Raw genomic sequence first — 52,233 nt, 5'->3', positions numbered from 1 at the left:
GTGCCGTTCCAGGAGGCGAAGTGGGCCCGGTTCGGGAATCTGGTGATGTCGCCGACCTCGACCAGGAGGCGGGCGGCGCCGGAGGGTCCGATGCCAGGAAGTGGCAGAACTTCGACGAGAACACCGGAGACCCAGACTTCGTCGGCTTGAGCCGTGCGACCACCTCGGGAAACGCCCGCACTTGCTCCCAGGTAACGCCGGTGATGTCCATGTCCTTCGCCGGCGCGCACGCTTGCTGCCAGGCGCTGGCCAGGTCGTCTCGGTTGGCGACCAGTAGGCCGGTCACGTCGACCCGGGAGAGCGGTCGCAACGCCCCCCACCTGGTCAGCCGTCGAAGGAAATCCGGCCACCAGTCGTCCAGAAACTCCCCATCCGGGTTCCGGGCGGCCAATTCCGCATAGGCGCTGTTGTGAAAGTCGTCTCGCCAGCGCGTCTTCGTCTGCCACCACCGGACACCGGCAGCGAATTCTTCCCTCTCGATCGGTTGCACGCGCGCATCCTATGACCGGGCCGGAATCATCGATACCCGGCGAACGACGCCGAGCCCGGCCGCCGACGTCCGCGTACGCGCCATCGAATCCCACCGGACACGAACCAGTCCAACGGCTCCCGAGCACCCACCGAGCGACCACCCACCGCTCGCGTACGCGAAAAAGGCCCCGGCCCGGTGTGAACCACCAGGTCAGGGCCTTGATCGTTGGTGCGCCGCCAGGGACTCGAACCCCGAACCCGCGGATTAAGAGTCCGCTGCTCTGCCAGTTGAGCTAGCGGCGCTCGTCGGCAACGGAGAGAACATTAGCACCCCTCCCGAGCCGGCTCCAATTCGGTTACCCGGGTCCCCCCTTCGGTCGAGCTTTGCCGGCAAAAACCCCAAACCAACCACCGCCGCCAAGATCGGCGGGTGGGTTGCGGCGGTGATGCGGCACGATGTCCGCCAGGTACGCGAGAACAGAGGTGGGCATGGCACGGTTCACGCGAGCCGGGGCGGTGGTGGGCGCCCTGACTCTGGTGGCGTCGCTGGCACTGACCGGGTGCGGCGGCGACGAGAAGAATCCGGAATTCGTGGGCGGGGCGTCGTCGGACGTCAGCGCCTCCCCTGACTCAGCCGCGCCGTCGACGCCAAGCACTCCGAGCGGGCCGGCGCTCACGCTGAGCCCGGCCAACGGCGCGAAGAACAGGCCGGTGAGCACGGAGATCAGCGCGAAGCTCCCGGACGGCGGGAAGGTGTCCGCGGTCACCCTGACGGCGGACGGCGGGGGTTCGGTGGAGGGCAAGTTGCGCACCGACGGCTCCTCCTGGGTGCCGTCCGCCCCACTGAAGTACGGCACCCGCTACACGGCCACGGTGACGGCGAGCGGGTCCGACGGCACGAGCAGCCAGGGCACCAGCAGCTTCACCACGATGGCCAAGCCGAAGTCGACCATCGGGTCGGGCCTGTACCTCTTCGACGACAAGAGCTACGGGGTGGCCATGCCGGTGGTCACCGAGTTCCACCCGGGCATTCCGAAGAAGGACCGGGCGGCGGTGCAGAAGCGGATGTTCGTCCGGACCGACCCGCCGCAGCCGGGCGCGTGGCACTGGGTCGACAACGGCACCCAGGCTTACTACCGGGCCCCGGAGTACTGGAAGCCGGGCACCACCATCAGCGTGCGGATCGCTCTGGCCGGGGTGCCGCTGAGCAACGGCAGGTACGGCGACATCGACCGTAAGGCCACCGCGAAGATCGGCCGGGCGTTCGAGATGAAGGTCGACAACGCCAACAAGAGGATGACGGTGCACGAGAATGGCGCGCTGATCCGCACCATTCCGGTGAGCCTGGGCAAGAAGAGCACACCGTCGTCGAGCGGCACGATGGTCGTGATGGAGAAGAAGGAAGCCACGGTCTTCGACACCCGCGACGACCCGGACCCGGCCAACCGCTACGTCACCGACATCCAGTTCGCCCAGCGGCTGACCTGGGGTGGCGAGTACATCCACGCCGCGCCCTGGTCGGAGCACGTGCAGGGGCGGCAGAACGTCTCGCACGGCTGCGTGAACGTGTCGATGGCGAACGCCAGGTGGTTGTTCGACAAGACCCGGATCGGTGACCCGATCACGATCAAGGGCACCGAGCGCAGGATCGCCGCCGGCAACGGCTGGACGGCGTGGAGCCTGAGCTGGTCGGAGTTCATCAAGGGCAGCGCGTTGCCGGTGCCCCCGGGCGGGTCGGGGCCGGCGGTCTGAGCCGTCCCGCCTCATCGCGCCGGCCCTGCCGTTGGCCGGGCCGGCGCGTACCCTTGCACTCCCATCGCGCATCGACGGCGCCGCGGCCCCCGCAGTCCCGGTACCGAGATGAGCCAGGCTCACGAAACGCCGGATAGTAGCAGAATTCGGGCACAATTGGCGGCGTGTTTCGGTTCACCCTCGGCAACCGGGGCCGGCTCTGGCGCGTCAGTAGGAGACGATGGGGCAGCGACCACGACTGTGAGGGAATCATGCGAGCTAGCCAGCACCAGCTGATCAGGCCCGGTGGGCGACGCCGTGTGTTCGCGGCGGGGCTTCTCGCCGTGGCGCTGGCCTTCACCTCGGCCTGCACCGACGGCGACGGCGGCAAGCCGTCCTCGTGGCACGGCGGCGGGGAGAATCCGGCACCGAAGGCGGCGGCGACGATCAGCGAGCCGGCGGCCGACGCCAAGGACGTCCCGGCGTCCACCGGCATCACCTTCACCACGAAGGACGCCGTGGAGACCGCCGTCGAGCTGAAGGACGCGGCCGGCAAGCCGGTCGAGGGCGCCCTCGCCAAGGACGGCAAGTCGTGGCTGCCGGCCGGCGCGCTCGACTACGGCACCAGCTACACGGCGACCGTCACCGCCACCGGCGACGACGGGCGTCCGGCCACCGCGACCAGCACCTTCACCACCATGGCCAAGCCGGGCAATCAGGTACGGGTGAGCAGCTTCCTCGGTGACAACCAGGTGGTCGGCGTCGGCATGCCGCTGATCGTGAAGTTCAGCCGGGGCATCCCGGAGGACTACCGCGACGACGTGCAGCGCCGGATGACGGTCACCTCGACGCCGGCGCAGGAGGGGATCTGGCACTGGGTCAGCCCCACCGAGATCCGCTACCGACCGAAGGAGTTCTGGAAGCCGGACAGCAAGGTCTCCTACCGCGTCCAGGCCGGCGGCCTGCCGATGGGCGAGGGTTGGTACGGCCGGGCCGACCTCTCGGTGGACATCAAGATCGGCGCGTCGGTGGTCATGACGGTGGACAACAAGACCAAGCGGATGACGGTGACCCGCAACGGCTCTGTGATCAAGACCATTCCGGTCAGCCTGGGCAAGAAGAGCACCCCGTCCTCCAGCGGCACCATGGTCGTGATCGAGAAGCTGCGCAAGACGGTCTTCGACACGTTCGAGGAGCTGGGCCCGGAGGACGGCTACCGCACCAAGATTGACTTCGCGCAGCGTCTGACCTGGGGCGGAGAGTTCATCCACGCGGCACCCTGGTCCGAGGGTCAGCAGGGCAGCGTGAACGTCTCGCACGGCTGCGTGAACGTGTCGATGGCCAATGGCGACTGGCTGTTCAAGAACACCCAGATCGGCGACCCGATCACGGTCAAGGGCACCGAGCGCAAGCTGCAGAACGGCAACGGCTGGACCGACTGGAACATGAGCTGGGACGAGTACGTCAAGGGCAGCGCCCTCCCGTACGAGCCTCCCGCCGACCCGGACACCACCCCGACCCCGGACGGGGCGGTCACCCCGTCTCCCACGCCGACCGCCTGAGCCAGCCGACGGAAGCCCCCTCCTCGGAGGGGGCTTCCGCGTGGGGCCCCGATCTCGCCCCCGCCGAGCGTGATCGAGCGGCCGGCCGGGCACACAACGACTCAGGCCCCCTCCGAGGAGGGGGCCTGAGCAGTAAAACCAGCTGGGTGACTGATGGGAATTGAACCCACGACAACCGGGACCACAACCCGGTGCTCTGCCAACTGAGCTACAGCCACCATGCCGCCGTCGCCCGGTTGATCGCTCCGGGCGGGGTGCGGACCAATAATAGCCACATCGCAGCGCGCCTCGTCCAGCGGGTTCCCTGCTCCCCCGGGCACGAGGCTGCCGCGGGTCAGAGTTCGGCGGCGATGGCCTTGGCGGTCTCGACATCCGGGCCGGGCAGCGGGACGAAGAGCGTGCGCCGGTAGTACTCCAACTCCCGGATGCTCTCCCGGACGTCGGCCAGCGCCCGGTGCGCGAGACCCTTCTGCGGCTGCCCGAAGTACACCCGCGGGTACCAGCGCCGGCAGAGTTCCTTGATCGACGACACGTCGATCATCCGGTAGTGCAGGTGCGCGTCGAGGCGGGGCATGTCCCGGGCGATGAAGCCCCGGTCGGTGGCGATCGAGTTGCCACACAGCGGCGCCGTACGCGGTTCCTTGACGAAGGTGCGGACGTAATCCAGGACCTGGTCCTCGGCCTCGGCGAGGGTGACCGCCGAACGGCGGACCTCCTCGGTGAGGCCGGACTTGGCGTGCATCGTCTGGACGATCTCCGGCATCCCCTCCAGCGCCGCCTCGTCGGCGTGGATGACCACATCGACGCCGTCACCCAGCACGTTGAGGTCGGGATCGGTGACCAGTGCCGCTACCTCGATCAGTTTGTCCCTGCCGAGGTCCAACCCAGTCATCTCACAGTCGATCCAGACAAGAAGATCAGCCACCGGGACAGCCTACGCGCAGCCCACGCCCTGCGGCTGCGCGCTCTCGGCGCACCGGCCCGCTAGGGTTTCGGGGTGCCAGCAGAACCCGTAGCACCGCCCGCCGTCACGGACGACGATCCCGGCGGCCGTACGGTCCGTCGCCTGGTCACGGTGGTGGCCCTCATCGCCGTGCTGCCAGCGCTCTACCTGCCGGGTCTGAACCACAAATTCCTCGACCTCAAGATCTACATGTCGGCGGTCGACTGGTGGCGCGTCGGCCACCCGCTCTACGACTACGTGCAACCCGATCGCGTGCAGGGCGAGCTGTACTTCACCTACCCGCCCTTCAGCGCGCTGCTGCTGTGGCCCTTCGGGCTACTGAAGCTCGGCGCCACCGTGACGATCTTCACGGTGCTCACCGTGCTGGCCGTGGTGCTGACCACCCGATGGCTGGTGACGCCGGTCATCGACCGGCACGACCTGCCACGGGTGTTCACCCTGACGGCCGCCGTGCTGCTGGTGCTGGCGGTGGAGAGCACCCGCGAGACGATCACCTTCGGACAGATCAACATGCTGCTGGTCGTGCTGATCCTGGCCGACCTGCTGTTCGCCGTACCGCAGGCGCGGCGCTGGGCCGGGGTCGGCGTCGGGCTGGCGACGGCACTCAAGCTCTTCCCCGGCATCTTCATCGTGTACCTGCTGGCCACCCGACGGTGGCGGGCCGCTGCGGTGGCCAGCGCGACCGCTGCGGCGGCGACCCTGCTCGCGGCGGCGATCGCTCCTGACGATTCCTGGCGGTTCTGGACCCAGGAGCTGTGGGACAACGACCGGGTGGGACGCACCGACTACGTCGGCAACCAGTCCCTGTTCGGCCTGCTCAGCAGATTCACCGCACCGGAGAAGCCGGACCGGCTGCTCTGGCTGCTGCTGGTCGCCGTGGTCGCCGCCTACGGCCTGTGGCGGGCCGCCCGCGCAGCGCGGGCCGGCGACCTGTTGACGGGCCTGACGTTGACCGGGCTGGTGGGTTCGCTGGTCAGCCCGATCACCTGGACCCACCACATCTACTGGTTCGTGCCGGCGGTGGTGCTGCTCGCGGACGCGGCGTTGAGTGCCGACCGCCCGGACGAGGCACGCCGGCGCCGGTGGCTGGGCGGGCTCGCACTGGGCACCGCCGCCCTGATCATCTATGGCGTGGTGACGTTCCAGGACTGGGGCACGGAACCCGTGCGTACCCATGGCCCGGTGGACTTCGTCCTGCAGAACACCTACGTGCTGCTCAGTCTGCTGCTGATGGCGACCCTGCCGGTGCGCTCGGTTCGCCGCCGCCCCGTCGACCAACCGCACCCTGAGGAAAAATCGCACCAAATGGACAGACATCCCCAGTAGCCGCTATCGGCGCTAACCTGTCCTCATCTACCTCAAGCGTCGCTCGGGTAGCACCGATCCCCCGGTGAGAGTGGCCCTCCGCGTCGGCAGCGCGGAGGGCCACTCGCCGTTTCGCCCGCTGCCGGCCGCGCCGCGACCGGTGAGACCGCTGCCGGCCGCGCCGCGACCGGTGAGACCGCTGCCGGCCGCGCCGCGACCGGTGAGACCGCTGCCGGCCGCGCCGCGACCGATGGGACCGCCGCCGGCCGGTCCGTCACCCTGTGGGACGGCCACCGGGCGAGCCGCCACCGGCCGGGCAGTCACCCGGTCGCGCCGGCACCGGTCGGGCCGTGGCCTCGTCCGCACTGGCCGGCGGCCACGCCAGACTCAGGGTCACCTCCGGTGGGCGGGGCAGTCGGGCCGGCTCGTCCAGGTCGGCGAGGGTGGTGGGGCGCGCCGGTTCCGCGCCGATCGCCGACCGGGGCCGCTCCCGCGCTCCCGCACCGACCGGGGTGAGTTGTCGTGCCGGTATCGGCGGGGCCGGGTCGGGTTCCCGGGAGCCCAGACCGCTCAGCGAGGTGACCCCGAGCCGGCCGGCGAGCACCGGCACCTGATCCGGTTCGACCACGAAGATCACCTCGCGCGGGCGCAGCGGTCGCAGCAGGAGCAGTACCGCACCCACCACCAGCAGGACGCCGACGGTCAGCAGAGCCCAGGCGGCCGGAGTGGTCCATCCCGCCCGCAACTCGGCGCGCAGGTCCAGGGCCAGGTCGGCAGCGCCGTCGGGGCGCATCACCACCAGGCTCATCGGTTCGCTGGCCAGGTCGTCCGCACTCCACTCCAGCGAGCCGATCCCCTCGCGTACCCAGAAGGGCCGGCCCAGCGGCGTGACCGGCCCGGCGGCGGCCGGAGGCTCGACGGCCGGTCCGGCCGGATCCAGTCGGACCGGCAGCGGACCCCGGGCCAGCGCCACCCGGCGGACGGCGGCGTGCGGCACCGCGTCCAGCCAGCCGCGCACCTCGGCGGTCGGCGCCAAGCCGACGAAGGCCGGGCCGTCCGCGGTGCGGGCGTCCAGTCGCAGCCGGGTCTGGGCGGTACGCGCGAAGGGTGCCTCCTGCCGCAGCAACCGGTCGAGATCGGTGACCACGACCGCGTGACCGGGCGTGCGGACCGTCTCGAAGCGGGCGGCGAAGACGCCACCAGGGTCGGCGTGTCGGGACACCAACCACAGCCCGCCCCCGGCGAACAGCGCCGGAATCCCCACGACCAACAGCAGCACTCCGGCAATCACCCGCACGAACCGCATCCGCACCGTCCCCTTCCGTAGCCAAATACCCGGCCGACCTTACCGACGTACACCGTCTGATCAGGGGATATCCACGGCACCGTCGGTACCGACTGCGGAAAGCGCGCTGGCCCGCCGGATGATCCGGCGGGCCAGCGGGCGTGTCGAGGTCAGGCCTTCGCGGTCGGCTCCCGGCGGGTCCGCGCGAACGCCAGCCCGCCCAGCACCAGGCCGGCCAGACCGGCGACGAGACCGGCCACACCGAGGCCGACCGCGAGCCCGTTGCCGTCGTCGTCGTCATTGTCGTCGGGTGATGCGACGGCAGCGGTCGGCGGGGCCGAACCCGCCGGCGCCGCTGCGGCGGCCAGGGTGAGCACCGGGGCCGGGTGCTCCGGCTCCTCGCCGCTGGCCACCGGTGGGTCGATCCAGCGCACCACCGTGCCGTCGGAGTAGGTCTGCAGGCTCTTGAAGACCATCGAGTCGACCTGCGGCAGCGGCCCCAGCGAGACCGGGAACTCCTGGAACTGCCCCGGCTTCACCCCCGCGTCACCGGAAGCCGTCCAGGTGATCTTGGAGACCGCTTCGGTGAGCTGACTACCGTGCACCTCGATCGGCGGGTCCACCTTGCGCTTCTCCGTGGTGACCGTCCAGCCGGGCACCGGCATCGTCGACACCGAGCCGACCGGGGCGTTCTCCGGGAGCACCACCTCGAGCTTGGTGGTCGACGCGCTGTCGCTCTCGTTCGGCACCCGGAACGCCACCCGGGCGTAGCCGCCCTGGGTCGCCTCCTTCGGGTTCACCGTGACGTGGGCGGACGCCGGTCCGGCGAAGCCGAGCACAGCGGTGGCGGCGGCGGTAAACGCCAGGGCGGCAGCGGCGGTTGCGGTACGCCGGAGTCGGGTCATGGGTTTCGCGAACCTCTCTAACGGAGGGGCACGGTGGCGGTCACCGTGGCCTGGTCGATGTCGGTCGTTCGGGCGGTGATCTTCAGTTGCCAGTCACCGGCGGCCGGCAGGCTGATGTCGCCGTAGGCGTGACTGTCCGTCAACCGCAGCAACGGCACCTCGATCGGCTCGATCCCGGCCGAGGGCAACGCGACAGTCGCCTTCCACTCCGCGATCAGCAGAGGCTGGTTGTCCTTGCCGTACGCGTAGAGGTGGATCGAGTTGTTGCCCCGCTCGGCCGGGCTCACCTCGACCTCCATGGAGAAGAGCGAGCTGGTCAGCCTCGTGCTGAAGAGGCCGGCCTCGGCCCCGGCGGACGGGCTGGCCGCGGCGGTGCGGGCGGGCGTGGTCTGCACGAGCGTGGCGGACACGGCCAGCACCACCACGGTGACCGCCAACTCCACCAGGACCGCCCGGCGCACCGGTGCCGGGCGCTCTGCGGCGACGCGGCGACGAACCAACTGCCGGGAGTACGCGGCCACGGCGATGACCAGCGCGAACAGCCCGATCTTGGCGAGCAGCAGGCGCCCGTACGTGGTGTCGAAGAGCGCCTGCGGGGTGGCCACCTCGATCAGCGCCTGGACGGTGCCGGCCAGCAGCAGCGCCGAGACGGCGAGCGCCGCCCAGCGCGACCAGATCGGCAGGATCGCGCCCAGCTCCCGCTCGTCGGCCTGCCGCAGCAGGAAGACGGCGAGCATGAGCAGACCGCCGAGCCAGACCGCCATGCTGCCCAGGTGAACCGCGTCGACCACCACGGAGACCGCCGGCGCCGGGGAGGCCGCCGGGTGCCCGGCCAGCGGCCAGGTCAGCAGGGCGGCGCCGCCGAGCACCGCCAGAATGATCGCGTCCGCCCGGCCGACCGGCCGGGCCAGCAGCGGCCGGAGCAGGAAGACGGATGCCGCCAACAGGCCGAGTCGGACCAGGTGGGCGGCACCGAAGGCGCTGCCGAACACACTGCCGAACCCCTCGCCGGTGACCTCGAAGAGACCGCCGCCGGCCGTGTACGGCACCTGCAACCACAGGTCGGCGAGGGTGGCGACGGCCACCAGACCGAGGCCGGTCCAGGCCAGCCGGGCCGGCCCGCGCCGGGAGAGCCGTCGGGGCCAGAGCGCGGCGAGCACCAGCACCGGCCCGACCAGCAGCACCAGGCCCGCGTAGCCGAGGAACCGGGCCACCTTGACCACCGTGCCCACGACCGGGTTGGCTCGGCTGTCCCCGCCGGAGTCGACCGGTGGCGTCGAGGGCGCGCCGACCGAGTAGGTGAACGCCCCGGAGACCGGGTGGCTGTCGGCGGAGATCACCCGGAAGCTGACCAGGTAGGTGCCCCGTGCGCCGGCTGGGTCCACCTGGATGGTCACGACCCCGCCGCTGAACGACGGTTCGCCGCGGTCGGCCCGGGACCCGTCCGGCGCGATGACCCGGATCTTGCCGGGGACCTTACGGACCGACTCACTGAACGTGAGCACCACCTCGGACGGCCCGCTCGGCACGATGGAGGCCGCGGCCGGGCTGCTGCTCTCCAGCACCGCGTGAGCGCTGGCCGGGGTGGCTGGCGCGATCAGCAGGGCGACGACGGTGACCAGGAGGCCGGCGGCTGCGGCCAGCCGGGCGATCCAGCGGCGGGGGGCGACAGTCATGCGGGCCATGGTCGCCGATGGGTGTCCCTTTCGGCGACCCGAGGAGGGTGGTCGCGTCTGTGGTCGCACGTCATGACCGGGTAGTCGGCCGGTGGCCGGGAAAAGTTCCCGACGTGGCGCAGACCATCCAAGGGCCGAACGGCCCTGACGCCCCGCCGGCTGCCGCGTAACCTGGTTTGTCGTGATCCCTGTCCCGCGTGACACCGGTGCCGCCGGTCCGGCAGAGCCGGTCGACGAGGTCGCCCGGGACCCGGCAACCGAGTGGGCGCTGACCGCTCGCGACGGTGACCCCACCGCCCAGGCGGCGTTCGTCCGGCTGACCCAGGCCGAGGTCTGGCGCTTCGCCGCCGCCCTGGTCGACCCGGACAGCGCCGACGACCTGACCCAGGAGACCTATCTTCGGGCGTTTCGGGCCCTGCCCGCATTCGAGGGTCGCTCCAGCGTCCGCACCTGGCTGCTCGGCATCGCCCGGCGAGCCTGCGCCGACCACCTCCGCACGGTCGTCCGGCGTCGACGACTCGACGAGCGTCTGACCGCGAACGCCTACACGGACCATCCGCACCCGGACCCGGCCGGCCAGCTCGGGGCCGCCGACCTGGTCCGCCGGCTCGGCGCCGAGCGGCGCTCCGCGTTCGTGCTCACCCAGCTGCTCGGCCTGTCGTACGCCGAGGCCGCGGCCGTCGAAGGGGTGCCGGTAGGCACCATCCGTTCCCGGGTCGCCCGGGCCCGCGACGAGCTGGTCGAGGCGGTCGGCGACGCCCTGACCGGGTGAGCGCGGAACTTCCGACGCGGACGGGACGACAAATGAGCGTGACAGCACCTTCCACCCCGGGCGGCCGTTGGCCGAGGCTTCGGCCCTGGCTCGGCACCGCGGCCCGGCTCGGTCTGGCCGCCGTGTGGCTGGTCGCCGGCGCGTCCAAGGTCAGCGACCTCGCCGCCTCCGGGCGGGCCGTCAACGCGTACCAGGTGCTGCCGTACGACGTGGCGACCGTGATCGGCGCGGCCCTGCCCTTCGTCGAGCTGGCGTTGGGCGTGCTGCTGCTGCTCGGGCTGGCCACCCGGCTCGTCGCCGGGGTCTCCGCCGCGCTGCTGGTGGTGTTCATCGCGGGAATCGCCTCGGCGTGGGCGCGCGGGCTGGCCATCGACTGCGGCTGCTTCGGCAGCGGCGGGCAGCTGGCGGCGGGGCAGGCCCCCAGTTACCTCCCGGAGATCCTCCGGGACCTGGGATTCTTGGTGCTGGCCGGATTTCTGCTGATCTGGCCGCGTACGCCGGTATCGGTGGACGGGTGGTTGTCGGGCGAACCCGTTGTGGAGGACGAAGATGAGTAGTCGCAAGGGGCAGCGGGACGCCGCCCGGGTGGTCCGCGAGCAGCTGGCCCGCGAGCGGCGTCGCCGCCGCACGATCTGGGTCTCCGCCGCCGCGGTCGTCGTCCTGGTCGTCGCCGGCGTCGTCGGTTGGGCCGTCTGGTCCAACCAGCGCTCCGACGACTTCACCACCCCGCCCGGTGCCAACGCGGCCGGCACCGGCATCGTCACCGGCGGCGGACCGGTCACCGTCGACGTCTACGAGGACTTCCTCTGCCCGGCCTGCAAGCAGTTCGAGCAGACCAGCGGGTCGACACTCGAACAGTTGGTGGCCGAGAACAAGGCGACTGTGGTCTACCACCCGGTCGCGTACCTGAACCGCTTCTCCACCACCGAGTACTCCACCCGGTCCTCGGCCGCCTCCGGCTGCGCTGCGGCGGGCGGCAAGTACCACGAGTACGCCAAGGCGTTGTTCGCTCAGCAGCCGCCGGAGGGCAGCGCCGGGCTCACCGACGACCAGCTGATCGACATCGGCGTCGGGGTGGGCCTCGACCGGGGCTCGTTCGGCAGCTGTGTGAAGGACGACACGTACCGGACGTGGACCGAACACGTCACCGACGACGCCAGCCGCAGCAACGTCACCGGCACGCCGACCGTCAAGGTCAACGGTCAGCCCCTCGACAACCCCACCCCGGACGCTCTCACCGCAGCCGTGGCGGCGGCCGGCAAGTGATTCGTACCCTGCTGGGCCGCGCCGGGCTGGTCGCCGCCGCAGCCGGCGTGGTGACCGTGCTCAGCGCGGCGCCCGCCGCCGCGCACGGCGCGGACGCGCCGGACGGCACCGACTACCGCACCCGGACCACCGGGGTCGCGCCGGCGCGGCCAGGGCTGGAGGTACGCGTCATCGAGGCGGGCGCCCGCCTGGAGCTGACCAACGGCACCGGCCGCCCCGTCGAGGTCATCGGTTACTCCGGTGAGCCGTACCTGCGCGTCGGCCCGGACGGGGTCTTCGAGAACAGCCGCTCCCCCGCCACCTACCTGAACCGCACCATCACCGGGGACACCGCGCTCCCCGCCGAGGCCGACCCGGCCGCCCCACCGGCCTGGCGGCGGATCGCCGACGGCACCACGGCGCGGTGGCACGACCAGCGCGCGCTGTGGCAGGAGTCGGCACCACCGGCCGCGGTACGCGCCGCCCCGGACCGCGAGCACCGGGTCCGGGACTGGACCATCCCGCTGCGCGACGGCGCCGACCCGGTGGTGATCGGCGGCACGCTGGACTGGGTGCCGCCGCCGGACGCGTACACCTGGTGGGCGGTGACCATCGTGGGGCTGCTCGCGGTGGGCGCGCTCGGCCTGGTCGCCGCCACCGCCCCGGCCGGCGCCCGCGCGTTGTCCGCGCTGGGTGGGTTGCTGATCGTCGGCGGGGCGCTGGCCGTCGGGTACCCGGTGGGGCGCGAGCTGGACGCGGGCGCCCAGGGTGTGGGCGGGGTGCTGGTCGGGCTGCTGTCCGGGCAGGTCTGGTCCCTGCTCACCGGCCTCGGCGCGATCGCCGCCGGTTGGTACGCGGTGCGCCGCCGCCCGGCCGCCGACTTCGTGGTCGCACTGGCCGGGGCCTGCCTGGCGCTCTTCGCCGGAGCGGCGAACGCCGCCGTGTTCGCCCGCGCCATCGCCCCGGTGCCCTGGTCGCCGGCGATCGCCCGGGTGATGGTGGCGCTCTTCCTGGTCATCGGCACCGGCGCAACCTTCGCCGGCATCCTGCGCCTACACGCCGCCGCCCGAACCGCCATCCCAACCCCAACCCCCTAACAGCCCCCGCCGCCCCCCGCCCCCCGCCGCCCCGCAGCCCCGCCGCCCCCGTCGATCTTGCACTTTGTGTTGGGATTATGCGGCTTTCGTACCAAAGGCAGGGACAGAAAGTGCAAGATCGCGCGAAGGAGGGGTGGGCTACGGCTGCGGGGTGAAGCCGTAGGGCAACTCCAGGCGGTGCCGGGTCAGCAGGGGGGTGTCGCGGAGCAGGGTGTTGGTGGGGGCGTCGGCGACGATCCGGCCGTGGTCCAGGATCACCGCGCGCTCGCACAGCTCCGCCGCGTACGGCAGGTCGTGGGTGACCATCAGCAGGGTCACCGGCAGGCCACGCAGGATCTCGGCCAGCTCGCGACGGGCCGCCGGGTCCAGGTTCGACGACGGCTCGTCGAGCACCAGGATCTCCGGGTGCATGGCGAGCACGGTGGCCACCGCCACCCGGCGGCGCTGCCCGAACGACAGGTGCTGCGGGGCCCGGTCCCGGTGCTCACTCATCCCCACCGCGGCGAGCGCCTCGTCGACCCGGGCGGCCAGCTCGGCCCCGCGCAGGCCCAGGTTCGCCGGCCCGAACGCCACGTCCTCCGCCACCGTGGGCAGGAACAGCTGGTCGTCCGGGTCCTGGAAGACGATGCCCACCCGGCGACGTACCTCGGCCAGGGTGACCCGATCCGGCGTGACCGTCAGCCCGCCGACGCTCACGCTGCCCTCGGTCGGGGTGAGGATGCCGTTGAGGTGCAGCACCAGGGTGGTCTTGCCGGCGCCATTGGGCCCGAGCAGCGCCAACCGGTCGCCGCGCGGCACGGTCAGGTCCACCCCGTGCAGGGCGACGTGCCCGTCCGGGTACGCGTAGCGAACGCCCCGAACGTCCAGCGAGACAGCGGTCTGCACGACACCGATCATGACAGCACGACGGCGGTGGCGGCGATGGAGGCCGCCAACACCGGCACGGTCGCCGCGACCAGCCACTGGCCGGCGCTCGCCGCACCCTCGCCCTGCCACACGGCGGGCATCCGCCCGGTGTAACCCCGGGACAGCATGGCCAGATAGACCCGCTCGCCGCGCTCGAAGGCGCGCAGGAACAACGCCCCGATCCCGGCGGCGAAGCCCCGCAACTGCCACAGGAAGCGCGGGTCGTCACCCCGGGAGATCCGGGCCACCCGCATGCGCCGTGCCTCGCCGACCAGCACGTCGAGATAGCGCAGCATGAACGTGGCGATCTGGGTGAGTACCTGCGGACAGTGCAGCCGGTCCAGCCCCACGATCAGGTCCCGGGTGGTGGTGGTCGCGGCGAGCAGCAGCGAGGCGAGCACGCCCAGGGTGCCCTTGGCCAGGATGTTCCATGCGCCGTGCAGCCCATCCTCGGACAGCCGCACGCCCAGCACCTCGACCCGATCACCGCTGCCGAGGAACGGCAGGGCGACGGCGAACAACACGAACGGCACCTCGATCAACGCCCGGCTGAGCAACCAGCGCGGCCCCACCCGGGCCAGCGCCGCCACCGCCGCCACCAGCAGGGCGTACCCGCCGAAGGCCCAGAACGCCTCGCGTGGAGTGGCCACCACGGCGATGGTGAAGACCACCATTGCCACGATCTTGACCTCGGGCGGGAGCCGGTGCACCGGCGAGTCCGACTCGCGGTACAGCACATGCCCGTGACCGGCACCCATCCGCGTACCCCTGCTCAGCTCGCCGTGCCGGCGCGCGACGGTGTCGCGTCACCCTCGGCGGGCGTCGTCGCGTCACCGTCGGTCGGCGTGGTGCCACGACGGCGCAGCAGCCAGAACCCGCCGGCGCCGATCGCGAAGGTGACCAGCACCCCGAGCACCCCGGAGAGACCGGTGGAGACGAAGCTGTTCTGCACACCCCGTACGCCGTAGTCGGCGAGTGGGCTGTCGGCCAGCTCATGGTCGCGGGCCTGCTGGGCCGGGCAGCTCCCGCCGACGATGTTGTCGTCGGCGTCGACGGTGCAGCCCTTGAGCAGGGACGAGTCCAGCCCGTCCGGGTGTGACGAGGCGTAGTTGCTCACCACACCGGCGAGCAGCAGGGCGACCAGCAGGCCGCCGGCCAGGAAGGCCCAGGGGCGGTTCTTCATCGGACACCTCCAGCGACCGGGACGGCGGGGGCGGCGGGCGCGCGCAGGGAACGCAGCGCGTAGACCAGGTCGGGGCGCACCTTCGCGACGGTGAGCACGGTGGTCGCCGTGATCAGGCCCTCGCCGATGCCGATCAGCAGGTGGACGCCGGCCATCGTGCCGGCCAGACCACCCAGGTTGTTACCCAGGTCGGTGGTGCCACCCAGCCAGTACTGCAGGACGAAACCCTGCGACGCGACCACCACGCTGATCATCGCGGCGACGAACGCGGTCACGGCCAGACCGGCCCGCGTGCGGGGCAGCACCCGCAGCAGCACCGCGATCAGCACGTACGCCACGGCGGTGCCGAGCAGCGCCATGTTCGTGATGTTGAGGCCGAGCATCGCCACGCCGCCGTCACCGAAGATCAGTGCCTGCACGACCAGCACCACGGCCACGCAGAGCGCGCCGACCCACGGGCCGACCAGCATGGCGGCGAGCGCACCGCCGAGCAGGTGGCCACTGACGCCGGCCGTGAAGATCGGAAAGTTGAGCATCTGGACGGCGAAGATGAACGCGGCCACCAGGCCCGCCATCGGGGCCAGCCGGTCGTCCAGGTCGCGCCGACCGCGCAGTACGCAGACGGTGAGCGCGGCGAGAGCGAGCGCAGCGAAGACCGCTGCCACGGGACCGTCGATGATCCCGTTCGAGATGTGCATCGCCAGTGTCTCCACGCGACCTCCCACGCGTCAGCGGCCCCACCGGGCCGGCGTGGGTCAGCCTATTTCCCAACCATCGTTGTTGCCAGAGCCTGGCAACAACGGATGGTCTTGATCACTTCCAGGTCGGGCTCCACCGGCCGCCGACGCGCCACACCCGCCCACGCTCCCCACACGCCGACGCGCCTCGCCGTCGGCGGCGCCCGCTGGCCCGGCGGTAGGGTCGGGTTATGACCGCGCCCGACCGTCTCTCCCCCGGTGACCCCGCGCCCGAGTTCACCCTCGCCACCGACACCGGTGACCAGCTCTCCCTCGCCGACCTGCGCGGCCACAAGGTCGTCCTGTACGCCTACCCGGCCGCGATGACCCCGGGCTGCACCAAGCAGGCCTGTGACTTCCGCGATTCGCTCGCCTCGCTCCAGGCCGCCGGCTACGAGGTCGTCGGCATCTCCCCGGACAAGCCGGAGAAGCTGGCGAAGTTCCGCGAGCGCGACGCGATCACCTTCCCGCTGGTCTCGGACCCGGACAAGGCGGTTCTGACGGCCTACGGCGCGTACGGCGAGAAGCAGCTGTACGGCAAGACCGTCACCGGCGTGATCCGCTCGACGTTCGTGATCGACGCCGACGGCAAGGTCGAGCGGGCGCTCTACAACGTCAAGGCGACCGGGCACGTCGCCAAGCTCCGCCGCGACCTCGGCCTGGATTGATTGTCGTACCGGGCCATTACGTTCTGTCAATGACCCGATACAAGTACACGCCGCAGCCGCCGCTGCCCGCAACATCACCGAGGTGATGCGGCTGCTCGGGGTGCGCGTCAGCGGCGGTTCACATGCCCACATCAGCCGCCAGCTCAAGAGGTTCGGCATCGACACGTCGCACTTCACCGGGCAGGCACACAATCGAGGTGTGCGTTGGCGGCGGCTGCCCCCCACAGAGCTGCTGGTGGTGCTGCCGGCCGGCTCTCGCCGAATTCCGGGCATCCGGCTCAAGCGCGCCTTGGCGACAATCGGCCTCCCGGAGACCTGCGAGGTGTGCGGCACCGGGTCAACGTGGCAAGGCGCCAGATTGACGCTGCACGTGGACCACATCAATGGTGACTTTCTCGACAACCGGCCACGCAACCTTCGCCTGCTCTGCCCTAATTGCCACAGCCAGACCTCCACGTACGCTGGTCAACGACGGCCTGCACTCGTCGAGCCCGAGGTGGTCTACGATCCTGATGCGGTTACTCCGACCGGCTTCCCGATAGGCAGACGCCTGCCGCGTCGGCTGGAGTGGCCGTGGACGCTGGTGGAGTACAGCTTCAAGGGGCCGTAGCCCAACGGCAGGAGGCATGCGGTTTAGGTCCGCACCAGTGCGGGTTCGAATCCCGTCGGCCCCACATCGCCTTTGAGCGACGACGGATCCTGGCTCGGTCAGAGCCAGGACCGGTTGTCGGGCGCGTCACTGTCGCGGGTCGCGGGCCTGGTCGTCGGGTCAGGATGGCGAGCGTGAGTCTGCGCTTCGTCCTCGACCCCGACCTGACCCCACAGCTGCGCGCCGAGATCGTCGACCTCTGGGTGGACGTCAGCAACGCCGGCGGCGCGGTCGGTTTCGTGCCACCGGTCACCGCCGCCGACGTGCACGTCATCGCCGACCCGACCTTCGCCGGCATCGCCGACGGACCGGACCGACTGTTGGTCGGCTACGCCGGGGACCGACTGGCGGCGATGCTGATCTTCGGGGACAACCGGTTCCCGCTCAAGGCGCACTGGTGTGTGTTGAAGCGGGTGATGGTCCACCCGGACACCCAGGGCTCCGGCTACGGCTCGGCGCTGATGGAGCAGGCGGCTCGGTTGGGCCGGGAGTTCGGTCACGAGGCGCTGCACGTCACGGTCCGCGACGGGCTGGGGTTGGACAAGTTCTACGGCCGCCTCGGGTACCGGGAGATCGGCCGACTGCCGAGCGCGTTGCGGGTGGCCCCCGATGACGACCGCGACGAGATTCTGATGTGGCTCGACCTGACCGTGGTCGACTGAGCGGTCAGCCGGCGCACCACCGGGCGTTCGCGCGAGCTGAGCTGGTGGTCGGCGCGGCGGTGGGTGGCGCGCTGGTCCTCGCCACCTCGACCGGGCGACGAGTCGGCGTCGGCGTGCCGGCGGGCCGGTTGCTCGGCGGGCGGGCCGACGCGGACCGGCGCGGGGCCACCCCGCCGCCAGGTGCGTACATGTGGACCGTGCTGTTCTGCACCTGGCCCGGCGCCATCCGAATGCCGCCGACGGTGACCCGGTTGCCGTACACGTCGCTGATCCGGAGGTTGAACGGGCCCGGCCCGGCGCCGGAGGCGATCAGCCAGTAGTTGTAGTCCTGCCGGGCGGTCGACTGCCACGGGCCGCTGTCCCCCTGCCGGACCTCGACGGACCGCAGCGGGTTGCCGTGGTTGCCGACGCGGACGGCGAACCACCACTGCGACGCGCCCTCCTTGATCCGGAAGGTGAGTGGTCCGGGCAGCGGCGGGTTGACCACCGCGCGGTAGGTGACCGGAACGAGGCCCTGGGCCGGGTCGGCGATCCGGGCGAACGCCTCGCGGGACAGGTCGAGGTGGCCGGGCTCGCACTCCGGGCACTGGTCCATGATGAGCACCCGGACGGTGCCCTTCGGGCCGACCACGTCGAGAAAACCGCCGCAGGCAGCCCCGGCGGAGTACTCCGTCGGACCGAGCGCGACGTAGAGCCGGTTGGCCGGGGCTGCCGGGTTCGAGCAGTTGCCGCCGGCGCCGTTGGAGTCGTAGAAGGTCGCCTTGCCGCTGTGCGTGGCAGTGCCGGTGGGCGGCGCGGCGGCGAGCGCCCGACCGGCGGCGCAGGCCGGGGTGGAACCGGAGCGCAGGGTGAGGGTCAGCCCGAGCGTCGCCGCGAGGACGGTGACGCCAGCGGCGACCAGCCAGGGCTTCGCACCGGACGACGGCGCGGGCCGATCCTCCGCGGGATGGTCCAGGTCGATGGTGATGTCGACAGCGCTTCCGTCCGTCACGACGGCGATGCTGCCGGACCCGGGCACACGCCGACAAGCGGGCTAAGCCAAAGCTAAGACAGCATCGACGGACGGTGATCGGAGGGTGTCGATTGCCGGTCGGCGCCCCGGTCAGGGCGCGATGACGATTGGGGCGCCCACGGTCAGGGGTCCACTGTCGATCGGCACCAGGTGCAGTCCGAAGAGGAGCTTCTGCCGAATGTTGCGGTACCGTCCGAGTGTGCGCAGCGGTTCCTTCGTGCGTACCCCGGTCTCCTGGTCGGTGGTGGTCACCACGCAGCGGTCGCACGGCCCGGCGGCGCGGAACCGCCGGTCGCCGATGCGCATCGACCGGCCCACCCAGTCGTCCTCGGCCCAGGCCGGCGCACCGCCGACCACCAGGTTGGGTCGGAACCGGGCCATCGGCACCGGCTCCTCCCCCGCCTCGGCCAGCCAGTCGTTGAGGACGGCGAGCGAGGCGGTGTTGGCCAGCAACAACGGGTAGGCGTCGGCGAAACTGACCTGGTCACCGGTGTCGTGTTCGCGGGTCCCGGCGGCCAGGTGGCGGGTCGGCTGGGCCAGCCAGACCAGCCGGACCGGTCGGCCGAGCAGGGCGCCGAGCCAGCCGTCGGCCGCTTTGCCGGCCGGCAGCGCGGGGACCGGGAAGGCACGGCTGCGGAAGGTACGCACCCCGACCGGTTCACCGCCGGACGGCTCCGGCACGTCGAGGTCGGGCTGCCCGTCGGCGCGCAGCGACAGCCCACCCGGACGCACCGCGGCGCGCAGGCCGACCAGCCGGGTCGTCTCCCGCTGGGTGACGCCGACACCGTCGGCGTCCACGACCATCCAGCGCCGGTCGCCGGCCAGGCCCCACGGATGCACGAACGCGCCGTCGTGGTCGAGCCGGTGACAACCCTTGACCGGGTACGTGTGAATCGAGGTCAGCCGCACCTGGTCACCATGCCACGCCGATCCCGTCGCCTGGATACCAGTGGTTGGCCGGGCTCTCCCGGTAGGCGAGGAACCGCCGGCCGGTGCGTTCGGCGTGTTCGGCGAGCACGGTGGTGCTGGTGACGTTGTCGGTGAGCAGGATCGCGCCGGGGGCGAGCTTGGGCTCCACCGCGTCGAACTCACGCTTCTCGTGGGCACGGCTGTGGTCGCTGTCGTGCAGGAACAGGTCGACCGGGCGGTCCAGTGCGCCGATCGAGGCGATCGAGTCGCCGATCACCAGGTCGACGACCTCCGACCAGGGCGCGACCCGGGCCAGGTAGCCGGCCTCCGGGTTGATGTCCAGCGAGGTGACCCGGCCCGGGTTCCCCTCCTGCGCGTTGCGCAGCAGGGCGGAGGCGAGGACGCAGGTGCCCAGCCCCTTGTCCACGCCGGTCTCCACGACGTGTGTGGGGTGGGTGGCCCGGACGATCGCGTACCAGCCGACGCGTCGGGCGTAGCGGACCTTCTTGTCGGCGAGACCACGGCGGGCTGCCGTGGCGGTCGCCTGCTCGATGTGGTGTCGCAGCACGTCGTCGGACTCGATTTCGGCAACGTAGGCACGGACCTGCTGGACCGGGATGTCGCAGACGACGCTGACGAACCAGGCCAGGTGATGCCGGCTGAGCTTGGTCAGTTCGTACGTGTAGTTGTGATGTTCACGGGAAGTGACCAACCACCGGGCCGAGGCGCGCAGCACCTTGGCGTCGTGGCGGGCGACCCGCGCGAATCGCTTAGGGAATGCGGCGATGGGCGCGAGTGGGGTACGGGCGATGGCTCGGCGCAGCTGGATGGCGTCCACCGCTGCTTCATACCAGGTTCAGGCGAACGTCAGTGGGAGAAGTTTTTTTGGTCAGGATGTAACACCCGTATGGCCCGGACGGGGGTACGTGGCTGTAACCGAGAATCAGTAGCATCTCGGCATGCAGTATCGCCAGGAGTACGCGGAACCCCAGACCCAGTTCATTGACGCGCAGTCGCCACCTGAGCCGACTGAGGCGCCCCAGTCGCGCCGTCGCCGCCCCCGGTGGCAGAAGGTCGCCCTGATCACCTTTCTGGTGGTGGCGTTGCTCGGCGGCGGCGGTCTGATCGCAGGCGGGCTTTACTTCCGGTCGATCAATTCCGGGATCGAACGTGTCGACGCGTTCGCTGACGTACCCGAAGAGGGCCGTCCGCAGGCAGCGGCCAAGGGCGCTCTGAACATGCTGATATTGGGCAGCGACTCCCGTGATCCAGAGGGCACTGCCGGCTCGCGTACCGACAGCATCATCCTGGCCCACATCCCGAAGGACCGATCCAGCGCTCAGCTAGTCTCGATCCCCCGCGACACCTGGGTGCCTGTGCCGCGGTCCAAGGACGGCAACAACGGCGGCCGGGATGCCAAGATCAACGCAGCCTACGCCTGGGGCGGCGTGCCGCTGATGGTGCAGACCGTGGAGAAGTTCACCGACGTCCGGATCGATCACGTCATGATCATTGACTTTGCCGGATTCGTCGAGATCATCGACGCACTCGGTGGCGTCGACATCGACTCGGAGAAGTCGTTCACCTCGATCCACCCGCCGTTCCGCACCTTCAAGCAGGGCATGCAACGGATGGACGGCGAAGCTGCGCTGGACTATTCGCGGCAGCGTAAGCAGTTCGCCGACGGCGACTTCGCCCGTATCCGGCACCAGCAGCAGGTCATCAGGGCAATCATGGACAAGGCGGCCTCCGGCGGCATCCTCACCAACCCGACCCGGCTCAACTCCTTCGTCAAGGCCTCGTCGAGCGCGGTTTCGGTGGACCAGGAGATGTCCCTGCTGGACATGGCGACCGACCTGCGCAACCTGCGCGGTGGCAACATGACCTTCCTGACCAGCCCGACGAAGGGCACTGGCCGGGTCGGCAGCGAGAGCGTGGTCTTCGCCAACACCGAGCAGGCCAGGACGTTCTACGGTGCGGTCCGACGCGACGCGGTGCCGGAGATCCTCGCCGCCGGGAAGTAGGCATTCAATTGTCCATCCGGCTCTGGTGGCGCGGCTGAGCGGCTCATATCCTGCGATCGCCCGAAGGCGCGACATGTAAGGCCGAGGGTAGTCACGGGGAGGAATCGATCATGTCACGCCATTCGGCGGTCAGTTATTCGAGCACGCCTGACGCGGCCGCGCAGCAAGCGGTGCCGCAGCAGCAGTCGGCTTCACAACAGACGGTGGCACCAGAGGACGTGCTTGCGAACGACGCGCCAACCGTTGCCGCGATGCCCCGAGTCGAGCGGCCCGACCCACCGGTCAAGGCAGCTACGGTCCCTGGTCTAGACACGACCGCGGTGCTGCCCTACGCCAGTTCCAAGGCCTCGACCGGCACTCGTTTCCTGCGCGCCTGGATGATGACGGTTCCTGTTGATGTCGTGGCGCTGCTGGCTCCGTTGCTGCTGACCCAGAACTACTGGCGCGGGACGCTGGCCAACGCCGCCCTCACGGTGGCGATCTTCGCGGCGGGCGGGCTCTACCGGGCCCGCCGGCACGTCAGCATTCTCGATGAACTGCCAATCCTCTGCGGCCGGCTGCTGGCTTCGGCCGCGGTGGTGGCGATCATCGCGGCCGAACGGCACGCCTCGGTGGAGTACGTGACCAGCTTCATGCGCGGGGTCGCGCTCTCTGCGGCGCTGGTGATCGCTGGTCGTGCGCTCAGCCGAAAGTTCACCATCGTCGCACGTCGGCGGCGGTGGGTGGAGCACAACGCCATCATCATCGGCAGCGGTCCGATCGGCGTGGAGCTGGCCCGGCTCTTGAGGCGCTACCCCCAGTACGGGCTGCGCTTTGTCGGCTGCGTCGACGCAGCGTCCAAGCAGGACACCGGTGCGGTTCCGCTGCTCGGCACCCTCGACAACGTCGAACAGTTGGTCCGGCTGCTGAACTGCGACGTCCTGGTCATCGCCGACCCGGACTGCACGGAGTCCACCCTGATCGCCACCCTCCTCCAGCCCAACACCTCGCGCTGCGACCTCTGGGTGGTGCCGCGCCTGTGGGGGTCCCGGTCCCAGGCGGGATACCCCGACCACATCGGTGCCATCCCGATCGCCAAGATCGGCGACACGACGCTGACCGGGCCACGCTGGGCCATCAAGCGGGCCTCCGATGTCCTCGTCGCCACGCTGGCGCTCATCCTGCTGAGCCCGGTGCTGCTGCTCTGCGCGATCGCCACGTTCATCGACGGTGGCCCCGGCATCTTCTTCTACCAGGAGCGGATCGGCCGATACGGCAAGCCGTTCAAGGTCATCAAGTTCCGGTCGATGCGCCCGGTGGACGAGCAGGAGTCACAGACCAACTGGTCCATCGCACACGACCGGCGGGTCGGCCCGATCGGGCGGTTCATGCGCCGCACGTCCCTGGACGAGCTGCCGCAGCTCTGGAACATCGTGCGCGGTGAGATGAGCGTGGTCGGGCCCCGGCCGGAGCGGCCGCACTTCGTGGAGAAGTTTTCGGCCGAGTATCCGAACTACGGGATGCGCCACCGGGTGCCCGTCGGCCTCACCGGGCTCGCGCAGGTCAGTGGTCTCCGCGGCGACACCCCGATCTCCGACCGGGCGAGATTCGACAACTACTACATCGAGAACTGGTCGCTCTGGCTCGACGTCAAAGTTGTGCTCCGTACGGTTGCTGAGGTGTTCCGCGGCGGTGGTCGCTGACCCCCAAGGTCGGCGCACGGTCAAGCAGGCGGCTGAGCGGGTGGGGCCAGGTCAACGGTTGTCCTGGCCCCGCCCGCCTCCACCAGCGCCAAAACCGCCTCAACCGGTGCCGGTCACCGGCAGCAGGATTTATCGCGCTGCGGGTGAACGATGCATCGTCACGCTCTGGACGTTCTCGGCCTCGTCACCACTGAGCTCATCGCTGAGCTCATCGCTGAGCCGCGACGAAGACTCGGCCACGGGCGCGCGCGGGGCGGGCACGACGGGTGCCGCGTCGGCAGCGCGCATGCTGTCGAGCGACTGGACAAGGGCCCGCCGGAGCCGCCTCGCGGCTGGGCGTTCGACCAGCCGGTGCACGAGGTACGAGAGCAGTAGCAGCCCGGCGACCGTCGCCCCCAGCAACGCCCAGGCGGGCAGGTACTGTCGGGTCGCGGCGATGACCGTCAGGCCGATCTGCGCGTGCATCAGGTACAGCGGGTAGGTGAGGGCGCCGGCGGTGGTGAGCCACCGCCACCGGATGCGGTTGGACTTGTGGTTCGCGATGAGCGCCATGACGACGAAGAAGACCGTGACGCAGGCCGCCGCCGGCATGAAGGTGCTCGTCTTGTACGTCTCGATTTCCGACCACAGGCGGGAAACGGCGATGATCCACGAGCATCCAACAATGGCCCAGAGCAACACGTTCGCCCCGAACCGGTACATCAGGTAGAAGGCGATTCCGGCGATGAAGTACTGGGCGTAGCCGCGCCCGAGGAACATGAATACCATCGGGTTGTTCACCCAGGGAGCGACCAGCGACGCCAACGTCCACAGCGCACAGAACGCCACCACGCGCTTGACGGTGACCCCGCGCATCACCACCACGAGGGCGAACAGCACGTAGAAGAGCAACTCCACGGACAGCGTCCAATAGGCCTGCTCGACGTCGGGAACGCCCATGAGTGACTGGAGCATGGTCATGTTGACCAGGACGTGGGTCCAGTCCCGGTGCGTGGCGAAGACCGGAAACAGGACGAGGACCGCGGTGGTCGCGACGACAGCGAACCAGTACGCGGGGTAGAGCCGCACCACCCGCGCTACCGCGAACTCACCGACGGTGCGACCCCAACTGCTCATGCAGATGACGAAGCCGCTGATGAGGAAGAACAGCTCCACCCCGAGCCAGCCGTACGCCGCCACGCCGGCCAGCCCGGGGAAGAGCTGACCGGCCGGAGCCCCCCACGCCTGGTCGCGCACGCCCTCCCCGTGTAGGAGGTGGTACACGACGACCATCAGCGCGGCGAACAGACGCAGACCGTCGAGTACGACGAGGCGGTCGTTCCCGCCGGGCCTGACCGCACCGTGAGACTCCATGGCTTCCTCATCTAGCTAGCTAGAGCGGTCCGGCGGACCGCGACGAGCGCTGAAGGTGCGATGCGGTGCGGTTTGGCAGGCTAGCGGCGGGACTGGTCGGCGTTCGGCCACACGGCTGCGTACGCCGTCGCAAGCTGCTCACGCACGGCGTTCGAGCTGTGGAAGTCCAAAGCCCACCGTTTGCCGGCGGCAGCCAGCCGCTGGCCTCTGGCCGGGTCGGTGAGCAAGCTGCTCAACTCGGTCGCCCACGCCTGCGCGTCCGCTCCCACCACAACCTCGTGATCGTGCCGCACATCCGCCCGACGGGCAACCTCCGGCGTGGTCACCGTGGGAACGCCCGCCGCCAATGCCTGGATCAGCTTCATCTGCACACCCGTTCCCCGCCAGACCGGCACGATGGCCGCCGAGGCCCGCGGGTAGTAGGGGGCGACATCCGGAACGTTGGCGTGGATCTCGACGCCGTTGCCTCGGAATGCCTGAACGGACGCGGGCGGGTTGGTTCCGACGATGTCAAGCACCGCGTTCGGGACGCGCTTCTTCACCTCGGACCAGCAGTTCTTGAGGAACCACAGCAACGCGTCGACATTCGCCTCGTAAGTCAATCTCCCGACGAAGAGCACCCGCGGCTCCGACGCTCGGGGGATCGTGATCTCCGGGTGGTCGTAAGGGCTGCGAACGACGTACGTGTTGGGTCGCTCCTCGCCCGGCTCGAACGGCGCCGACACCATCAGCGGCACGTTGTGCGCCACCAGGGCGTCCTCCCGTGCCTGCATACGGGGAGCCTCGATCTTGCCGACCAGCTTCCACTTCGGACCGCCGGTCTCGGCGAGCTGGCTGTAGTACTCGCTGCGAAACTCGTCGAGGTCCACGATCACCGGCACCGGGGCGCACCGCTCTACGAGGTGGGCCGTGCGGAAGACGTTGAGGTGCACGACGTTCGGCCGCCACTGCCGAAGCTCGTTGTCGAGCGCCGTCGACATCTCCGGCACGTCGGCGTAGGCCTGCTGGAGCGACGTGCCGGTCGGCAGCGCCGTGGCACAGCGCAGCATCGACGCGATCCGGTTACGCGGCACCAGCACGGTGGACTCCACCGGCAGTTCCTTGGCCTGCTGCACCTCCTCGTCCGAGCTGGTCAGGCCGAGGAAACGGATCTGGTGATCCCTGGCGAGAATCTCGAGCAGGGCCAAGCTCCGTGGACGGATCTTCGAGGGAATCCAGGGAGCGACGAATAGAATCTTCATAGCGGAAGCCTCCTGAGGGCGCGGGCCGAGAACCTGTCCATCGCGGTGCCGTACTTTTCGACGTACGTGACCAAGCCCGAGCGGTACAGCCGGTTCTTGCCGACCGCACCGGTGCTCGTGCTCTCCCGGTGCATGGCCGATGCGGTTCCGACCGACACGACGCGCCAGTCGGCATCGCGAAGACGCTTGCAGAAATCGACATCCTCGAAGTAGAGGAAGAAGGAGGGATCGAACCCGTTGATGTCGCGGAAGGCGGTGGCCCGGACCAGCATGCAAAAGCCGGACACCCATGCGACGTCGGCCGCCGCTGCCGATCCGCTCTTGTCGAGGTAGTCCAACATTGGAAGCCGGCTGCGGAGCAGCTGCGACTTGGCGAGTTCTCGCTTCACCGCAGGGGGAACCATGTGGTCGACGCGCAGCGCGGCGAGCCACTCCTTGGCCAGGCTCACGTCCGGGCCCGACGAGATGCCGGCCTCGCCGTCCGCGTACCGCATCTGCGGCGCGACAACGCCGATCTTTGTGTCGCCGTGAAGCGTCCGCACGAGTTCCGCGTACGCGTCCGGCGTGAGCGCGGCGTCCGGGTTGAGTAGGAGATATGCCTCGGCGTTGGGAAATTGCTCCGCCGCCGCGTTGATCGCCTTTCCGAAGCCCACATTGGCCGACCGGATGACGTGCGAGGTGTATTGCGCCGCCACTTCGACACTGTCGTCGGACGACCCGTTGTCCACCACCACGATCTCAGCGATGGGGAGATCCCGCAGGCTACCCAGACTCATGGGCAGATCTCGGGCAGAGTTGTAGGACACGACGATGGCTACTGTTTTCACATTTCGCTCACGATCCTGAGGAGTTCGTCGGTCACGCCGCCGACGTCGAAGGTCGGGCCGCGTTGGGCACGACCGGTATTGCCCGGTCGTGCCGTAGCACGGCATCACCCACGACGAGCAGCGTCGCGTGCTTGAAGAGGTACGTCAGGGAAACCGCTGCGGCGGCACCGACAGCGCCGAACAGCGCCGCGCCGCCGGCCACCGTGATGAGTAGCGCGGCGGCGCTCATCACGCCGACCTTCGCCACCAGCGCCCCCCGCCCCACGCCTTGCAGCACCGCGCCGCAGGGTGAACTCGCGCAGAACGAGGGAACCCCTGCGAGCATTACGGCGATGACGACACCGGCCTTGGAATAGACCTCGCCGAACAACAGTTCCGCCACCCACGGCGCGGCAGCTATGCCGACGGCGCTGATCGCGCCGACTGCCAGCACCACGACGAGGTTCGTTCGCCAGAAGAGGCGTCGTGCCTCGCTGGCCCGCGCCGTCGCCGAGTGCGGCACCAGCACTGCGCTGAGTGCGGACGGGATCGACACGAACGGCGAGAAGATGCGCGACGCGGCGGCGTAGAGCCCCGCCCCGGCACCCGGCACGACGAGAGAGACGATCGTCGCGTCCAAGACCCGAGCCTGTGCCGAAACGTTGCTGACCAGGAATGCCCGCGAGTCCAGGGCCGCCCGCCACACGTCGGCGGCGGGCGCCGTGCCGGAGATCCGGACCACGAGACGCACGTGGACCAGGCCCAACAGGGACGCGGCCAGCAGGCCGTACGCGAGCGACGCGAAGGGTTCGCCGCCAAGTTGGACGGCGGCCACGAAGATCGCGACGCCCACTGCCTTTCGACCCAGGATCGACACGACCGCGTGCCGTATCCGGCCGTCGGCGATCGCGAGCGACAACATCGTCTCGACGTTCTTGTCCAGCATCCAGCCGGCCGCGAGGAGCACGACGATCGACGGTGACATGGTGCCGTGGGTAAGGCCCAGGCCCAGTGCCGCGGCGATGACCAGGCCACCGATCGTGGTGAGGACGTTCAAACGCAGGCCCGCACTGACGGCGGTGTCGCGCCCGAGGGCCCGCCACCGCAGTAGGGCGGTCGAGACACCCGCGTCCGCGACGACGGCCAGGAAGGCCACCGCGCCGAAGTACCCGCCGAAGGCACCGAAGCCCTGCGGGTCCACATACCGCGCCAGCAGCACCATCGAGACGGCCTGCAGCCCGCTGCCAGCGATGCGGGAGGCGGCCAGTGCCGAGGCACCGCCCAGCACACCGCCCACCTTCGAGCGCCCGGACGAAGCCGCCTGCACCGGAATGACCAAGGTGGCCTCGCCGTGCGGCTTCTTCTCGTCACCCTCGGGTGCCCCGCCGCCCTGATCGGCGCTCCCGTGGCCTTCGCTCGTCAGGGCAACGCCGCCGGGGCCGCCGCGTCGCTGGTGCTTGTTGTCCCGGATCAGCATCATGGTCGCTACACCCACGACGAGGAACCACAGCGGCAGCATGGACTCGGCCAGCACGCCGTACGTGGTGGCCGCGATCCCGAAGTAGGCCACCGTGAAGGTGAGGCAGAAGGCCGGGATGAGGGTCGGCCAGAAGACGCCCCGCCACACGCTCAGCACGGCCAACGCCGAAGCTGGCGTGAGGAGGATGACCGCACCCGGGATGCCCAACTCGACGGCGGCGAGCAGAACACCGTTGTGCACCGGCACCCCGCCCGCCACGATCGGGTCCATCCGGCCTACGACCTCCACGTAGTTGTTGGGGCCGATGCCCCACCACGGTTTGTTGACCATGAACTCCAGTGCGCTGGACATGAGCTGCGCCCGGGCGCCTCCGGCCGGGTCGGCGATCATCCGGACGATGAACACCGGGGCCACCGCGAGCACGCCGACGCCGAGCAGAATCATCCCGATGAGAGTTTGCCGGTTGCCACGACCGGCACGGACCTCAGTCGCGGTCAGCCTTTGCAGCATCAACTCGCCCGCCACGATCAGCATCAGCACTGCCAGCAGCCCAGTCCGACTGCCCGTCAGGGCGGTCGTCGCGAGCGCGGCGGCGGGGATCCCGTACCGCCCGACGATCACGGGAAGCTGAAACCGGCCGAAGCGGTTGTCCGGCCCGGTCGTCAAATAGTAGAGCGCGAGGACCAACACGATGGCCTTCGCGAGGTTGACCGGGTGGTTCAGCGTGCCGTTGGTCCGGTCGCCGAGGAAACGGGCGGCTTCGACGGTCCCCATGGGGTTGAGTGGCACACCGAGCCACTGCAGGGCCGCACAGCCGAACTGGGCGACGATGATCCCGGCGGAGACCAGTCTGAGCGCCGCGAGGGCGGACCGGTACCTGGCGAACAGGCATCCCACCGCGTAGGCGACCGGCGCGGATAGGTACTGCACGGCGCCGACCACTTCACGGGTAGAGGCGCCACCGCGGACCGCGCTGCCGATGCCGATACACAGGACGAGGGCACCAAACCCAGACATCGCCACGGCCATCCACCGCAGCCGCCGCCAGCTCCTGGCCAGCAGCACAACGGCGGCCGCGACAAGTGCGGTCAACCAGGTGGATGGCGCGAAGACGGGCAGCGCGATGCCGACGTGCCACGGCGCACCACCCTGACCGAACGACTTGGGTAACAGGGCAAGGCAGATCACCAGGACTGCCGCGCTAAGGGCTACCGGCCATTCGGTACGAGGGATGGCTGCGGCCGACGAGCCATTCCCTGCCGAAACCGTTCGACCCACTAACTTGCTTCCGCGCCCGCATCGGCCTCCGTGCTGCGTTGCCGCGGCTGCCGCACACTGGCCGCCACGGCCTTCACGAGCCCCGCAGCCATGGCCCCGGCGGCATAGCCGACGGCGGCTGCGCCCGGTCGCCCGACCCGCAGGCCTTCCGAGAGAACCCCGACCATCCCGCCCACCGTGCCCTGGCGGCGGGCGTAGGTCATGACCGATCCCAGGTAGTAGTCGCCCCGGTCCCTCGGGGTCGCCGAGCTGAGGTACTCACGCGCCCAGGTGAGCTCGCGGGCCAGCGAGATCGAGCGCGAGATGCCGTCACCCACCGCGTCGTACTTCGTGAGTGCCTCGTCCACCTGTCGGACCACCAGGTCGGGCAGGCTTCGGGAGAGCTGCAGGAGCCAGGTCAGGTCCTGGTGCAGACTCAACTCTTCGTCCAGGGGCACGGTCATCGGAAGCGACCGCGGGAAGAGAAGCGTGGAGGACGGGAGGAACGCCTGCCCGCGCTGGACCCGGTGCCGCCGCAGCAGGTTGTTCTCCAAACTGCAGCTAGGGTCGTACGGCGCGCGGGGCCAGGTCTCGGAGCCATGCTCGAACTCCACCACTACCTTGGTGGAGGAGATCCAGGTCGACGATTCGGCGAGGCCAGCGTCGGCGATGTCCTGCACCTGCCGCTCGATCTTCGTCGGATGCCAGAGGTCGTCATCGTCGAGGAATGCGACCAAGTCTCCGATGCACCTCCGGACGCCAGCCATCCGGGCGGCGTTCCCATTGCGGCGCTCAAGATAGCGGATCAGATGAACGCGCGGATCGCCAGGAATGTCCACATCGGTCTCGGAGTTGAGCACGACGTGAACTTCGGTAACCGGATGCGTCTGAGCGAGCACGGATTCGATGGCTCGGCGAAGTCCCGGCTTGCCGACTGAGGGAATAACGACGCTGACTGTGGGACGCCACGTCGCGGATCGCGTCGGCACTGTGGGATCCACCCGACCCTTTCATACCAGTTTGCTAAATAGAACCGAATCGCGCTCAGCTCGCTGCTGACCAAACGCGGGGACCATATATTACCGGGGGCCGGCTTGACGCGACGCCCCCTGAACGGCACCGTCTTGGCCGGTGAAATCACCGCTAAACATCAGAAGGACAGGCTTGTCCGGATGCCGTTGGCCACCTTGCGCACATCACTGACCTGCGCCCCGGTCGCGGTCATGCGAATGATGATCTGGCGGTCGAGCACGCCGTCGGGGACGCTGCGCCACCAACCGATCACCACCAACCCGTACCGATCCCCACCGCCGACCTGCGGCGCCTCGGCGAAGGTCGCGTTACCTGCCTGCACCCATTGCAGGCCCCACGCCTCTTCTGCCCTCCGGTACGCGGCCTGCACCTCTTCGCCGCAGGGCTTCGGGCAGTTCCGGACGATGACCTCCCCGCCCACCTCGGGGACGCCGGGGCGCGAGATGCCGCAGAGATACCTGCTGAAGCCAGGACCGCGCTGGCGTGCGTCGCAGGACCACGAATCGGGCACCTTGACGGTGAAGCCGAAGCCAACAGGGCTTTCCACCTTGACCCGGTCGGCATCGCTGAACTGCGGCTCCGTGGGCCAGGAGCCGGGCTTGGGCGGTTCGACGCCCGGGTTACGCGGTACGCCTGTCGGAAGGGCGATCGGCTCGGGGCTGCTGGACACGGCCGCGGACGGAGAGGCGTCCCTGGCGGTTGGGCCCGGTGGGCTGTCGCCAGGCTGCCACACGAAGAAACCGACAACCGCGCCGAGCGCTACGACGACCGCGATCGCGATGCCAACCCAGAGCCCGGTGCGCCGGGGCGGCTTGCGCACGGTCGACCTGAGCGCTGGATAGCTGGACGAGTACGACTGGCCCCACGACGACGGCGAGGTCGGGGAGTCGGGCGGAACCGATACTGGAGTGGCCGGAGAAACCGACATGGGATGTTGCGTCGATCCAGAAACCCCGGCGCCAGAGGTGGGTTGGTGGTCCTGCCCGGGCCCATCGACGCTGACTGGCGTCGCACTTGTGGCATTCGGCATGCCCTGAACGGGTTCGCCACTGGCCAGCGTCGCCCACGGCGGCTCGGCCTGGCCCTGCTCCGTCTCGGAGGTCGGACGGTAGCTCAGGCCGAGGGCAAGGAAGACCTGTTCGGCCTCGGTGCCGCTGCCGGCGGCATAGGCGACCCAGGGCGCCGGAGCATGGAAGTCGGCGTGCAGGAAGCTCGGCCTGCCGTCGCGCGCCCGCAGGGCGTTCGCCATGGAGGCAAAAGATGTCCTCCACTGCTGGTCAGCGGCGACGGTGGCATCGAGAATGGCAACCGTCAGAGCCTGGCCCTGAGCATCGATGGCCGACCATACTTTGCCTTCCTGGCACGACCCCAGGGTCTTGAGCAACTGGAACGGACCGCTTGGCTGCATTCCACCCTCCCCAGAGCGACGGTGTGGATACTAGCGAGAGTGTGCACAGCGATCGGGGGCGGCCCGCGTGCCCATGTCAGAGTGCCAAGATTGCCCCCGTGAGGATGAGACGCTGGCTGACCGCCGCAATCATGCTTCCGTTATTGGCTGGGTGCGGCCCGTCCGGCGGCGGCGGCTCGTCGGGCCCGACGGCCGAGTGGCGTCCTCCGGTGGCACCGGGCACCACCGGAGCCATCGCCCTGGACAGCCGTCCCTTCCAGCTTCATGTGCCGGTCGGCTACGACCCCACCAGGAAGGTCCCCCTCGTCGTACTGCTGCACGGCTACGGTTCCAGCGGCGCCCAACAGGAGCGGTACTTCGACCTCCTCCCCGAGTCCGACCGTCGCACGTTCCTCTACGCCATGCCGAACGGCACCACCGACCGGATCGGCTCGCGGTTCTGGAACGCGGCGGAATCCTGCTGCGACGTCGACAACAGCGGGGTCGACGACCTGGCATACCTCGAACGGCTGCTCGACTCCGTGGAGTCGGCGTACTCGGTCGATGCCGCACGGGTCTATCTGGTGGGCCATTCCAACGGCGGTTTCATGGCCTACCGGATGGCCTGTGAGCGGTCGATGCGCATCACCGCGGTCGTCTCCCTCGCCGGCGCCCTCGACAGCAACGCACTGTGCACACCCCAGCGGCCGGTCAGCGTGCTGGAGATCCACGGCACCGCCGACGCGACAATCAAGTTCGACGGCGGCACGAGAAACGGCCACCGATACTCGTCGGTCGACACCACGCTCGCCACCTGGCGACGGATCAACAACTGCTCGGCGAAGGCCGATACCTCGGCTCCACCCATGGACCTCGAGCCCCGACTGCCCGACGCGGAGACGGGCGTGACGTCCTACTCCGCCGGTTGCCGTGATGCCACCCGGGTCGAGCTGTGGGACATCAGAGGTGGCAGCCACGCGCCCACGCTCAACGCGATCTTTCCCCGGAGGGTGACCGACTTCCTCTACGCCAGCACGTCCCAATCCTGACCGTTCCCTTCCTGCGCGGCGGGGTCGACTCGGGGTCGCACACCCTTGCGTCTGAATAGTTTCATGCATAGGCTCACCCAGTGAATGAAGAGGTGCTCAACCTGGTCCAGGGAGTCCGCCTCACACCGACCCAGCGGCGCATCGCGCACTGCCTGGCGCAGCATGCCGGCGCGGCGGCGTACCTGTCGGCGGCCGAGGTGGCCGACCTCGCCGGGGTCAGCCAACCCTCGGTCACCCGGTTCGCCATCGCGCTCGGACACGACGGTTACCCGGCGCTGCGTCGCCGACTACGGGAGCTGACCGTGACCGCGACGGCCCACCCCGACGACACCGGAAACGAGCTCCAACGGGCCGTCCGGGCCGAGATGGACAACCTCGACCGGTTGGCCGGTCAACTCGCCGACCGCGCCCGGATCGCCAAGGTCGGCAAGCTGCTGGCCGGCAGCCGGCCGCTACCCGTGCTCGGGCTACGCGCCGCCGCGCCGCTGGCCGCGTACTTCGCCTACTTCGCCGCCAAGGTGCACCCGGACGTCCGGGTGCTCGACGACGGTGGCAGCCTGCTCACCGACCGGCTGGAGCAGGCGGCGGCGGCCGGGGCGACAGCACTGCTCGCCTTCGTCCTGCCCCGCTACCCGCGGGAGACCCTCGACGCCCTGCGCGAGGCCCGCGACGCCGGCCTGACCGTCGTCGCTATCACCGACTCGCCGGTCAGCCCCGCGACAGACCACGCGGAGCTGGTGCTGCCCGCCGCCGTCGGCACCGATCTGGTCTTCGACCTGCACACCGCTCCGATGACGCTGGCCATGGTGGTCCTCCAGGCCATCTGTGACGCCGCACCGGCGGATACGCAGACCCGCTTGGAGGCGTTCGAGTCGTCGGCCGCCCGCCGACAGTTGTTCCTCGGTTGACCGGAGGAGAACCAGAGATGACCCAGCCGATCCGTGCCGCACGGGGCAGCCAGCTCACCACCCGTGGGTGGCAGCAGGAGGCCGCCCTGCGGATGTTGATGAACAACCTCGACCCCGAGGTGGCCGAGCGCCCCGACGACCTGGTGGTCTACGGCGGCACCGGCAAGGCGGCGCGGGACTGGCCGTCGTACCACGCGTTGGTTCGCACGCTGATCGACCTGCGCGAGGACGAGACGATGCTGGTGCAGTCGGGCCGCCCGGTCGGCGTCATGCGCACCCACGAGTGGGCGCCCCGGGTGCTGCTGGCCAACTCGAACCTGGTCGGCGACTGGGCGACCTGGCCGGAGTTCCGCCGCCTCGAACAGCTCGGGCTGACCATGTACGGGCAGATGACGGCCGGTTCGTGGATCTACATCGGCACGCAGGGCATCCTCCAGGGCACCTACGAGACGTTCGCGGCGGTGGCCGCCAAGAGGTTCGACAGCACCCTCGCCGGCACACTGACGCTGACCGCCGGCTGCGGTGGGATGGGCGGCGCGCAGCCCCTCGCGGTCACCATGAACGGCGGCGTCTGCCTGATCGTCGACGTGGACCGCACCCGGCTCGACCGCCGGGTGCACGACCGCTACCTGGATGAGGTCGCCGACTCACTGGACGACGCGATCGATCGGGTCCGCGCGGCGAAGCGGGAGCGTCGGGCGCTGAGCGTCGGCGTGGTCGGCAACGCCGCCGAGGTCTTCCCGGAGCTGCTGAACCGGGGCGTCGAGATCGACATCGTGACCGACCAGACCAGCGCGCACGACCCGCTGGCGTACCTGCCGGTGGGGGTGGAGCTGGCCGAGGCCCGGGACTACGCCGCCGCAAAGCCGGCCGAGTTCACCGATCGAGCCCGCGCGTCGATGGCGCGGCACGTCGAGGCGATGGTCGGTTTCCTCGACGCCGGCGCCGAGGTGTTCGACTACGGCAACTCGATCCGGGGTGAGGCGCAGCTCGGCGGGTACCAGCGCGCCTTCGACTTCCCGGGCTTCGTGCCCGCGTACATCCGGCCGTTGTTCTGCGAGGGTAGGGGCCCGTTCCGGTGGGCGGCGCTCTCCGGCGACCCGGCCGACATCGCGGCCACCGACCGGGCCATCCTCGACCTGTTCCCGGAGAACGAGTCGTTGGCCCGCTGGATCAAGCTGGCCGGCGAGCGGGTCGCCTTCCAGGGCCTGCCGGCCCGGATCTGCTGGCTCGGCCAGGGCGAACGGGACAAGGCGGGCGTGCGGTTCAACGACATGGTGGCCTCCGGCGAACTCTCCGCCCCGGTGGTGATCGGCCGGGACCACCTGGACACCGGCAGCGTCGCGAGCCCGTACCGGGAGACCGAGGGGATGGCCGACGGCTCCGACGCCATCGCCGACTGGCCGCTGCTCAACGCCCTGGTCAACACGGCCAGCGGCGCGTCCTGGGTGTCCATTCACCACGGTGGCGGGGTGGGCATCGGCCGGTCGATCCACGCCGGGCAGGTGTGCGTGGCCGACGGCACCGCCCTCGCCGGTCAGAAGATCGAGCGGGTGCTCACCAACGACCCGGCGATGGGCGTCATCCGGCACGTCGACGCCGGCTACGAGAGCGCCCGCGAGGTCGCCGACCGCACCGGCGTGCGGGTCCCCATGACCGAGGGCGGAGCCGCGTGAGCGCGAGGAGTGCAGCGCAGCGGAGCCCCGCAGTCGCGAACCACAGAGGTGCCGCGTGAGCGCGAGGAGTGCAGCGCAGCGGAGCCCCGCAGTCGCGAACCATAGAGGTGCCGCGTGAGCGACGACCTTTCCGCCCGGTTCCGGGCGCTGTGGGACGAGATCGCGCCGGTCGGGCGGGACGCCGACAGCGGCGGCTACCTGCGGTACGCGTTGACCGAGCCGGAGCAGGAGCTGCGGGCCTGGTTCCGCGCGCAGGCCGAGCGCCGCGCCATGCCGGTCACCGAGGACGGCAACGGCAACCTCTTCGCCCACTGGGGTGACCCGGAGGCGTCCGACGCGGTACTCACCGGCAGCCACTTCGACTCGGTGCCACACGGCGGGGCGTACGACGGGCCACTGGGCATCGTGAGCGCGTTCCTCGCCGTGGACGAGCTGCGCGCCGCCGGCGTCACCCCGGACCGGCCGCTGGTGCTGGGTGCGTTCGTCGAGGAGGAGGGCGCGCGCTTCGGCGTACCGTGTCTGGGGTCGCGGCTGCTCACCGGGGCGCTGTCGGCCGAACGCGCGGCCGGTTTGCGCGACGCGGCCGGGGTGAGCTTCGCCGAGGCGCTCGGCGACCGGCCGGCGGGCGCCCGCCCGGAGCTGCTGGGCCGGTTCGGCGCCTTCGTGGAGTTGCACGTCGAGCAGGGCCGCGCGCTCGTCGACACGGCCGCGCCGGTGGGCGTGGCCAGCGCGATCTGGCCGCACGGCCGCTGGCGTTTCGACGTGGTCGGGGAGGGCAACCACGCGGGTACGACCCGGATGGCCGACCGCCGCGACCCGATGCTCACCTACGCGTTCACCGTGCTGGCGGCCAACAAGGAGGCCCGGCTGCGCGGCGCGCACGCCACCGTGGGCCGGGTCGCCGTCGAACCCAACGCCACCAACGCCATCGCGTCGAAGGTGACCGGCTGGTTGGACGCCCGCGCCGCCGACCCGGAGACGCTGACCGGGCTGGTCGACGCGGTGCGCGGCAAGCTCGCCGAACGGGCCCGCCGCGACGGTACGGAGGTGACCGTCACCGAGGAGTCGGTGACCCCGCTGGTCGCCTTCGACGGTGCCCTGGCCAAGCGGATGGCCACGCTGCTCGACGCGCCGGTGCTGCCCACCGGGGCGGGGCACGACGCCGGGGTGCTCGCCGCGCATCTGCCCACCGCGATGCTCTTCGTGCGCAACCCGACCGGGGTGTCGCACTCCCCCGCCGAGGCCGCGACCGACGACGACTGCGCGGCCGGGGTGCGCGCGCTGGCCCGGGTGCTGGAGGAGCTGACATGCCGGTGACACCGACCCGCTGGCTCGCCGAGTACGCCTGGCTGCCCGAGCACGCCGAACCCACGCCCGACGTGCTGATCGAGGTCGAGGACGGCCGGATCAGCGTGGTGACGCCGCTGACCCCCGGGAGCCGGCCACCGGCCGGGGTCGAGGTGTACGGAGACGCCGTTCCGCTGCCCGGCCTGACCCTGCCGGGGCTGGCCAATGTGCACTCGCATGCCTTCCACCGGGCTCTGCGTGGGCGTACCCACGGTGGGCGGGGCGACTTCTGGACCTGGCGGGACCAGATGTACGCCGTGGCGGACCGGCTGGACCCGGACACCTACCTCGCGCTGGCCCGGGCGGTCTACGCCGAGATGGCGCTCGCCGGGATCACCTGCGTGGGCGAGTTCCACTACCTGCACCACCGGCCGGACGGCGGCGCGTACGACGACCCGAACGCGATGGGCGCGGCGCTGGTGGAGGCCGCCGCGCACGCCGGGATCCGGCTCACCCTGCTGGACGCCTGCTACCTGTCCTCCAGCGTGGACGGTCAGGCCCTCACCGGGCCGCAACGACGCTTCGGCGACGGCGACGCGGCCCGCTGGGCCGAACGGGCCGCCGCGTTCCAGCCGGCGGACTCGCACGCCCGGGTCGGCGCGGCGGTGCACTCGGTGCGGGCGGTCCCGGCCGACCAGCTCGACAAGATCGCCGAGTGGGCCCGCGACCGGCCGGCGCCGCTGCACGTGCACCTCTCCGAGCAGCCCGCCGAGAACGACGAGTGCCGGGCCGTGCACGGCCGCTCGCCCACCGCCCTGCTCGCCGAGCACGGTGTGCTCGGGCCGGGCACCACCGCCGTGCACGCCACCCACCCGACCAGCGTGGACCTGACCCTGCTCGCCGACAGCCGGACCGGGGTGTGCCTCTGCCCGACCACCGAACGGGACCTCGCCGACGGCATCGGCCCGGCCCGGCTGATGGCCGACGCGGGGATCGGGTTGAGCCTCGGCAGTGACAGTCACGCCGTGATCGACCTGTTCGAGGAGGCCCGCGCGGTGGAGCTGGACGAGCGGCTGCGTACCCGTCGGCGCGGCCACTTCGCCCCGCTCGACCTGCTGACGGCGGCCAGCGTCGCCGGGCACGCCGCGCTGGGCTGGACCGACGCCGGGAGGATCGCGGTGGGCGCCCGCGCCGACCTGGTGACGGTACGCCTGGACAGCTCCCGCACCGCCGGGGTGCCGCCGGTGGGCGCGTTCTTCGCGGCCACCGCGGGTGACGTCGAACAGGTCATGGTGGACGGCCGGGTGGTGGTGGCCGATGGCCGACACCTGGGCGTCGACGTGCCGGCGGAGTTGTCCGCGGCCATCGAGGCGGTGATCGCCTCATGAACAGTCTGCTGGTCGACAACATCGGGGAGCTGGTCACCAACGGTGCCGGTGAGGGCCCGCTGGGCATCCGCCGGAACGCCGCCGTGCTGGTCGAGGAGGGCCGGGTGGTCTGGGTCGGGCCGTCCGCGTACGCGCCGGCCGCCGACCGGCGGGTCGACGCCGGTGGGGCCGCCGTGCTGCCCGGCTTCGTGGACAGCCACGCCCACCTGGTCTTCGCCGGAGATCGGGCCACCGAGTTCGCCGCCCGGATGGCCGGTCAGCCCTACACCGGCGGCGGCATCCGGACCACTGTCGGTGCGACCCGGGCCGCCACCGACGCCGAGCTGCGGACCACCGTGCGCCGGCTGCACGGGGAGGCGCTGCGCCAGGGCACCACCACCATGGAGATCAAGAGTGGGTACGGGCTGACCGTCGCCGACGAGGCCCGCTCGCTGCGGATCGCCGCCGAGACCAGCGCCGAGACCACCTTCCTGGGCGCCCACGTGGTCCCCGCCGAGTACGCCGACCGTCCGGACGACTACGTGGGGCTGGTCTGCGGGCCGATGCTGGCCGCCGCCGCCCCGTACGCGAAGTGGATCGACGTGTTCTGCGAGCGGGGTGCCTTCGACGTGGACCACGCCCGCGCCATCCTGGCCTGCGGGCAGGCCGCCGGGCTGGGCGTCCGACTGCACGCCAACCAGCTCGGCCCCGGCCCCGGGGTGCAGCTCGGCGTCGAGTTGGGCGCGGCCAGCGTCGACCACTGCACCCACCTCAGCGACGCCGACGTGACCGCGCTCGCCGACACCGCCCACAGCGACGGGTCGGGCACCCGCACGGTGGCGACCCTGCTGCCCGGTGCGGAGTTCTCCACCCGCTCGCCCTACCCGGACGCCCGCCGGCTGCTCGACGCGGGTGTGACAGTGGCGCTGGCCACCGACTGCAACCCCGGCTCGTCGTACACCTCGTCGATGCCCTTCTGCATGGCCCTCGCGGTCCGCGAGATGCGGATGACCCCGGCGGAGGCGGTCTGGGCCGCCACCGCCGGTGGCGCGCGGGCGCTGCGCCGCGACGACATCGGTGTGCTCACCCCCGGCGCACGGGCCGACCTCGTGGTCCTCGACGCGCCGTCACACCTGCACCTGGCCTACCGGCCCGGTGTCCCCCTGATCCGCCAGGTAATACGCAACGGAGTTCCGCAATGACGAACGTGACCATCCAGCCCACCGGGATCAGCGCCGACGACGTGCTCGCGGTGGCCCGCGGCACCGCCACGGTCGTCCTGGCCCCGGCCACCATCGACGCGATGGCGACCAGTCGGGCCATCGTGGACGGCATCGAATCGTCCGGCCGTCCCGTCTACGGGGTCTCCACCGGTTTCGGGGCGTTGGCCAACACCTTCATCGCCCCGCAGCGGCGGGCGGAGCTGCAACACGCGCTGATCCGCTCGCACGCCGCCGGGGTGGGCGGCCCGATGCCGCGCGAAGTGGTCCGGGCCATGATGCTGCTGCGGGTCCGGTCCCTCGCCCTGGGCCGTTCCGGGGTCCGGCCGCTGGTCGCCGAGGCCCTGGTCGACCTGCTCAACCACGACATCACTCCGTGGGTGCCGGAGCACGGGTCGCTGGGCGCCTCCGGCGACCTGGCGCCGCTGGCGCACTGTGCGCTGGTGCTGCTCGGCGAGGGCTGGGGCCTCGGCCCGGCCGGTGAGCGGCAGGACGCGGCCGAGGCGTTGACCGCCGCCGGGCTCAAGCCGATCGAGTTGGCCGCCAAGGAGGGGCTGGCGCTGATCAACGGCACCGACGGCATGCTCGGCATGCTGCTGCTGGCGATCCACGACGCGGCGCACCTGTTCGCCATGGCGGACGTGACGGCCGCGCTGGCCATCGAGGCGATGCTCGGCTCGGAACGGCCGTTCCTGCCCGAGCTGCACGCGATCCGGCCACACCCCGGCCAGGCGGCGTCGGCGGCGAACATCCACCGGCTGTTGCAGGACTCCCGGGTGATGGACTCACACCGTGACGACCTGGCGCATGCCGTGCAGGACGCGTACTCGATGCGCTGCGCTCCGCAGGTGGCCGGCGCGGCCCGCGACACCCTGGACTTCGTCCGCACGGTCGCGGCCCGGGAGCTGGTGTCGGTGGTGGACAACCCGGTGGTGCTGCCGGACGGCCGGGTCGAGTCGACCGGTAACTTCCACGGCGCGCCGCTCGGTTTCGCCGCGGACTTCCTCGCCATCGCCGCCGCCGAGGTCGGCGCGATCGCCGAGCGGCGGGTGGACCGGCTGCTCGACGTCACCCGATCCCGGGAGCTGCCCGCGTTCCTCTCCCCCGACGCCGGGGTCAACTCCGGGCTGATGATCGCCCAGTACACGGCGGCCGGCATCGTCGCCGAGAATCGTCGGCTGGCCGCCCCGGCGTCGGTGGACTCGTTGCCCACCAGCGGGATGCAGGAGGACCACGTCTCGATGGGCTGGGCGGCGGCGAAGAAGCTGCGCACCGTGCTGGACAACCTGACCAGTTTGCTCGCGGTGGAGCTGCTGGCCGGCGTACGCGGCCTCCAGCTGCGCGCCCCGCTGGCACCGTCCCCGGCCGGCCGGGCGGCCGTCGCCGCGCTCGGTGCGGCAGCCGGTGAGCCCGGCCCGGACGTCTTCCTCGCCCCGGTGATGGAGGCGGCGCGCGCCGTCGTCGCCGGGCCGGAGTTGCGCGCCGCCATCGAACGAGAGGTCGGCCCGCTGGGCTGATCTCGATCGGGTCGCTGTCGTCCGCCGCGGGTCAGGCGGCGGGCGGCAGCACCTTGGCGACCGTCAGGTGGCGGGCGGCAGCACCTTGGCGATCAGCTTCGCCAGCTCGCGCAGCGCCTTGCCCCGGTGGCTGATCGCGTCCTTCTCCGCCGGGGTCAGCTCGGCGTTGGTCCGGTCCTGGCCGTCGCCCAGGAAGATCGGGTCGTAGCCGAACCCGCCGTCACCGCGCGGTGCCCGCAGCACCCGCCCGGACTGCCGGCCGTCGACGAGGTGCTCCTTACCGCCGGGCAGCACCAACGCCACAGTGCAGACGAACGAGGCGGCCCGCTGCTCATCGGGCACGTCGGCGATCTGATCCAGCACCAGCTGAAGGTTGGCCCGGTCGTCGCCGTGCTGGCCGGACCAGCGGGCGCTGAACACCCCCGGCATCCCGTTGAGCGCGTCGACCGCGAGCCCGGAGTCGTCGGCGATGGTCGGCAGTCCGCTCTGCCGGCAACCCTCCCGCGCCTTGATCAGCGCGTTCTCGCCGAAGGTCAGGCCGGTCTCGGGCAGCTCCGCGTACTGCTCGACGTCGTCCAGCCCGAGCAGGGCGATCCGGTGCGCGCCGAGCGCGCCGTCCAGGATCCGCTGGAGTTCGACCAGCTTCTTGCGGTTACGCGTGGCGAGCAGGACCTTGTTCATGCTGAATCACCTCTGTTCGCGACTGCGGGGCTCGCAAGCTCACTCCTCGCGCTCACGCGAGAGCCTTCCGCTGGGCTTCGGCCAACTCGGCGCAGCCGGCGACGGCCAGGTCGAGCAGGGCGTCGAGCTGGTCGCGGGCGAACACGCCCGCCTCGCCGGTGCCCTGTACCTCGACGAAGTCGCCCGCGCCGGTGCACACCACGTTCATGTCCACCTCGGCGGCGACGTCCTCCTCGTAGCAGAGGTCGAGTCGGGCCTCGCCGGCGATGATCCCCACGCTGACCGCGGCCACCGAACGGTGCATCACCTTCTCCGGCTTGCCGGCCAACGCCTTCCGGGCGGCGAGCCAGCCCACCGCGTCGTGCAACGCGACGTACGCGCCGGTGATCGCGGCCGTGCGGGTGCCGCCGTCGGCCTGGAGCACGTCGCAGTCGAGCACGATCGAGTTCTCGCCGAGCGCCTTGAGGTCGATGCTGGCCCGCAGGCTGCGACCGATCAGCCGGGAGATCTCGTGGGTGCGCCCACCGACCCGACCCTTGACGCTCTCCCGGTCGGAGCGGGTGTTGGTGGCTCGGGGCAGCATCGCGTACTCGGCGGTCACCCAGCCGAGCCCGGAGCCCTTGCGCCAGCGGGGCACCCCCTCGGTGACGCTGGCCGTGCAGAGCACCCGGGTGCCGCCGAACTCGACGAGCACCGAGCCCTCCGGATGGGTGCTCCAGCCACGGGTCAGGGTCACCGGTCGAAGTTGAGAGGGCCCTCGCCCGTCAGGTCGCGCCATGCCTGCACCCTATGCGGTGCGACGTTCCACCTCGCTCCGGGTGCCCCGGGGCGCGTTCGCGCCGTGCACACCGAGGAACCCGGCGACCGCGGCCGGCCAGCCGAACTCCTCGGCCCGCGCCCGGGCCGCCCGCCGCCGCTGCGCCTCCGGCCGGGCCGTCAGGCGGGTCACCGCCGCCGCCATCGACACCCCCGAGCCGTACGCGGCCAGCCCGGCCTCGCCGACCACCTCGGGCAGCGCGCTGGCCGCGTTGACCACCACCGGAGTGCCACAGGCCAGTGCCTCCAGGCCGGCGAGACCGAAGGTCTCCACCGGGCCGGGCGCCAGCACCACGTCCGCGCTGGCCAGCAGCGCGGCCACCGCGTCCCGGTCCGGCAGGAAGCCGGTGAAGGTGACCGGCAGCCCGGCCGCCCGGCGGGCCAACGCGTCGCGCAACGGGCCGTCGCCGGCCATCACCAGCACCGCCGGTACGCCCGACCGGCGCAACTCGGCGAGGGCCTGCACGGCCAGCTCCGGCCGCTTCTCCGGGGACAGCCGCGCGCAGTGCACCAACAGCAACTCGGTGGGGTCGGCGTACCGCTCGCGCACCCGCGGGTCGGCCCGGTGCGGGGAGAAGGTGTCCAGGTCCACGCCGAGCGGCACCAGGTCGACGTTGCCGGCCCCGATCCGGTCGAACTCCTCGGCCGCCCAGCGGGTCGTGCAGACGATCCGGTCGTACGCCCGGCTGGTCGCCCGGTTCAACCGGTCGGCGGTCGGCCGGCGCAGCGGGTCCGGCACGCCCCACTGCCCGAGCAGCCCGGTCAGCGACTCGTGCGACACCATCACCGACGGCACCCCGTGTGCCCGCGCCCACCGGCCCGTCCAGCGCAGCGACGACCGGTCGGAGACCTCCAACCGATCCGGTGCCAGGTCGGTGAGCAGCCGGGCCAACCGACGCCGGCCGGCCAGGATCCGGTAGCCGCCGCTGCCCGGCAGCTCCGGCCCGGGCAGGGTGATCACCCGCCCCCACGGGTACGTCTCGTCGGCGGCACGCCGGCCGGGTATCACCAGCACCGGCTCGTGCCCGGCCGCCCGGTAGCCCGCACCGAGATGCCGCAACGCGGTACGCAGGCCGCCGGAGCGTGCCGTCACGAAGTTGGCGAGCCGCACGATCCGCAGCCCGGCGCCGGCCCCGGTCACGACGCGGCCGGCAGGCCGACGGTGGCGGCCACGGCGCGTACCGCGTGGTAGTGCCCGATCAGCTCGTCGCCGACGGCCGCCCAGCTGCGGCGACTGACCGCGACCCGGGCGGCCAGCCCGTAGGCCCGCCGCCGGTCGGTGTCGCCGGCCAGCGCGGCCACGGCGGCGGCGAGCGCGTCACCGTCGTTCGGCGGCACCAGCAGCCCGGTCACACCCTGGTCGATCAGGTCCACCGGGCCGCCACTGGCCGGTGCCACGACCGGCACCCCCGAGGCCAGCGCCTCCTGGATGGTCTGGCCGAACGTCTCGTGCGGTCCGGTGTGCACGAACAGGTCCAGGCTGGCGTAGAGCCGCGCCAGGTCCTCGCCCTGCTGGACCCCCAGGAAGGTCACCCCGGGCAGTTCCCGGGCCAACTGGCGGCGGGCCGGGCCGTCGCCGGCCACCACCACCCGTACGCCGGGCAGCCGGGACGTCGCCGCCAGCAGCTCCACCCGCTTCTCCGGGGCGAGCCGGCCGACGTATCCGACAAGCAGCTCGCCGTTGGGTGCCAGCCGTTCCCGCAGCTCCGCGGAGCGTTTGGCCGGATCGAAGCGAACGGCGTCCACACCCCGACGCCACAGCCAGATCCGCTGCACCCCGTTCGCGATCAGGTCGGCGGCGGCCCGGGTGGAGGGGGCGAGGGTGCGCTGCGCCGAGTTGTGGATCTCGCGGATCCGGCGCCACGCCGCCGCCTCGCCCCAACTCACCCGGTACGCCCGCGCGTACGCCGCCACGTCGGTCTGGTAGACCGCCACCGTGGGTAGCCCGTGTCGGCTGGCCAGCGTGGCCGCCCGTGCGCCCAAAATGAACGGACTGGCCAGGTGGACCACGTCCGGCTCGGCCGACAGCAGCGCCCCGGTCAGTCGGGTGGTGGTAGGCACGCCCAGCCGGAAGCCCTGATAGCGGGGCAGCGGCACGCTGGGAATGCGCACCACCGGGTACGGCAGCCGGTCGATGCCCTGCCGGCCGGCGCCGGGCGGGGCGGGCGCGATGACCACCGGCTCGTGGCCCCGGTCGAGCAGGTGCTCCGCCGTCCGCACCACGGAGTGCGCGACGCCGTTCACATCCGGTGGGAACGACTCGGTCACGATGGCGATCCGCATGCCCACACCGTGCGGGTGCCACGGGTGCGCCAGACGACCGGCCGCTGACCGGCCGGCGAACAGTACGGCACAACACTGCGCCCGGCCTCGCGAACCGGACGCGCTGCGTCAGATGTCGTAGCTGGCGCCGGGCCGGACCACCTCGAGCGGCCCGGCGTACGCGGAGGCGGCCGACTCCAAGGTGTGGGCCTCGCTGCCCCAGGCGGGCACCAGGTGGGTGAGCAGCAGGCGGCCCACCGCCGCCTTGGTCGCCGCCTCACCGGCCTCCCGACCGGTCAGGTGCAGATCCGGCGGATTGTCCATGCCGTCGAGGTAACTGGCCTCGCAGAGGAACACGTCGGCGCCCTGCGCCAGCCGCAGCAGCGCCTCGCACGGCGCCGTGTCCGACGAGTAGCACAGCGAACGACCGTCGTGCTCCAGCCGCACGCCGTACGTCTCCACCGGATGATTGACCCGGTCGACGGTGACCGTGAACGGGCCGATCGGGAACGTGCCTGGCTGGAGCGCGTAGAACTGGTAGACGTCCTCCACCGAGCCGTCGTCGCCGTACGCGGCGCTGAGCCGGTCCGGTGCACCGGCGGGCGCGTACACCGGCAGCGCCGGGTAGGGGCCGTCCGGGGCGTACCGGCGCACCACCACGTACAGCACGGCGTCGAACATGTGATCGCAGTGCAGGTGGGTCAGCAGGATCGCGTCCGGCGCGTGCAGGCCCGCGTACCGCTGAAGGCTGGACAGCGACCCCGAGCCGAAGTCGACCAGGAGCCGGAAACCGTCGGCCTCGACCAGATAGGCCGAGCAGGGCGACTCGGGGCCAGGGAAACTGCCGGCGCTTCCCAGAACGGTCAGTCGCATCGAGTGGTCTCGCTGTCACTATCAGTAGCACCCGTGCCGGCGATCGTCCCGGCCATGATCTCTACCGACGCGTACGCCACGCTGCGCAGCCTACGCTGGCGCACCCGGCAGCAAGAATCATCCAACGGAAGTTGTCACGAACGTGACACCGGCTCGCGGTACGCCGAGCAGCCAACGGGCCGTCGACACAGGTCGACGGCCCGGTGTCGGGAACACCAGATCGGTCAGGCCCAGAGCTGCCCCTCCAGGGCGTCCTCGGCATCGGCGAGCGTGCCGCCGTACGCGCCGGTGGACAGGTACTTCCACCCGCCGTCGCACACCACGAAGGCCACGTCGGCCCGCCGGCCGTCGCGCACCGCCTCATGCGCCACCGCCAGCGCGGCATGCAGGATCGCACCGGTGGAGAACCCGGCGAAGATGCCCTCCACCTCCACCAACTGGCGGGTGCGCAACACCGCGTCCCGGGTGCCGACCGAGAAACGCCGAGAGAGCACCGAGGCGTCGTAGAGCTCCGGCACGTACCCCTCGTCGATGTTGCGCAGGCCGTAGACCAACTCGCCGTAACGCGGTTCGGCAGCCACGACCTGAATGCCCTCGACCTTCTCCCGCAGGTACCGCCCGGTGCCCATCAGGGTCCCGGTGGTGCCGAGCCCGGCCACGAAGTGCGTGATGCTGGGCAGGTCGTGCAGCAGCTCCGGCCCGGTCGTCTCGTAGTGCGCCCGCGCGTTGGCCTCGTTGCCGTACTGATAGAGCATCACCCAGTCGGGGTGCTCGACAGCGATCTGCTTGGCTGTGGCGACCGCCTGGTTGGACCCGCCCGCCGCCGGCGAGAAGATGATCTCGGCACCGTACATCCGGAGTAGCTGGACCCGCTCGGTGGAGACGTTCTCGGGCATCACGCAGACCAGCCGGTAGCCGCGCAACTTCGCCACCATCGCCAACGAGATGCCGGTGTTGCCGCTCGTCGGCTCGAGGATGGTGTCACCCGGCCGGAGACGGCCAGCCTCCTCCGCCGCCCGGACCATGAACAGCGCCGCGCGGTCCTTGATGCTGCCGGTCGGATTGCGGTCCTCCAGCTTGGCCCAGAGCCGCACCGGAGGTGCCCCGTCGGGCACCGTCGGGGAGAGTCGGGGCAGGCCGACCAGCGGCGTACCCCCGCAGGCGTCGAGCAGGCTGTCGTACCGCGCCATGGCGGCCGACCTCAGCGAGCCGCGACGGCGCCGCGGACCACCGCGGTCGCGGCGCTGTGCGAACTGATCGCGGCTGCCGCCGCGCTGTGCGAACTGATCGCGGCTGCCGCCGCGAAGCCGAACGCGCCGCCGGCCACGGCCGGCAGGATGGTGACGCTGTCGCCGTCGGAGAGCTTGGCGTCCAGCGCGCCGAGGAAGCGGACGTCCTCGTCGTTGACGTAGACGTTGACGAAGCGGTGCAGCGTGCCAGTGTCGGTGATCAGCCGGCCGCGCAGACCGCCGTGCCGGGAGTCCAGGTCGGTGAGCAGCTCGGCGAGCGTGTCGCCGGTGCCCTCGACGACCTTGGCGCCGCCGGTGTAGCTGCGCAGGATGGTGGGGATGCGAACCTCAATGGCCATGATGTCGAACTCCTCGATCGGGTGTGCCTACGGTGACGGGACGAGACGGGTGCGGCGCTGACAGGTCAGCGGCCGGAACACTCGTAGTCGACCGTCGCCGGGCTCTGCCCGAACATGTAGGACTGGACGGCGTGCGGGTCGACGCCGGCCTCCACGACACGGACCGGCTCCTCGGTGACCACGCCGTCGACGATCCGGAACGACCGGATCTCCTCGGAGTCGGGCTCACGGGTCGAGACGAGCAGGTAGTGCGCCCCCGGCTCGCCGGCGAACGAGACATCCGTCCGGGACGGGTACGCCTCGGTGGCGGTGTGCGAGTGGTAGATGACGACGGGCTCCTCGTCCCGATCGTCCATCTCCCGCCACACGCGCAGGTGCTCCATCGAGTCGAACTCGTAGAAGGTCATCGACCGGGCGGCATTGTCCATCGGGATGTGCCGGGTCGGGGTGTCGCTGCCGACGGGACCGGCGACCACGCCGCACGCCTCGTCGGGGTGATCCCGGCGCGCGTGGGCGACGATCGCGTCGATGATCGACCGGTCGATGCTCAGCACGTGCACCAGCCTAACGCCTGGCGCGCACGGGCCGAAGTGGTGCCGGTCACCCCTAATCGATCAAGGCGTTGAGCAGCGACTCCTGTAAATACCCGAGATAGGCGTAGACCGAAAGCTGGAACACCCGGCTGGAACCCGGGTCCTCAGCGACCGCGTCGTCCAACTCCGCACCGAGGTCGGTGCCGTCCTTGATCTCCAGCCGGACGCCCATCGCGAGCCGAGCGTCGTTCAACGCCCGCAGCCACGCCTCGGCCGCCTCGGCGTCCAGCCGCACCTCACCGCCGGCGTCATCCGGCAACGCGGCCAGGATCGCCCCCGCCTGATCGATCTTCGCGGTCTTCAGGTCGCCCTCGGTGTAGCGGCGGAACTCGGCGGTGCCCGGAGCATCCTGCGGGTAGACCGCCGGAAAGAGTCGACCGACGACCGGGTCGGTGTGGTCGAAGCCATCGGTGAGCAGACCCACCACCTCGGAGGCGACCTTGCGCAGCACCCGCACCTCGTCGACGGCGAAGATGGCGACGTAGCGCCCGGCCTGGCGATGGAACATGCTCATGACCGGTCCACCGTCGCCCACAGCCCGTACGCGTGCAGCTGCGACGCGTCGTGCTCCATCCGCTCCCGAGCACCGGTGGAGACCACGGCACGCCCCTTGTGGTGCACGTCCAGCATCAGCTGCTCGGCCCTCTCCCGGCTGTAGCCGAAAAGCTTCTGGAAGACCCAGGTCACGTACGTCATCAGATTGACCGGGTCGTCCCACACGATCGTCACCCACTGCCGGTCGGACGCCGGCACCTCGTCAGTGTCCGGCGTCTCGACCGGTGCAACCTGCGGAGCCGCCATGCCCCCCATCGTGCCACCGGTTTCCCGGAACCGAGGAACCGGAACGCCGGCCCGGCGCGGATCGCCTACCCCGGGCACCCCCGACCCGCCTCGGACCTCGTCGGACGCGCGGTGCGGCACGGAGCCGGAGCGACCGGTGGGCGGGCCGTCAGGCGAGCAGGATGCCGTGATCGACTGCATCGGAGAGCACCGCGCCCAGCGAGAGGCGGATCACCTCGAACCGTCGGGAGACCTCCCTGGACAACCCCAACTCGACCTCACGCACGGCCCGCTGGGACCAGGCCCGCGCCGCGTTGTGGTCGTCGTTGCCGGGGGTACGCCACTGCTGCCAGCACCCACCGGAGAGCGCCACCGCGACCGGCGGGAGCAGCTCGTCGCGGGACGCCGCTGGATAACTGGCGACCGCGTCGATCGCCTCCGAACCGGTCAACCCGGCCACGCCGGCTGTGCTGGTGACCAGCAGCACCTTGTCCAACTCGCGGCCGGGCCGGTGGTCGGCCAGGCCGTACTGGACGGCGGTGACGATCCGGCGTCGCACGCCTTCGGTCGGCGGCGCGCCGAGCACCCGGGACGCGAGGTCGGCCACGATGCCGCGCACCGCCTGATCGCACTGTGCGGTGGCCAACAGTGACAGCGCCGCCATCTCCCGGTCCAGTAGATCCGGTAGGCCGGCACAGCCGACTCCGAACACGATCTCCTGAACGGCCCGCAGGTGGATGTTCGCCAACTCCAGGGCGAGGTGCTGACGGATCCGCTGAGCGCAGGAGCGGGTGTGGCGGTCGAGTCGTTCGGACCAGTCGCCCGGATCGGCGGCCACCGCGACGCGGCCCTGTTGGCCCGGCAACACCGGTGGGACGACGCTGGCCCGCTGCAACCCCTCCCGCGACGACCAACCCACCAGCGCCCGGCGCAGGTCGGCGGCCGAGTCGGCGCCGTCGACCGGGAACCACCGCGCGCCGGCCAGCGCCGGCACCGCGGCCAGGAGCGCCGCCCGATGTGCCTCCACGGTCACCGCGATCGCATCCACCTCGGTCTCCGCACCCCCGACCGGCGGGACGGACGCCCCCGCGCCCTCCGTAGTCGCCGAGCCGTCGGGCAGCGGCGCCCAACCCGCCGCGCCGGGGGTGACCGCGAACACGACCTCCACCGAGGTCGGGGCGACTTCGGCGAGCAGGTTCAGCTCAGCGGCGGTGAACGCCTGATCGGCGGCGATCACGAAGAGCAGCGCGCCGGCTCGGCCGGCCGCTTCCAGCAGCACCCGGGTGCCGGCCACGCCCAGGGTGGCGGTGTCCGGAACGTCGATCAGGGTGAAGTGCCGCAGCAGAGGCTCGGGCACGCTCAGCTCGACCCGCCGGGGCGGACGGGCCAACGCCGGACCGGCGGCGTCCCGGTCCGCGCCGTACGAGTGCGGCTGGCGGTAACCCGGCACGAACGCCGCCCGGGTGGGCACCTTGGCGTTGCGCACCACCAACCAACTGCCGGCCGGCACGGTGAGCATGACCGGGTCGAGCCCGAGCAGGGTGGCGAGCACGGCGCGCCGCTCGGCACCGGCCGGGCCGACGGCGACCACACCGAGCGGCTCCTCCGGGCTGGGGGCGGCAACGCCGACCCGGCTGGGCAGCGGGCCGCAGGTGGGCAGGTCGGTTGGGCCGGTCATGTCGCCCGGCGAGTCGACCGAGGGGAGAGTGCCCTGCTTCATCAGGTACCTCCCGTTGCAGGTGACCGGGGTTCCGGCCGCGAAAATTCCGGTGCATAAATTCGGATGTCGGAAGACTACGGGCGGGCCGACGACCGGGCGGAACACCCCGAATACTCACCGGTAATTGTGCGATTACTCAACTTCGTACGGTGACGGTACGGGCGCGGACGGATTCCGATCGATATGCTGCGCGAATGAGTCGATGGGAGTTCGTCGGCCGCACGGATGAGCTCAACCGCCTGCTGGCGGCGGTGACCGGTGAGGCCGGCCGAGGGCTCTTCTTCAGCGGCAGCGCCGGCATCGGCAAGAGTCGGCTGCTACGCGAGGGCGTGGGCGCGTTGCCCACCGACCGGTTCGCGATCTGGTCAATCGCCGCCAGCGCCACCACCGCGGCACTGCCGTTCGGCGGGCTGGTCCAGGTCCTCCCCGCCGAGCAGCCCCAGGGCCTCTCCCCCGCCGGCGTCCTGCGCTGGGCGCTCAACGTCCTGCAACAGCAGGCGGCCGGCCGACGGATCGTGCTCGCCATCGACGACGCCCACCTGCTCGACCCGCCCTCGGCGGCACTTGTGCACCTGGTCGCCCGCGCGGAGAACGCCACAGTGGTCGGCACCCTGCGCGACGGCGAGCAGATCCCGCTGCCGATCCGCGCACTCTGGACCGACGACCTGGTCGAGCACGTCGAGCTGACCCCGATGCCGCAGTCGGAGACCGCCGGTCTGCTGGCGGCGATCCTGGGCGGCCCGGTCGACGCCGGCTCCGCCGACCGGCTCGGCCGGCTGTCGGCGGGCAACCCGCTGCTGCTGCGCGAGTTGGTGCACGCCGCCAACGGCAGCGCGGAGCTGAAGCGCACGTACGGGATCTGGAAATGGACCGGTCGGCTGGAGCTGGCGCCCAGCCTGACCGACCTCATCGACACCCGGGTCGGCAAGCTCACCGACGGCGTCCGCGCGGTCGTCGAGCTGGTCGCGTTCGGCGAACCACTCGGCCTGCACCTACTCAAGCAGGTCGCCGACCAGTCGGACGTGGAGACCGCCGAGGAACGCGGGCTGATCACCGTGGTTCAGCACGACCGGCGCACCAACGTCCGGCTGGCGCACCCGCTCTACGGCGAGGTGATGCGCCGTCGTTGCCCGGTCAGCCGCACCCGCCGACTTCAGGCAAGCCTCGCCGAACTGCTTGAGCAGGTGGGCAAGCGCCGCCGCGACGACCTGCTGCGGGTGGCCGTCTGGCGACTCGACTCGGGCACCGCACAGAACCCGGCGCTGCTGCTGGACGCCGCGGTGCAGGCATTCACCCGCTACGACGTGCCGCTGGCGACCCGCCTGGCGCGTGCCGCGCTGAACGCCGAGGGCGGCTCCGACGCGGCGGAGCTGCTGGCCACCATCCTGATGTTCGCCGACCGACCCGAGGAAGCGATCAACGTCCTCGACGCGGTCACCCCCGAGCCCGGCGACGAGCGGCGGCTCTGCCGCTGGCTGACCGTGCGCGGGATGGTCAGTTACTGGGGGCTGAGCCGGGAGTCCACGGTGGAGGAAATCGCGAGCCGGGTCGAACAGCTCAGCGACTCCGCCGACCGGTCCCGGGTGCACGCCTTCGAAGCGATCATGCGCCTGCACCGACTGGACACGGCCACCGCGGTACGGCTCAGCCAACGCGTACTGGACCGGCCGGCGGCCGGCGTCGCCGCCCGCGAGCTGGCCCGTTCCACCATCGCGTACGTCCAGGCCGCGCAAGGCGAGCTGACCCGCAGCGGTACGGCGATCGCCCAGGTGCACTCGGCCGCGGCCAGCTGGCGCACCGACATGCCGTACCTCCAGTTGGCACTGGAGCTGGCTCGGGGCACCCGGCTCATGCTCACCGGCGACCTGGCCGGGATCGACGCGATCGTGGCCGAC

Annotated in this window: 49 protein-coding genes and 3 tRNA genes (1 of these 52 only partly in view); 21 read left to right on the top strand and 31 right to left on the bottom strand. The window is 71.0% G+C overall.

Going from position 1 to position 52,233, the window contains the following annotated elements:
- The coding region (locus ACIBF8_RS03295) for a transposase (protein WP_396780680.1) at positions 1-230 on the bottom strand (230 nt) is incomplete at its 3' end.
- Between the two features lie 468 nt (positions 231-698).
- Positions 699-774 (bottom strand) — tRNA-Lys (locus ACIBF8_RS03290).
- A 186-nt stretch (positions 775-960) separates the two neighbouring features.
- Between ACIBF8_RS03290 and ACIBF8_RS03285 the strand changes: the two genes are divergently transcribed.
- Together ACIBF8_RS03285 and ACIBF8_RS03280 are read left to right on the top strand one after the other, a co-directional pair.
- Complete coding sequence (locus tag ACIBF8_RS03285) at positions 961-2,223, top strand: Ig-like domain-containing protein (RefSeq protein ID WP_396780679.1); 1,263 nt, start codon at positions 961-963, stop codon at positions 2,221-2,223.
- A gap of 251 nt (positions 2,224-2,474) precedes the next feature.
- Positions 2,475-3,764, top strand: a complete 1,290-nt coding sequence (locus ACIBF8_RS03280) for an Ig-like domain-containing protein (protein WP_396780709.1) — start codon at positions 2,475-2,477, stop codon at positions 3,762-3,764.
- Positions 3,765-3,909: 145 nt separating this feature from the next.
- Here ACIBF8_RS03280 and ACIBF8_RS03275 read toward each other — a convergent pair.
- Together ACIBF8_RS03275 and orn are read right to left on the bottom strand one after the other, a co-directional pair.
- A tRNA-His gene (locus ACIBF8_RS03275) sits at positions 3,910-3,982 on the bottom strand.
- Between the two features lie 116 nt (positions 3,983-4,098).
- Positions 4,099-4,689: an oligoribonuclease gene (orn, locus tag ACIBF8_RS03270; protein WP_396780678.1), complete on the bottom strand. Its 591-nt coding sequence runs from the start codon at positions 4,687-4,689 to the stop codon at positions 4,099-4,101.
- A gap of 72 nt (positions 4,690-4,761) precedes the next feature.
- Between orn and ACIBF8_RS03265 the strand changes: the two genes are divergently transcribed.
- Positions 4,762-6,054: a glycosyltransferase family 87 protein gene (locus ACIBF8_RS03265; protein ID WP_396780677.1), complete on the top strand. Its 1,293-nt coding sequence runs from the start codon at positions 4,762-4,764 to the stop codon at positions 6,052-6,054.
- 253 nt (positions 6,055-6,307) lie between these two features.
- Here ACIBF8_RS03265 and ACIBF8_RS03260 read toward each other — a convergent pair whose 3' ends face one another.
- The 3 genes from ACIBF8_RS03260 to ACIBF8_RS03250 form a co-directional block, all read right to left on the bottom strand.
- On the bottom strand, positions 6,308-7,339 hold the full coding sequence (locus ACIBF8_RS03260; RefSeq protein WP_396780676.1) for a hypothetical protein: 1,032 nt from the start codon (positions 7,337-7,339) through the stop codon (positions 6,308-6,310).
- A 149-nt stretch (positions 7,340-7,488) separates the two neighbouring features.
- Positions 7,489-8,223, bottom strand: coding sequence for a YcnI family protein (locus ACIBF8_RS03255; protein WP_396780675.1), 735 nt, complete (start codon positions 8,221-8,223; stop codon positions 7,489-7,491).
- 17 nt (positions 8,224-8,240) lie between these two features.
- Complete coding sequence (locus tag ACIBF8_RS03250) at positions 8,241-9,908, bottom strand: copper resistance CopC/CopD family protein (protein WP_396780674.1); 1,668 nt, start codon at positions 9,906-9,908, stop codon at positions 8,241-8,243.
- 172 nt (positions 9,909-10,080) lie between these two features.
- Here ACIBF8_RS03250 and ACIBF8_RS03245 point away from each other — a divergent pair, with 172 nt between their 5' ends.
- The 4 genes from ACIBF8_RS03245 to ACIBF8_RS03230 are packed head-to-tail and all read left to right on the top strand — an operon-like array spanning position 10,081 to position 13,013.
- The gene (locus tag ACIBF8_RS03245; protein WP_396780673.1) at positions 10,081-10,671 is read left to right on the top strand and encodes a sigma-70 family RNA polymerase sigma factor; all 591 of its coding nucleotides are present in this window, start codon (positions 10,081-10,083) and stop codon (positions 10,669-10,671) included.
- Positions 10,672-10,703: 32 nt separating this feature from the next.
- Complete coding sequence (locus ACIBF8_RS03240; RefSeq protein ID WP_396780672.1) at positions 10,704-11,228, top strand: MauE/DoxX family redox-associated membrane protein; 525 nt, start codon at positions 10,704-10,706, stop codon at positions 11,226-11,228.
- Positions 11,221-11,937, top strand: coding sequence for a DsbA family protein (locus ACIBF8_RS03235; RefSeq protein ID WP_396780671.1), 717 nt, complete (start codon positions 11,221-11,223; stop codon positions 11,935-11,937). The genes ACIBF8_RS03240 and ACIBF8_RS03235 overlap by 8 nt, the downstream gene beginning before the upstream one ends.
- Complete coding sequence (locus tag ACIBF8_RS03230; RefSeq protein ID WP_396780670.1) at positions 11,934-13,013, top strand: hypothetical protein; 1,080 nt, start codon at positions 11,934-11,936, stop codon at positions 13,011-13,013. The genes ACIBF8_RS03235 and ACIBF8_RS03230 overlap by 4 nt, the downstream gene beginning before the upstream one ends.
- A 138-nt stretch (positions 13,014-13,151) precedes the next feature.
- Here the strand turns inward: ACIBF8_RS03230 and ACIBF8_RS03225 are convergent, their stop codons facing one another.
- From ACIBF8_RS03225 to ACIBF8_RS03210, 4 genes are read right to left on the bottom strand one after another with little or no spacing between them, the layout of a single operon-like run.
- Positions 13,152-13,910 (bottom strand): energy-coupling factor ABC transporter ATP-binding protein, encoded by a 759-nt coding sequence (locus tag ACIBF8_RS03225; protein ID WP_396780669.1) that lies wholly within the window; start codon positions 13,908-13,910, stop codon positions 13,152-13,154.
- Positions 13,907-14,677 (bottom strand): cobalt ECF transporter T component CbiQ, encoded by a 771-nt coding sequence (cbiQ, locus tag ACIBF8_RS03220; protein ID WP_396780668.1) that lies wholly within the window; start codon positions 14,675-14,677, stop codon positions 13,907-13,909. Before cbiQ ends, ACIBF8_RS03225 begins: the two co-directional genes overlap by 4 nt.
- Before the next feature lie 14 nt (positions 14,678-14,691).
- On the bottom strand, positions 14,692-15,102 hold the full coding sequence (locus ACIBF8_RS03215) for a PDGLE domain-containing protein (protein ID WP_396780667.1): 411 nt from the start codon (positions 15,100-15,102) through the stop codon (positions 14,692-14,694).
- On the bottom strand, positions 15,099-15,815 hold the full coding sequence (locus ACIBF8_RS03210; RefSeq protein WP_396780666.1) for an energy-coupling factor ABC transporter permease: 717 nt from the start codon (positions 15,813-15,815) through the stop codon (positions 15,099-15,101). The genes ACIBF8_RS03215 and ACIBF8_RS03210 overlap by 4 nt, the downstream gene beginning before the upstream one ends.
- Positions 15,816-16,030: 215 nt before the next feature.
- On the opposite strand from ACIBF8_RS03210, the gene bcp reads away from it, so the two are divergent.
- From bcp to ACIBF8_RS03190, 4 genes are all read left to right on the top strand, one after another.
- Positions 16,031-16,507, top strand: coding sequence for a thioredoxin-dependent thiol peroxidase (gene bcp / locus ACIBF8_RS03205; protein ID WP_396780665.1), 477 nt, complete (start codon positions 16,031-16,033; stop codon positions 16,505-16,507).
- Between the two features lie 85 nt (positions 16,508-16,592).
- Positions 16,593-17,117 (top strand): HNH endonuclease, encoded by a 525-nt coding sequence (locus ACIBF8_RS03200; protein WP_396780708.1) that lies wholly within the window; start codon positions 16,593-16,595, stop codon positions 17,115-17,117.
- Positions 17,108-17,181: transfer RNA gene (locus tag ACIBF8_RS03195), tRNA-Leu, on the top strand. The genes ACIBF8_RS03200 and ACIBF8_RS03195 overlap by 10 nt, the downstream gene beginning before the upstream one ends.
- 109 nt (positions 17,182-17,290) lie before the next feature.
- A complete protein-coding gene (locus ACIBF8_RS03190) occupies positions 17,291-17,818 on the top strand; it encodes a GNAT family N-acetyltransferase (RefSeq protein WP_396780664.1) in 528 nt (175 codons plus the stop codon).
- 4 nt (positions 17,819-17,822) lie between these two features.
- Here the strand turns inward: ACIBF8_RS03190 and ACIBF8_RS03185 are convergent, their stop codons facing one another.
- From ACIBF8_RS03185 to ACIBF8_RS03175, 3 genes are all read right to left on the bottom strand, one after another.
- Positions 17,823-18,809, bottom strand: a complete 987-nt coding sequence (locus ACIBF8_RS03185) for an expansin EXLX1 family cellulose-binding protein (protein ID WP_396780663.1) — start codon at positions 18,807-18,809, stop codon at positions 17,823-17,825.
- 111 nt (positions 18,810-18,920) lie between these two features.
- The gene (locus ACIBF8_RS03180) at positions 18,921-19,739 is read right to left on the bottom strand and encodes an MOSC domain-containing protein (RefSeq protein ID WP_396780662.1); all 819 of its coding nucleotides are present in this window, start codon (positions 19,737-19,739) and stop codon (positions 18,921-18,923) included.
- Between the two features lie 4 nt (positions 19,740-19,743).
- The gene (locus ACIBF8_RS03175) at positions 19,744-20,577 is read right to left on the bottom strand and encodes a class I SAM-dependent methyltransferase (protein ID WP_396780661.1); all 834 of its coding nucleotides are present in this window, start codon (positions 20,575-20,577) and stop codon (positions 19,744-19,746) included.
- Between the two features lie 121 nt (positions 20,578-20,698).
- On the opposite strand from ACIBF8_RS03175, the gene ACIBF8_RS03170 reads away from it, so the two are divergent.
- Together ACIBF8_RS03170 and ACIBF8_RS03165 are read left to right on the top strand one after the other, a co-directional pair.
- Positions 20,699-21,763 (top strand): LCP family protein, encoded by a 1,065-nt coding sequence (locus ACIBF8_RS03170; protein WP_396780660.1) that lies wholly within the window; start codon positions 20,699-20,701, stop codon positions 21,761-21,763.
- Positions 21,764-22,014: 251 nt separating this feature from the next.
- A complete protein-coding gene (locus tag ACIBF8_RS03165) occupies positions 22,015-23,445 on the top strand; it encodes a sugar transferase (RefSeq protein WP_396780659.1) in 1,431 nt (476 codons plus the stop codon).
- A gap of 129 nt (positions 23,446-23,574) precedes the next feature.
- Here ACIBF8_RS03165 and ACIBF8_RS03160 read toward each other — a convergent pair whose 3' ends face one another.
- The 6 genes from ACIBF8_RS03160 to ACIBF8_RS03135 form a co-directional block, all read right to left on the bottom strand.
- A complete protein-coding gene (locus tag ACIBF8_RS03160; protein ID WP_396780658.1) occupies positions 23,575-24,798 on the bottom strand; it encodes an acyltransferase family protein in 1,224 nt (407 codons plus the stop codon).
- Positions 24,799-24,878: 80 nt separating this feature from the next.
- Positions 24,879-26,039, bottom strand: coding sequence for a glycosyltransferase (locus ACIBF8_RS03155; protein WP_396780657.1), 1,161 nt, complete (start codon positions 26,037-26,039; stop codon positions 24,879-24,881).
- Positions 26,036-26,971, bottom strand: coding sequence for a glycosyltransferase family 2 protein (locus tag ACIBF8_RS03150; RefSeq protein ID WP_396780656.1), 936 nt, complete (start codon positions 26,969-26,971; stop codon positions 26,036-26,038). Before ACIBF8_RS03150 ends, ACIBF8_RS03155 begins: the two co-directional genes overlap by 4 nt.
- Positions 26,898-29,513 (bottom strand): O-antigen ligase family protein, encoded by a 2,616-nt coding sequence (locus tag ACIBF8_RS03145; RefSeq protein WP_396780655.1) that lies wholly within the window; start codon positions 29,511-29,513, stop codon positions 26,898-26,900. Before ACIBF8_RS03145 ends, ACIBF8_RS03150 begins: the two co-directional genes overlap by 74 nt.
- A gap of 89 nt (positions 29,514-29,602) precedes the next feature.
- Positions 29,603-30,571, bottom strand: coding sequence for a glycosyltransferase family 2 protein (locus ACIBF8_RS03140; RefSeq protein ID WP_396780707.1), 969 nt, complete (start codon positions 30,569-30,571; stop codon positions 29,603-29,605).
- Between the two features lie 161 nt (positions 30,572-30,732).
- On the bottom strand, positions 30,733-32,022 hold the full coding sequence (locus tag ACIBF8_RS03135) for a hypothetical protein (RefSeq protein WP_396780654.1): 1,290 nt from the start codon (positions 32,020-32,022) through the stop codon (positions 30,733-30,735).
- Positions 32,023-32,231: 209 nt separating this feature from the next.
- On the opposite strand from ACIBF8_RS03135, the gene ACIBF8_RS03130 reads away from it, so the two are divergent.
- From ACIBF8_RS03130 to hutH, 7 genes are all read left to right on the top strand, one after another.
- Complete coding sequence (locus tag ACIBF8_RS03130) at positions 32,232-33,050, top strand: alpha/beta hydrolase family esterase (protein WP_396780653.1); 819 nt, start codon at positions 32,232-32,234, stop codon at positions 33,048-33,050.
- A gap of 80 nt (positions 33,051-33,130) precedes the next feature.
- Complete coding sequence (locus ACIBF8_RS03125; protein WP_396780652.1) at positions 33,131-33,958, top strand: MurR/RpiR family transcriptional regulator; 828 nt, start codon at positions 33,131-33,133, stop codon at positions 33,956-33,958.
- Between the two features lie 17 nt (positions 33,959-33,975).
- Entirely contained in the window at positions 33,976-35,634 is a 1,659-nt protein-coding gene (gene hutU, locus ACIBF8_RS03120; protein ID WP_396780651.1) for a urocanate hydratase, read from the top strand.
- Positions 35,635-35,748: 114 nt separating this feature from the next.
- Positions 35,749-36,951 carry an allantoate amidohydrolase gene (locus ACIBF8_RS03115; RefSeq protein WP_396780650.1) on the top strand — a complete coding sequence of 401 codons (1,203 nt, stop codon included), beginning with the start codon at positions 35,749-35,751 and terminating at the stop codon, positions 36,949-36,951.
- A complete protein-coding gene (locus tag ACIBF8_RS03110) occupies positions 36,942-38,309 on the top strand; it encodes a formimidoylglutamate deiminase (protein WP_396780649.1) in 1,368 nt (455 codons plus the stop codon). Before ACIBF8_RS03115 ends, ACIBF8_RS03110 begins: the two co-directional genes overlap by 10 nt.
- Positions 38,306-39,490: an imidazolonepropionase gene (gene hutI, locus ACIBF8_RS03105; RefSeq protein ID WP_396780648.1), complete on the top strand. Its 1,185-nt coding sequence runs from the start codon at positions 38,306-38,308 to the stop codon at positions 39,488-39,490. The genes ACIBF8_RS03110 and hutI overlap by 4 nt, the downstream gene beginning before the upstream one ends.
- On the top strand, positions 39,487-41,025 hold the full coding sequence (gene hutH, locus ACIBF8_RS03100; RefSeq protein WP_396780647.1) for a histidine ammonia-lyase: 1,539 nt from the start codon (positions 39,487-39,489) through the stop codon (positions 41,023-41,025). The genes hutI and hutH overlap by 4 nt, the downstream gene beginning before the upstream one ends.
- Before the next feature lie 63 nt (positions 41,026-41,088).
- On the opposite strand, the gene rdgB is transcribed toward hutH, so the two are convergent.
- The 11 genes from rdgB to ACIBF8_RS03045 form a co-directional block, all read right to left on the bottom strand.
- Positions 41,089-41,706, bottom strand: coding sequence for an RdgB/HAM1 family non-canonical purine NTP pyrophosphatase (rdgB, locus tag ACIBF8_RS03095; protein WP_396780646.1), 618 nt, complete (start codon positions 41,704-41,706; stop codon positions 41,089-41,091).
- A 52-nt stretch (positions 41,707-41,758) separates the two neighbouring features.
- The gene (gene rph, locus ACIBF8_RS03090; RefSeq protein WP_030487206.1) at positions 41,759-42,484 is read right to left on the bottom strand and encodes a ribonuclease PH; all 726 of its coding nucleotides are present in this window, start codon (positions 42,482-42,484) and stop codon (positions 41,759-41,761) included.
- Between the two features lie 9 nt (positions 42,485-42,493).
- Positions 42,494-43,663 carry a glycosyltransferase gene (locus ACIBF8_RS03085; protein WP_396780645.1) on the bottom strand — a complete coding sequence of 390 codons (1,170 nt, stop codon included), beginning with the start codon at positions 43,661-43,663 and terminating at the stop codon, positions 42,494-42,496.
- Positions 43,660-44,805: a glycosyltransferase family 4 protein gene (locus ACIBF8_RS03080; protein ID WP_396780644.1), complete on the bottom strand. Its 1,146-nt coding sequence runs from the start codon at positions 44,803-44,805 to the stop codon at positions 43,660-43,662. The genes ACIBF8_RS03085 and ACIBF8_RS03080 overlap by 4 nt, the downstream gene beginning before the upstream one ends.
- Before the next feature lie 108 nt (positions 44,806-44,913).
- Positions 44,914-45,657 (bottom strand): MBL fold metallo-hydrolase, encoded by a 744-nt coding sequence (locus ACIBF8_RS03075; RefSeq protein WP_396780643.1) that lies wholly within the window; start codon positions 45,655-45,657, stop codon positions 44,914-44,916.
- Positions 45,658-45,881: 224 nt separating this feature from the next.
- A complete protein-coding gene (locus ACIBF8_RS03070; protein ID WP_396780642.1) occupies positions 45,882-46,847 on the bottom strand; it encodes a PLP-dependent cysteine synthase family protein in 966 nt (321 codons plus the stop codon).
- An 11-nt stretch (positions 46,848-46,858) separates the two neighbouring features.
- Entirely contained in the window at positions 46,859-47,245 is a 387-nt protein-coding gene (locus ACIBF8_RS03065) for a MoaD family protein (protein WP_396780640.1), read from the bottom strand.
- Between the two features lie 65 nt (positions 47,246-47,310).
- Entirely contained in the window at positions 47,311-47,799 is a 489-nt protein-coding gene (locus ACIBF8_RS03060) for a Mov34/MPN/PAD-1 family protein (RefSeq protein ID WP_030487200.1), read from the bottom strand.
- Positions 47,800-47,851: 52 nt separating this feature from the next.
- Positions 47,852-48,352 (bottom strand): DUF2017 domain-containing protein, encoded by a 501-nt coding sequence (locus ACIBF8_RS03055; protein WP_396780639.1) that lies wholly within the window; start codon positions 48,350-48,352, stop codon positions 47,852-47,854.
- Positions 48,349-48,639 carry an ATP-dependent Clp protease adapter ClpS gene (gene clpS / locus ACIBF8_RS03050; protein WP_088946433.1) on the bottom strand — a complete coding sequence of 97 codons (291 nt, stop codon included), beginning with the start codon at positions 48,637-48,639 and terminating at the stop codon, positions 48,349-48,351. The genes ACIBF8_RS03055 and clpS overlap by 4 nt, the downstream gene beginning before the upstream one ends.
- Before the next feature lie 148 nt (positions 48,640-48,787).
- Positions 48,788-50,338: a hypothetical protein gene (locus tag ACIBF8_RS03045; protein ID WP_396780638.1), complete on the bottom strand. Its 1,551-nt coding sequence runs from the start codon at positions 50,336-50,338 to the stop codon at positions 48,788-48,790.
- Positions 50,339-50,532: 194 nt separating this feature from the next.
- Here ACIBF8_RS03045 and ACIBF8_RS03040 point away from each other — a divergent pair, with 194 nt between their 5' ends.
- Positions 50,533-52,233, top strand: partial view of a LuxR C-terminal-related transcriptional regulator gene (locus tag ACIBF8_RS03040; protein ID WP_396780637.1) — the 5' portion only. 978 nt of this gene lie beyond the right edge of the window; only the first 1,701 of its 2,679 coding nucleotides appear in the window; the start codon lies at positions 50,533-50,535; the stop codon falls past the right edge of the window.

The sequence above is a fragment of the Micromonospora sp. NPDC050276 genome (genome assembly GCF_044459545.1).
Classification (GTDB): Bacteria; Actinomycetota; Actinomycetes; order Mycobacteriales; family Micromonosporaceae; genus Micromonospora.
Note: the sequence above shows the minus strand (reverse complement) of the source record. Positions and strands in the feature narration are given on the sequence as shown.

Bases quoted from the DNA above. Each gene is read 5' to 3' on its own strand.
- ACIBF8_RS03285 (WP_396780679.1), top strand. From the start codon at position 961: ATGGCACGGTTCACGCGAGCCGGGGCGGTGGTGGGCGCCCTGACTCTG.
- ACIBF8_RS03280 (WP_396780709.1), top strand. From the start codon at position 2,475: ATGCGAGCTAGCCAGCACCAGCTGATCAGGCCCGGTGGGCGACGCCGT.
- ACIBF8_RS03260 (WP_396780676.1), bottom strand. From the start codon at position 7,339: ATGCGGTTCGTGCGGGTGATTGCCGGAGTGCTGCTGTTGGTCGTGGGG.
- ACIBF8_RS03255 (WP_396780675.1), bottom strand. From the start codon at position 8,223: ATGACCCGACTCCGGCGTACCGCAACCGCCGCTGCCGCCCTGGCGTTT.
- ACIBF8_RS03250 (WP_396780674.1), bottom strand. From the start codon at position 9,908: ATGGCCCGCATGACTGTCGCCCCCCGCCGCTGGATCGCCCGGCTGGCC.
- ACIBF8_RS03240 (WP_396780672.1), top strand. From the start codon at position 10,704: ATGAGCGTGACAGCACCTTCCACCCCGGGCGGCCGTTGGCCGAGGCTT.
- ACIBF8_RS03235 (WP_396780671.1), top strand. From the start codon at position 11,221: ATGAGTAGTCGCAAGGGGCAGCGGGACGCCGCCCGGGTGGTCCGCGAG.
- ACIBF8_RS03225 (WP_396780669.1), bottom strand. From the start codon at position 13,910: ATGATCGGTGTCGTGCAGACCGCTGTCTCGCTGGACGTTCGGGGCGTT.
- cbiQ (WP_396780668.1), bottom strand. From the start codon at position 14,677: ATGGGTGCCGGTCACGGGCATGTGCTGTACCGCGAGTCGGACTCGCCG.
- ACIBF8_RS03215 (WP_396780667.1), bottom strand. From the start codon at position 15,102: ATGAAGAACCGCCCCTGGGCCTTCCTGGCCGGCGGCCTGCTGGTCGCC.
- bcp (WP_396780665.1), top strand. From the start codon at position 16,031: ATGACCGCGCCCGACCGTCTCTCCCCCGGTGACCCCGCGCCCGAGTTC.
- ACIBF8_RS03200 (WP_396780708.1), top strand. From the start codon at position 16,593: ATGCGGCTGCTCGGGGTGCGCGTCAGCGGCGGTTCACATGCCCACATC.
- ACIBF8_RS03170 (WP_396780660.1), top strand. From the start codon at position 20,699: ATGCAGTATCGCCAGGAGTACGCGGAACCCCAGACCCAGTTCATTGAC.
- ACIBF8_RS03165 (WP_396780659.1), top strand. From the start codon at position 22,015: ATGCCCCGAGTCGAGCGGCCCGACCCACCGGTCAAGGCAGCTACGGTC.
- ACIBF8_RS03160 (WP_396780658.1), bottom strand. From the start codon at position 24,798: ATGGAGTCTCACGGTGCGGTCAGGCCCGGCGGGAACGACCGCCTCGTC.
- ACIBF8_RS03155 (WP_396780657.1), bottom strand. From the start codon at position 26,039: ATGAAGATTCTATTCGTCGCTCCCTGGATTCCCTCGAAGATCCGTCCA.
- ACIBF8_RS03150 (WP_396780656.1), bottom strand. From the start codon at position 26,971: ATGCCGTGCTACGGCACGACCGGGCAATACCGGTCGTGCCCAACGCGG.
- ACIBF8_RS03135 (WP_396780654.1), bottom strand. From the start codon at position 32,022: ATGCAGCCAAGCGGTCCGTTCCAGTTGCTCAAGACCCTGGGGTCGTGC.
- hutU (WP_396780651.1), top strand. From the start codon at position 33,976: ATGACCCAGCCGATCCGTGCCGCACGGGGCAGCCAGCTCACCACCCGT.
- ACIBF8_RS03110 (WP_396780649.1), top strand. From the start codon at position 36,942: ATGCCGGTGACACCGACCCGCTGGCTCGCCGAGTACGCCTGGCTGCCC.
- hutI (WP_396780648.1), top strand. From the start codon at position 38,306: ATGAACAGTCTGCTGGTCGACAACATCGGGGAGCTGGTCACCAACGGT.
- hutH (WP_396780647.1), top strand. From the start codon at position 39,487: ATGACGAACGTGACCATCCAGCCCACCGGGATCAGCGCCGACGACGTG.
- rdgB (WP_396780646.1), bottom strand. From the start codon at position 41,706: ATGAACAAGGTCCTGCTCGCCACGCGTAACCGCAAGAAGCTGGTCGAA.
- rph (WP_030487206.1), bottom strand. From the start codon at position 42,484: ATGGCGCGACCTGACGGGCGAGGGCCCTCTCAACTTCGACCGGTGACC.
- ACIBF8_RS03080 (WP_396780644.1), bottom strand. From the start codon at position 44,805: ATGCGGATCGCCATCGTGACCGAGTCGTTCCCACCGGATGTGAACGGC.
- ACIBF8_RS03075 (WP_396780643.1), bottom strand. From the start codon at position 45,657: ATGCGACTGACCGTTCTGGGAAGCGCCGGCAGTTTCCCTGGCCCCGAG.
- ACIBF8_RS03070 (WP_396780642.1), bottom strand. From the start codon at position 46,847: ATGGCGCGGTACGACAGCCTGCTCGACGCCTGCGGGGGTACGCCGCTG.
- ACIBF8_RS03065 (WP_396780640.1), bottom strand. From the start codon at position 47,245: ATGGCCATTGAGGTTCGCATCCCCACCATCCTGCGCAGCTACACCGGC.
- ACIBF8_RS03055 (WP_396780639.1), bottom strand. From the start codon at position 48,352: ATGAGCATGTTCCATCGCCAGGCCGGGCGCTACGTCGCCATCTTCGCC.
- clpS (WP_088946433.1), bottom strand. From the start codon at position 48,639: ATGGCGGCTCCGCAGGTTGCACCGGTCGAGACGCCGGACACTGACGAG.
- ACIBF8_RS03045 (WP_396780638.1), bottom strand. From the start codon at position 50,338: ATGAAGCAGGGCACTCTCCCCTCGGTCGACTCGCCGGGCGACATGACC.